The following is a 54283-nucleotide window of genomic DNA, read 5'->3' on the forward strand; positions in this document are numbered from 1 at the left end:
GGCTACGACCTGAAGCGCTGGCTGGACAGTGAGATGGGCCGGATGATCCGGCTGCGCACCCAGCAGAGCCAGATCTACCGGACGCTGGGCCGCATGTGCGCCGACGGCTGGATCGACTACACGGTGGAGCGCAACGAAGGCCGCCCGGACTCGAAGGTGTACCGCGCCACGGACGCCGGCGAGCGGGTACTGCGGGAACGCCTGGCCGAGCCGTACACGCCCGCGCCCGACTTCGGCGACCCCGAGTTCGTGATCCGCTACACCTTCGCGATCTTTCTGAGCGAGGAGGAGCAGGTACAACTCGTCCGCACCGAACTGGCGGCCCGGCGCGCCCAGGCGGAGCGGTTCCGCGCCCGGGAGATCCGCGAGGAGCCGTGGCTGCCGGAGGTGGACCGCGCGCGGATGGCACGGATCCTCGACCACGTCCACGACTACAAGGGCCGCGCCCTGGACACCCATGTGCGCTGGCTGGAGGAGATCCTGGCCGAGCTCACGGAGTGAAACGGCGGCCGCGTCCGTCCCGGCCGCTCAGGCGAACGTGCCGGCCAGGTAGGCGTTGCGCGTTCTGATGAGGTGGGGCATGTACCGGCTCAGGAGAAGCCGGTCGACGATGCGCCCCACAGGCCCCAGCGGCGAAGCGAACTCGATGACGTCCCGCATCACGGTGCCACCGGCACCGTCCGGCTCGAAGTAGTGAGCGTGACGCCATCGTTTGAAGGGCCCGGACTCCTGCTCGTCCACGAAGCACCGGGGCCGGTCGTACGAGGTGATGCGGGCGGTCAGCCGCCAGGTCAGCCCGAGATGCCGGGCCCGGAAGGTCACCGTGTCACCGAGCACCAGCTCGCCCCGGGTCCTGCCCCCCACCGCTCGCTCCCCCGAACCAGCCATCGAGCGGGTATGCGCCTCCACGTCCAGACACACCGCGAACACCTGGTCCGGTGCTGCGGCAACGGCGGTCACCACCTCGAAACGCTGCACCCGGCTCACCCTATGGGTGCGGGAATTCCGGGCTCCTGCCGGGTCGGGAGCAGGTCTGGTCGGAGGCGCATATGCCGCAGGTGGACGCCGCACGTCGTGCGCGGGTGGGACACGCTCCCGGGCGGCGGGTGCGGCCGTGGCGCGCGTGCAGGCTGGGGGGACCGTAGCGTGAGGAGGACGGGGCAGGTGGCGGAACGGGGCGGGCAGGGGACGGATCAGGCAGTGAAGGGGGCAGTAGGGAGGCGGTGGTGATGGCTGGGTTGGATTACTCGGCGCTGTTTGCCGCTACGCCGAGTCCCTACCTGGTGCTGGGACCGGACCTGGTGATCGTGGAGGTCAATCAGGCGTATCTGGATGCGACCGGGCGGACCAGGGGCGACCTGGTCGGGCAGCACATCTTCGATGCGTTCCCGGACAACCCCGCGGACCCCGAGGCCGATGGGGTGCGGAATCTGAACGCCTCGCTGCACCGGGTGCTGATCTCGCGGGAGCCCGACACGATGGCGCTTCAGAAGTACGACATCCCCATCGTGAGCCGGCCCGGGGCGTTCGAGGAACGCTGGTGGTCCCCGGTCAATACGCCGATCCTCGGGCCGGACGGGCGGGTGGCGTGGATCATCCACCGGGTGGAGGACGTGACGGCATTCGTGCGGGCCCACGCCTCCGCTGACCGGCCGCCGCCCAGGCGGCTCACCGAGCGCGAGGCGCTGGAGGCCGAGCTGTACGCACGGGCCCGGGAGCTCCAGCGGCTGAACGAGGAGCTGCGGCGGGCCCATACGCGTGAGCGTCAGGTGGCCGTCACGCTCCAGGAGGCCATGCTCCAGTCACCGGACCTGGACCGGCACGAGAACGTTGCGGTGCGCTACCTGCCCGCCGCGGGGTCACTGAACGTGTGCGGCGACTGGTACGACATGGTCGACCTGCCGGACGGCCGCTTCGCGGTGGCGGTCGGTGACGTCGTCGGTCATGGTCTGGAGGCGGCCGCCGTGATGGGGATGCTCCGCAGCGCGCTCAGCGCCACCATCCGCGCGCTGGAGCGGCCCGCCCAGGCGCTGGAGGTGCTGGGCCTGTATGCCCGGTCGATCGAGGGCGCGCTCAACACGACGGTCGTCAAGGCGATGGTGGACCCCCGCAGCCGTTTGATCATCTACAGCAACGCGGGCCACCCCCCTCCGGTCCTGTTGCACCCCGACGGCACCTGTGAGCTGCTGAACCAGGCCACCGACCCGCCACTGGGCGCACGGCCCCAGCACGTCCCCCGCCCCCAGGCCGGCCAGGCGTACCTCCCCGAGGACACCCTGGTGCTCTACACCGACGGGCTGATCGAACGCCGTGGCGAGGACATCGACGAAGGCCTGACCCTGCTGACCGCCGCCCTCGGCCGCTACAGCACCCTCGGCCCGGAGCGCCTGGCCGACGCCCTGCTGGCCGACCTCGGTCTCGTCGGCGGCGGCCGCGACGACATCGCCCTGCTCATCGTGCGGCTGTGAGTGCTCTCGCGGTGCATCACAACTGCCGTGGCTGCGGCCCTGTCTGACATGTGCTCAGTGGCCTTGTCCGGCATGGGGTCAGCCCCTCACCCCCCAGCGGTCCGCCTCCCGGGCGGGGGTGCCGTTGTGGGCGTGGGCCGGGGGGTGGGCGTGGAAGAGGGTGGCGTAGAGGCCGTGTTGGGCGAGGAGTTCGGGGTGGGTGCCGGACTCTACGAGGAGGCCGCGGTCGAGGACGAGGATGCGGTCGGCGTCCGGGGCGAGGTCCAGGTCGTGGGTGATCACGAGGGTGGTGCGGCCCTCGGCGAGGCGGCGCAGGGGGGCGATGATGCGCTGGGAGGCCAGGACGTCCAGGCCGGTGGTGGGCTCGTCGAGGATGAGGACCGGGGCGTCGCGGAGCATGGCGCGGGCGATGGCGATGCGCTGGAGCTGGCCGCCGGAGAGGCGGGCGGTGCCGGGGGCGATGACGGTGTCGTAGCCGTCGGGGAGGGCGGTGATGAAGCCGTGGGCGTCGGCCGCCCGGGCGGCGCGGACCACGTCGTGTTCGGCGGCCTCGGCGTGCGGGCGTCCGCAGGCGATGTTCTCGCGGATGGTGTCGTGCAGCACCAGGGTGTCCTGGGGCAGCAGCGTGATGTTGTGGCGGAGCTGGGCGAGCGGGAGCTGGTTCACCGGGATGTCGTCCAGGCGGATGCTGCCGGAGGTGGGGTCGTAGAAGCGCAACAGCAGGGCGGCCAGGGTGGACTTGCCGGCGCCGCTGGGGCCGGTGATGACCAGGAGTTCGCCGGGTACCGCGGTGAAGGAGAAGTCGCGCAGTACGTCCTCGTGGCTGCCCGGGTAGTGGAAGGTGACCTGGCGGGCCTCGACCTCGCCGATCGCGCGGCGGAAGCGCGGCGGGGCGACGAGGGAGGGCGCCGGGTCGGTGACCGAGGGGCGGGCGTCGAGTATTTCCAGCAGGCGCTCGGACCCGGCGGTCGCCTCGGTGGCGGTGAGGCCGAGCTGGCCCAGGGAGCGGATCGGCGGGTAGAGGTAGCCGATGAAGGCGGCGAAGGCCAGGAGCTGGCCGAGGGACATCCGTCCCGCGGATATCTCCCATGCCCCGAGGCCGATGATCGCCAGCACACAGAGGGTCTCCAGCAGCTCGACGACCTGGTCGTACAGCCCGTTGAGGCGGGCGCTGGTCACCGATGCCCGGAACCAGGTGCGCGCCTGGCGGTCGAGCCGTTCCTCCTCGTCGCGCTGCCGGTTGTAGGCCTGCGTCAGCACAACGTTGACCAGGCCCTCCTCGACCACCGAGGTGATGGCGCCGTCCGCGGCGCGCTCGCGGCGGGAGACCTCTTTCACCCGGCCGGTGAAGCGGGTGGTGGCGGTCCAGAACAGCGGTGCCAGGAGGAACGTGGCCAGCGCCAGGTCCCAGCGCAGCCAGAGGGCGGCACCGGCGTAGAAGACGATGCCGAAGAGGGCGGCGGCCGCCTGGACGAGGCCGGAGACCACCAGCTGCTCGATGGCGTCCACATCGCCGGTCAGCCGCTCGACGAGGTCACCGCGGCGGCTGCGCTGGAAGAAGTGCGGTGGCAGCGTCTGGAGGTGGGAGAAGACACGGGCGCGTAGCCGCATCACGAAGCGCTCGGCGGTCCAGGCCGCGAGCGAGTTGCCGAGATAGGCCACCACCGCGCCGATGACGGCCACCGACAGCCACAGGCCGGCAGGCTTCCAGAAGGCGCTGACCGACCCCTTTTGCAGGGCCTCGTCGGTGAGTTGGGCGAAGAACAGGATGGCCGCGGTCTCTGCCAGCGCGGCCATGACGGCGGCCAGGCAGACCAGGACGATCCAGCGTCGGTCGCCCTTGGTCAGAGGCCAGAAGCGGCGGACCGACTCTTTGAAGCCGACGCGTCGGGTGCGGATGGTGGGGTCCGCCATGGGGCCCCACAGGCCGCGCCCAACGGGCAGGACTTCCTTGGTTTGTTGGGGTGTTGCCGGCGGCGCTTCATCGTCCACCGGCCTCCGGTGTGAGCTGCGCAGATGCATGGTTGCTACGCCATATCGGGCTGCTCGGGAGTGCCGAGGCTGGGTGACGCTGGCCCCCAACGCACGAGACGGACTCGCGTGGCACGCGAGCCAGTCTCGAGCTCAGAGCTTGGGTTAGTCGTAGTCGAAGTAACGGCGCCTGTTGCGACGACGGCGGCCGTGCCTACGGCGGCGGCGCCTGCGGTCCCTGTCGTGGTCCCAGTCGTCGTGCCTACGCCTACAGGGGAAGACTTTTCGGAAGCTCATACTCGCCTCCATAGAAGGTTTTTCCTTGCTGACGCGTCGTTTCCGACTGCGTCAACTCCCAAGCTACGTCGCCCACCTGCCTCCCAACAAGTAAATATGCGTGAAAATTCAGACAAACTAGGAAATTCTTTTCGCGTCAGCACAGAGTGGTGGGATGTGACGCTCCGCATGTACGGCCGGCGCCTCCGCGGCGCCCGCCCGACCAGGCAACTATCACCCTCCGTAGCCGGTACGGGACTTGACGGTCCGATGGCGGCGGATGGACGGGCCTGAGAAGTTGCGCGGACGACGAGGGGTGTGCAGGAACGCGGCCGCCGCGGCGGTGCCGGCAAGCAGTACGACGGCGGCCCAGCAGGCGTCAACTGCACCGTGCAGCGCGGCGGCCGCGGCGGGTGCACCGGTGGCGGCGGTGCGGAAGAAGACCGCGCCGAGCAGGGCGACGCCGAGCGTGCCGCCCAGTTGCTGGGCGGCGTTGAGCAGGCCCGCCGCCGAGCCGGTCTCCTCCCGGCGGACCCGGCGCAGCGCGGTGGTGAAGAACGGGACGGCGAACAGCCCCTGCCCCAGCCCGCAGGCCGTCAGCGCGCCGAGCAGCGGCCACGGGTAGGTCGCGGCCCGGCCGGTGCCGTAGACGGCCATGGCCCCCAGGGAGCCGAGAAAGAGGGCGGTGAGGCCGGCGAACATCACGCGGGCGCCGTAACGGGGCACCAGACGGGCGCCCGCGACCCAGGACGAGACCGCCATCGCGCACGACCACGGCAGCAGAGTCAGCCCGGCGGAGCGGGCATCGGCGCCCGTGCCGAGCTGGAGCTGGAGCACGATGACCAGCATCAGGCCGTTGATCACCGCGAAGAACAGCAGGCCGGCGGCGAGCGCCGCGGGAAAACCGCGGTCCCGGAAGAGGCCGGCCTCGACGAGCGCACTGCGGCCCAGGGCGGTACGGCGGCGCTGGTGGGCGCCGAACACGACCAGCAGGCACAGCCCGGCGGCGAGGGCGAGCCACGTCCGGGGCGCTCCCCGGTCCGGTCCGCTCTCGATCAGCGGGTGGATGATCAACCCGGTGCCGAGCACCGCCAGTGCCGTACCGGCGAGATCGAGCCGCGGCCGCCGCTCGGAGCGGTCCTCACACAGCAGCGGCGTCGCGGCGAGCACGCCGAGGCCGAGGGGGACATTGACCAGGAACACCGCCCGCCAGGAGGAACCGAGCAGGTCGGCGTGGGTCAGCACGCCGGCGAGGACCGGGCCGCAGACCGCGGCCAGGCCCATCACCGGACCGATGCTGCCCATGGCCCTGGCGAGGTCGTCGCCGGTGAACATGGCGCGGATCAGCCCGATGGTCTGCGGGATGACCAGCGCGGCCGCGGCCCCCTGCACCGCCCGCGCGGCGATCAGCATCGCTGGGGAGACGGCCAGCGCACAGACCACCGAGGCGGCCACGAACGCGGCGGTCCCGATCCGGAAGACCCGTCTGCGGCCTGCGATGTCGCCGAGCCGGCCGCCGGTGATCAGCAGGACCGCGAACGGCAGGGTGTAGGCGGCGCTGAACCACTGGATGGCGGAGGCCGGACCGCCGAGTCCGGCGTGGATCACCGGTGCGGCGACGGTCATGATCGTGGAGTCGAGCAGATTCATCGCCTCGGCGATCAGCAGCACCACCAGGGCGGCCCAGCGGCGGGGGTGGGGCAGGGCGGGCGCGGGTGGCATCGGGGGCAGGGGTGGCATGGCTTCTTCCCTTCGGCGGATTCCCGGCAGAGCGTGCGGGGGCGCGCGGCAGGCATTCCACTGGGGAGGGGAAGATGGCCGATGTTTTCCATCGAGGTGGCGACGGTGAAGGATTTATCCGTGGATGAGCGCGCCAGGCCGGCGGTGATGCTGGACGAGGTGGACCGGGGGCTGATCCATGCGCTGCATCTGGACGGACGGGCGCCGTTCAGCCGGATCGCGGAGGTGCTCGGCGTCTCGACCCAGACCGTCGCCCGCCGCTACCGGCGGCTGCGCGCGCGGGCCGGTCTGCGGGTCGTCGGGCTCGCCGAGCCGCACCGGGCGGGCCGGGCGCAGTGGCTGGTCCGGCTCAGCGCGGCCCCGCACAGCGCCCAGGACCTCGCCCGTGCGCTGGCCCGGCGGGCGGACACCTCCTGGGTGAAGCTCGCCTCCGGCGGCACCGAGATCATCGCGGTGGTGGACACCCCGGCCGATGCCGCGGGCCACTCCCTGCTGCTGCACGACATCCCGCGCACCGCCGGTATCACCGCGGTCTCCGCCCACTGTCTGCTGCACACCTACCTCGGCGGCCCCACCGCCTGGCGCGGCCGCGCCTCCGTCCTCGACGCACGGCAGCAGCGACAGCTGACGGCTCCTCATGAGGTGCCTGATGAGGCGGCGGACCGCGCTCAATACGCGTCCAACGGCGCGGTGTTGACCGAGGCCGACGGCGCGCTGCTGGCCGCGTTGCAGCGCGACGGGCGCACCGGTCAGGGCGAACTGGCCGCGGCCACCGGCTGGTCACCGGCCACCGTCGCCCGCCGACTGGCCGCCCTGCGGGCCGCCGGTGCGCTCTTCTTCGACGTCGAGTGCGACGATGCGCTCTTCGGCGTCACCACCCAGGCCCTGCTGTGGATGAGCGTCGCCCCGGCCCACCTCGACCGGGTCGCCACCGCCCTGGCCGGGCACGACGAGCTCGCCTTCGTCGCCGCCACCACCGGCCGGACGAACGTGGTCGCGCAGGCCCTGTGCCCGGACCCGGCGGCCCTGCACGGCTACCTCACCCGGCGCCTGGGCAGCCAGCGCGCGATCCACGCCCTGGAGACCGCCCCGGTGCTGCGCACCGTCAAGGGGGCGGGTCCGCTCGCGCCCCCGGCGGCCGTCGGCGGGCGGCCGCGCACCCCGCCCGCCGGGTGACGGCCCCTCAGGTCGCGCTGAGAGCCACCGTCGGGTGCAGCCGGGAAGCCCGTACGGCCGGGTACAGGCCCGCGAGCACGCCGATCAGCAGCGTGGCCGCCAGGCCGCCGGCCAGCGACCAGGGCGGCACCACGGCCATCCAGCCCTGCGCACGGGCGAAGGCGACCGTGGCAGCGGCCCCCAGAGCCGCGCCCGCCGCCCCGCCGAGCGCCGACAGCAGCAGGGACTCGGTGAGGAACTGGATACGGATCGCACCCTTCGTGGCGCCCAGGGCGCGGCGGAGTCCGATCTCCTGCCGGCGCTCCAGCACCGAGATGACCATGGTGTTGGCCACGCCCACCCCGCCGACCAGCAGCGCCACCGCGCCGAGCCCCAGCATCAGCGTCGTCAGGCCCTTGTCGGTGGCGGCCTTGGCGGCGAGCGCGTCGGAGGGGCGGGAGACCTTCACCGAGCCCTCGTTGCCGGGGCTGACCGTACGGGCCAGCACCTGCTGGACGGCCTCCACCGAGGCGTCCGTGGACCGCTCGAAGATCACGGTGGGGTGGCCGTCGAAGCCCAAGTACCGCTCGGCCGAGGGGAATCCGACCAGCGCGGTGCGGTCCAGGGTAGGCGCGAGTTCGATGGGCGCGAGGATTCCGGTGACGACGTACCAGCGGTCCTCCAGCAGGATCTTGGCGCCGGGTGCGGCGATGCCGAGCCGGTCGGCGGCGACCGAGCCGAGCACGACGGCGGGCAGCCGTTCGCTCGCCCGGTCCAGCCATTTCCCTTGCCCGGTACGGGCGTTGAGGGCGGTGAGCAGATCGGTGCGGGCGGCCTGGACGGTGACACCGGACGTCAGCTCCTCCGGTACGGCGTCGCTGCGGCGCACCCGGGCGTTGACCGCTCCGGTGGCGGTGGCGTGCTGGACCGGGCCGATCCGCTCGACCATCGCCACCGCGCTCTTGGGGAGTCTGGTGTCGTGGCCGAGCGGGTCCTTGCCCGCTTCGGCGGTGAGCAGATTCGTCCCCAGCCGGTCCAGCCGGGCGAGCAGATCGGCCCGGCTGGAGGTGGACAGGCCGACCACCGCCACCATCGTGGCGATGCCGATCGCGATGCCGAGGGCGGAGAGCACCACGCGGGTACGGCGGCTGCGCAGGCCCTCGGCGCCGGTGCGCAGCACATCGGCCGGAGAGAGCCGGGCCGGGCGCAGGGCGGGGCCGCTCATCGGGGCACCTCCTCGGTGGGGGCGCCGGAGTCGGCGACGATCGCGCCGTCGCGGAAGCGGATCCGGCGGGGTAGCGAAGCGGCGATCTCGTTGTCGTGGGTGATGACGCAGACGGTCGTACCGGCCTCGTGCAGGGCGCGGATGAGCTGCATGACCCGCTCCCCGGAGGCGCTGTCCAGCGCACCGGTCGGCTCGTCCGCGAGCAGCAGGTCCGGCTCGCCGACCAGCGCGCGGGCGATGGCCACCCGCTGCTTCTCACCGCCCGACAGCTGATGGGCGAGGTGGTCGATGCGGTGCCCCAGGCCCACTTCCTCCAGCGCCGTACGGGCCAGGGCGCGGCGCTCGCGCCGGCTGGTGCCGCCGTAGAGCAGACCGTCGGCGACATTGTCCTGGGCGGTGCGGCCGGGGGCGAGGTGGAAGTGCTGGAAGACGAAGCCGATGTGCCGGGCGCGCAGCGCGGAGAGCTGGGGGTCGGACAGCCGGTTCACGTCGTAACCGGCCACCCGCACCTGGCCGGAGGTGGCCCGGTCGAGGGTGCCGAGGAGGTTGAGCAGGGTGGATTTGCCGGAGCCGGAGGGGCCGACGATCGCGACCAGTTCGCCGCGCGCCACCCGCAGGCCGACGCCGCGCAGGGCGTGCACCCCGCCCGGGTAGGTCTTGGTGGCGTCGCGCAGTTCGATGACGGGCGGGAGCACGGCCCGGTCGGTGGCCGCTTCGGTGGGAGCTGGGGTCATTGTTCGGCCGCACCGACCTTCATGCCCTCGGCCAGTCCGGCGCCGCTGACCTCGATCCGGCCGTCGGCGGTCAGCCCGGTCTCGATGCGCACCATGCGGGTCGTGGCGCCCTTGACCACCTCCAGGCCGTAACCGCCCTCGCGCAGCGCGACCACCGCCTCGACCGGAACCGTCAGCACGTCCTTACGGCTTTCGCTGACGAACTTCACGCTCAGGGTGGCCCGTTGGTCCTCGGTGCGGGGGCGGGCGCCGCCGTCGAGGGTGAGCTCGACCTGGACGCCGTCGGACCCGGACCCGCCCGGGGCACCGGCGGCGCCCTCGGAGGACTCGGAGGACTCGGCGTCCTCGGGGGTGACCAGGCCGCTGACCTTGCCGCGTGCCGTGCCTCCGCTGGGCAGCGCGATCTCCGCCTTGGTGCCCAGGGTGGCCAGCGCCCCGTCGGCCTGGTCGAGTTCGGCCCGGACGACCGGTTTGGTGGAGGCGACCGTCAGCACCGGCTCGCCCGGTCCGATCGTGTCGGCGAGGGCGGCGACGGCGGAGACCACACGCACGGGGCCGCGCTGGAAGACGATGTCTCCCTTGCCGACCTCGCCGTTGGCTTCGGTCACGCCGAGGGACTTCTGCCAGGCCTTGACGGCGGCCTTGGTCGCCGCGTCGTAGTGGACGTCCACGTACAGGCCGGAGCCGAAGCCCAGGTCCCTGAGATTCCGCTCCAGTTGGAGGACGTCCGGGCCGCGGTCGCCGGTCTTCATGGCGCGGAACATGGGGGTCGCGCCGTAGAGGAGGACCACCGGGCGGGCGTCGCGCTCGTAGAGCCGCTGTCCGATCGAGACGGTCCGGCCCGGCTGGGCGGCCTTGGTGACCGTGCCCTCCACGGGGGACTTGACGACCCGGCGCTGCGCATAGTCGAGGTGTCCGTCCACGGTCTTGCTCTGGACCAGGTCGGTACGGGTGATCTCGGTCGTCGTGGGCGGTGTCCTGGCGCTGCGGCCGGCGGCCGGGGTGCTGCTTCCGACACCGGTCAGGAGCAGCAGACCGGCGGTGGCGGCGGCTCCCGCGGTCACCGCCGCCACCGCGACGAACCGCCGGGTGCGGTTGGCCGGCTTCCTCACTGCATCCCGTCCAGTCCGTCGCGCAGCTTGTCCTTGCACGCCTGACGGGCCTGCTTGTACGCGGGCGAGTCGCTGCTGATCTCGGGCGAGGCCGGGTTCGGGTCGCCGCCGGGCAGCACACTGCCGTCCTTCAGCTGGGGGTTGGTGAACTTCGATACGCCGTGGGAGCGCATGCACTTGGCGTGCGCGAGCATCGACTCGTAGTCCTTCTGCGTGTCGCGGCGCGGCTCCAGCTTCATCGCGTTGGTCATGTCGTCGACGCAGACACCGTTCTTGCCGCCCTTGGCGATCTCCTCTTTGCCTGGCTTGGCCTGGAGTTCGTCGATCTTCGTCCAGTCCAGATAGCCGCTCAGTTTGGGGTCGGGGAAATCCTTGTCGACGTTCTTGCGCATGCACTGGACGTACTTCATCTGCGCGTCGTAGAAAGCGCTCTTGCCGGGGGCGGAACCGCCGCCGGAGCCGCCTGCGGCGTCCTTCGACCGGTCGCTGGAGGGCGCATCGCTCACGGTGGCGACGCCGTCGTCCTGTGACGCGGCTCCTCCACAGGCTGTGGTCAGGGCGAGGGCCGGCACGGCGAGCAGCAGGGCGAGCCGGGCGGCACGGGAACGGGAGGTTGTCTGCTGGGTCATGCGGCCACCTTCAGGGCGGTAGTTGGTGGCCGTTCCATGGCCGCATGATGAGAGCGTAACAATGGCTCCGGACCGTCTTACCGGCCTGTGGATAACTCCTGAGCTGCGCGAATCCTCGCCCATAATCGGCGGCATGCCGCATGTGCTGTTGATCGAGGACGACACGTCCGTACGGGACGGAATGGAGTTGGTGCTGCGCCGGCACGGCCATCGGGTCGAGGCCACGGGCACCGGCGAGGCCGGCCTTGCGCTGCTGTCCCGGCCGCGGTGCGGCGGCATCGAGATCGCGGTGGTCGATCTGATGCTGCCGGGCATCGACGGCTTCGAGGTCTGCCGCCGGATCCGCGCCCGCAGCCAGCTGCCGCTCATCATGCTCACCTCGCGCGGCGACGATCTGGACGTGGTGAGCGGGCTGGAGGCGGGTGCGGACGACTATGTGGTCAAGCCGGTCACCGCGCGGGTGCTGGAGGCCCGGATCCGGGCGGCGCTGCGGCGGGCCGGCCCTGCCACCCCCGCGGACAGCGAGGAGTTCGCCGATCTCGTCATCGACCGGGCCGGCCTGACCGTCACCAAGCGCGGGTCGCCCGTCCCCCTCCCGCCCACCGAACTGCGGCTGCTGCTCCAGCTGTCCGCCTCCCCCGGCCGGGTCTTCAGCCGCGAGCAGCTGCTGGAACTGGTCTGGGAGCACGACTTCCTGGGCGACTCGCGGCTGGTGGACGCGGCGGTGGGCAGGCTGCGCGCCAAGCTGGAGGACGTCCCCGCCAGGCCGCGGTACATCCAGACGGTGCGCGGTTTCGGCTATCGCTTCGGGCCGCTGTGATGCCGCGGATCGCCGGGCTGCGCGGCCGGCTCATCATCACCGTCGTCGTGGTCGCCCTGATCAGCGCGGTGACGGCCACCGCCCTGGCGTACGGGGAAGCGCGCGAAGCGGTCCTCAAGCGGGCCCAGTCCGCCGCGGTCGACGACTTCCGCAACCGCGTCGAGCGGCTGGCGGCGGACTTCGACGTCCCGGCGGACCCCACCTCCCTGGCCCGGCTCGCCACCGGCGTCTCGTCCGGGGTGCGCGGTGCGCTCGTGGTCGCCCAGTACCGCGACTTCACCGCCTCCTCCGACCCGTCCGCCGACCGGACCAGGATCACCGCCGAGCTGCGCGCGTCGGTGCGCACCCATGACCGGGTCGCGCTCCAGCGGGTGGAGTACGACGGCAGGCCGTGGCTGGTGCTCGGCGCCCCGGTCGGCCTGGCCTCCCCAGCTTCCTCCGGCGCCGCCGCAAAGCCGTCCGGGGTCGAGGTCTTCGCGGTGATATCCCTGGCCGAGGAGGAGCGGGATGCCGCCGACCTGGTGCGCGCGGTGCCCGGCGGCCTGCTGCCCGTGGTGCTGCTGGCAGCCGTCCTCGCCCTGCTCGCGGCCCGTACGGTGCTCCGGCCGGTACGCAATCTGGCCCGGGCGACCCGCCGGCTGGCCAAGGGCGAACTGAGCATCCGCGTCGAGGAGAAGGGACGCGACGAACTGGCCGAGCTGGCCCACACCTTCAACGAGACGGCCGGCACCCTGGAGCACACCGTCGGCGAGCTGCGCGAACAGGAGGCCCGGGCCCGCCGCTTCGTCGCCGATGTCTCCCATGAGCTGCGCACCCCGCTCGCCGCGATGACCATGGTCTCCAGCGTCCTGGAGGAGGACGCCGATCAGCTCACCCCGGACACCGCGCATGCGGCGCGTACGGTCGGTGCGGAGACCGCCAAGCTCGCCCGGCTCGTCGACGACCTCATCGAGATCTCCCGCTTCGACGCCCGGGCCGCGGCGCTCACCGTGCACGAGGTCGATGTGGGCGAGGCGGTGCGTGCCACGCTCGCGGCCCGTGGCTGGACCGGCCGGGTCGAGGCCGATCTGCCGGCCGGCATACGGGCCGGGCTCGACCGCCGCCGCCTCGATGTCATCGTCGCCAACCTCGTCGGCAATGCGCTGCGGCACGGCGCACCGCCGGTGACCGTCACCCTGCGGGCGACGGACGCCGGGCTGACCGTCACGGTCGCCGACCGCGGTCCGGGCCTGACCGCCGAGGCCGCCCGTCATGTCTTCGACCGCTTCTACAAGGCCGACAGTGCCCGCACCCGCTCCGAGGGCAGCGGCCTGGGCATGGCCATCGCCCTGGAGAACGCCCGGCTGCACGGCGGCACCCTCCAGCTGACGTCTCCCGCCCCGGACCCCGCCCCCGACGCCACCGGACCGGCAGCTCCCGCACCCACTTCCCCCGGCGCCGTCTTCACCCTCCACATACCCCTGCCCGTCGCCCTGCCCGTGCCCCCGCCCGAGCCCCCGCCCGTGACACTCTCTGCCCCTGTTCCCACGGAAGCCCGCCCATGACGCGCCCCCGTACCGCCCTCCTCTGCGGGCTGCTCACCCTCCTCGGCGCGGGCTGCGGCATCCGCCCCACCGGCGTCAGCGACGGCGGACCGCCGCCCACCGGGATCCCGCAGGGCATGCGGGTCTACTTCGCCTCCGACAGCGGCCCGCGCGGGGTCTCCCGGCCGGGCATCGAGATCGATCAACTCGACGACGCCTTCAAGCTGCTGGCCGGCGGGCCCACACCGGAGGAACGGGCGAGCGGGCTGGCCAATGTTCTCTCGCCGGAGATGAACTTCCACGCCACCTCCCGCCGCGGCCACGTCACCATCAGCACCGATGACTACGTCGGCTCCCCCCAGGACGTCGGCACCGGCCAGCTGGTCTGCACCCTGGCCCGCACCGAGGTCCTGCTGCACGGCACCCGCCCGGACAAGGTCCAGGTGACCCTCATCGGCCGGGACGGCCAGGCCGGCCCGTACCGGTGCCAGCAGTTCCTGCCGCGCTGAGCCACGGCCCCGGCCGCCGTGCCCTCCCGGCTCAGGACCGCTTGCCCCGCATCAGGAACAGGCCCGCCGCCGACGACAGGACGAACACACCGCTGGTGACGCTGATCAGAATCTGCTGAAGGCCGTCGAAGGCGAAGCTGGTGGAGACATTGACGGCGAGGGCAACGGTGAGGACGAACCAGAGCAGGGCCTTCATGGGAGTTCCTTCCGGGCGAAGCAGGTGACCGAGCCAACCGTGCGGCTCTGGGTTCGACGATGCCGTCGCGGGGGCGGCGGAGCGAGGGGGCGCACTCCCGAAGTGGGGGTGTAGCCCACTACACCCCCGGGCGGCGGGCGCGCCGAACCGCCAGGGCCGGTCAACTAGCCTGTGCCCATGGGGGAGCCGGTGCGCAGGGCGGGGCGGGCCACGGTCCAGTTGCTGACCGGGGCCGGGCTGGCGCTGCTGTCGTACCTCTTCGTCGGGGTGCTGATGTTCACCGCCGTCGCCACGGTCATCGTGGTGGGCGCGGGCGTACTGCCCGAGACCGTGCTGATGCTGCGCAGAATGGCCGGGTTCAAGCGGCGGCGGATCGCGGCCTGGACGGGTACGGCGGTCCCCGAGGCGTATCTGCCGCTGAACGGTGAGCTGTTCGAGCGGGTGCGGACGGCCACCGCTGACCCGGGCACGTACCGGGATCTGCGCTGGCTCGCCGTGCACCTCTGCTACGGCGTCCTCCTGGCGTATCTCGCGCTGCCGCTGTGGGTCCTCGGGCTGCTCGTCGACGGGCTGTGGTGCGGGCTGCTGGGGCACCGGGCCGCCGTACTGCCGCTGATCGGGCGGCTGGCCGACCTCGACGCGGCCTGGTCGCGGGCGCTGCTGCTGCCCTCACCGGACGGCCGGCGCACCGCGCAGCTCGCCGAGCGGGTCGAGGAGCTGACCCTCACCCGGGCCGGCGCGGTCGCCGCGCACGGTGCCGAACTGCGGCGTATCGAACGGGATCTGCACGACGGCACCCAGGCCCGGCTGGTGGCGCTGTCCATGCGGGTGGGCCTGGCCAGGCTCGCCTACGACACGGACCCCGAGGCGGCCCGCAGGCTCCTGGACGACGCGCAGGAGCAGGCCGAGGAGGCGCTGGCCGAGCTGCGCCATGTGGTCCGCGGGATCCATCCGCCGATCCTCACCGACCGGGGGCTGGTGGGCGCCGTGCGGGCACTGGCGGCGAGCAGCGGACTCGAGGTGGCGGTGCGCGCCGACGGGGTGGAGGAGGGGCCGCGGGCCCCGGCGGCGGTCGAGGCGGCCGCGTACTTCGTCGTCGCGGAGGCGCTGACCAACGCGGCGAAGCACAGCGGGGCGGACCGGGCCGTGGTGGAACTCTCCCGTGGGGCCGGGTCGTTGCGGCTTACGGTGCGCGATCAGGGGTGCGGTGGTGCGGAGCGGCCGGTTCCGCCGGGGGCGCCGGGCGGCAGCGGGCTGCTCGGCATCCGTCTCCGGGTCGCGGCGCTCGACGGGACCGTGGAGCTGACCAGCCCCGTCGGGGGGCCGACCGTGATCGGAGTGGAGCTGCCGTGCGCGTGGTGATCGCCGAGGACAACGCCCTGCTGAGGGAGGGGCTGGTCCTGCTGCTGACCTCCGCAGGGCACGAGGTGGTGGCGGTGGCGGCCAGTGGGCCCGAGGTGCTGCCCGCGCTCCTCGAACACCGCCCGGATGCGGCGGTGTTGGACGTCCGGATGCCGCCCGGGTTCCGCGACGAGGGACTGCGCGCGGCGCTGGCGGCGCGGCGGGAGGTCCCCGGTCTGCCGGTGCTCGTACTGTCGCAGTACGTCGAGGAGACCTACGCCACCGAGCTGCTGGGCGACGGTGCGAGCGGGGTCGGGTATCTGCTCAAGGACCGGGTGGGGCGGGTCGAGGCGTTCCTGGACGCGCTGGAGCGGGTCGCGGGGGGCGGTACGGCGCTGGACCCTGAGGTGGTCACCGAGCTGCTGGCCCGGCGCCGCGACGATCCGCTGGCCGCCCTGACGCCGCGCGAGCGGGAGGTGCTGCACCTGATGGCCGAGGGCCGGGACAACGCGACCATCGCCAGGCTGCTGGTGGTCTCGGACCGGGCTGTCAGCAAGCACATCGGCAACGTCTTCGCGAAGCTCGGCCTGCCGCCCAGCGACAGCGGGCACCGCCGGGTACTGGCCGTGCTGGCCTACCTAGGCAAGACCGCCCGGCCCTGACGCCCGCTCAGCCGGCGCTGCCCCTCCCCCTGGTGATCAAGTTCACACCTTTCTCCAAGAACGCTCGATATACGCCTTACGTCCTCCCAGGCACGTTCCGGCGCCACGTCACTGCCGCCGACGCGGGGCAGCGAGGAGCCCACCCCCCTGGAAGGAAGGCATTCCCATGTCATTCAGCGCGGCATTCGGTGTGGGCGTCGTCGGCAGCGTGATGATCGCCGTGCTGACGGCGGTGACCGGCCGCCCCCGGCGCATCGCCCCTCGTGTCCTCGCGTCCTTGGGCTGGCTGTGGGTCTCCTGCCTCGTGGGCCTCACCTTCGGCACGCGGTCCGGCGGTGGCAAGGCCGTCAACGTGGCGCTGCTCAACGTGGCCAACCCCTTGGACATCAAGGACTTCCTCGTGAACATCGCGATGTTCGTGCCCGGCGGACTGCTCCTCGGGGCCACGCGGACCGGGCTCCGGTGGGCCTGGCTCGTCGGCTTCTTCGGTTCCCTCGCGATCGAGACGGCGCAGTATGTGACCGCGTCCGGGCGCACCGCGGACATCAACGACCTGCTGTCCAACACCCTGGGCTGCGTCATCGGCTATCTGTGTGCGGCGGCGGTGGTCCGGGTGCGCCGGAAAATGCTGTGCGGATCGGGCATCCGGTTGCCAGGCTGACACCATGAGCCACGAGCACGCCTCCGTCCCCGGGCCCTCCACCACGCCCCGGACCACGGACTGGATCACCACGCCCGTCACCGCGGACCTCCTGCGCGGCGCGCTCGACCTGGAACGCACCGAGCACGGTGTGCTGCCGCACCGGCTGCCCGCCCGGGCCCGCGCACAGTGCGCCGACGGGCAGCTGGCCTTGGCGGAGTCCCAGCCCTCCGGCGTACGGCTGGTGTTCCGTACCCGGGCCACCGCCGTCGAACTGGACGCGCTCCGCACCAAGATGGACTACGAGGGCGCCCCGCCCCGTCCGGACGGCCGGTACGACCTGCTCGTCGACGGCCGTCCGGCCGGGCAGGCGAGCGTGCCCGGCGGCAACGTCCTCAGGGTGGACATGGCCACCGGATCCACGGAGAGCCGGCCCGGCCCGGTCGGCACCGTCCGGTTCACCGGTCTGCCCGAGCGGGTGAAGGACGTCGAGATCTGGCTGCCGCACAACGAGATCACCCAGCTGGTCGCCCTCCGCACCGACGCCCCCGTCGAGGCCGTGCCGCAGGGGGGCCGCAGGGTGTGGCTGCACCACGGCAGTTCGATCAGCCATGGCTCCAACGCCGAAAGCCCCACCACGACCTGGCCTGCGCTGGCCGCCTCCCTCGGCGGCACGGAACTGATCAACCTGGGCCTGGGCGGCAGCGCCCTGCTCGACCCGTTCACCGCCCGCGCCCTGCGCGACACCCCCGCGGACCTGATCAGCATCAAGATCGGCCTCAACCTGGTCAACACCGACCTGATGCGGCTGCGCGCATTCACCCCGGCCGTGCACGGCTTCCTCGACACCATCCGCGAGGGGCACCCCACCACGCCGCTGCTGGTCGTCTCCCCGCTCCACTGCCCCATCCACGAGGACACCCCCGGCCCCACCGCCCCGGACTTCAGCAACCTCGGCGCCGGGAAGCTCCAGTTCCGGGCCGCGGGCGACCCCGCGGAGCGGGCCGCCGGCAAGCTGACGCTCAACGTCATCCGCGAGGAACTGTCCCGCATCGTGCAGCAGCGGGCGGCCGACGACCCCCACCTGTACTACCTCAACGGCAAGGAGCTCTACGGCGAGGCCGACTTCGCCGACCTTCCGCTGCCCGACCAGGTCCACCCGGACGCCGCCACCCACCACCGCATCGGCGAACGCTTCGCGGAACTGGCCTTCGGCAGCGACGGACCGTTCGCCGCCCGGCGTGCCTGACGGCCCCGCTCCAGTGCCGGTCTGAGGGTCTCCAGCGGACACGGCCTAGGACTGACACCGGCGGCACCACACCGTGCCGCGTCCCGCGATGCGGGTCCGGCGCAGCGGGGTGCCGCATCGTGGGCAGGCCGGGTCGGGGTCGTCGCGGTGGCCGGTCAGCCAGGAGTCGCGCGGCGGTACGCGTCCCGCGCGGACCGCCGACCGCAGGGTGCGGCGCAGCTCGGTATGGAGGCGGTCGCTCTCGTCGTCGGTGAGTCCGCGGGCCGGCCGGTCCGGCGGCAGATGGGCGCGCCACAGGATCTCGTCGGCGAGCAGATTGCCGAGTCCGGCCAGCACCGACTGGTCCATGAGGGCCGCCTTGACGCTGCCGCGCCGTCCGGCGAGGGCGGTACGCAGCGCCGTGCGGGTCATCGTTGCCGCGTCCGGTCCCTGGTCGCGCAGCTTACGGTCGAGCCCGGCCTCGTCGACCAGCCACAGGCCCTGGAGTTTGCGCTGGTCGCGGAAGCGCAGCTGGCGGGCGCGGCCGACGGTGAAGACGACCCGGTCATGGGCGTGGACCGCCTCGTCCGGGGCCGCGCAGACCAGCTCGCCCGTCATACCGAAGTGCAGCATCAGGGTGGGCCCGCCGGTGGGGGCGATCAGCCACTTGCCGCGCCGTTCGGCCTCGGCGAATCTGCGGCCCTCCAGTTCGCGGCGCAGCCGCGAGGCGCTGACCCCGTGCAGTACGCCCGCGTCATGGACGTCGATCCGCTGGATGACCCTCCGCTGCGCACAGTGGGCGAACACCCTGCGGAACTCCTCGACATCCGGCAGTTCGGGCATCCCGTACGCCTCCGTCCCGGCCAAGGGCAACTACCCCAGGATCGCTGTCCCCTGGGCCGTTATCCCTCCCCCAGGACCCGGTTGACGAAGGCCGCCAGTCGGGCCCTCATCTGTTCCGCGGACATCTCCTCCGCTGCCGCAAGGTGCTCGACCAGGTCGGCCCGGGTGGCGGCCAGCAGGGCGTGCGCGGTGAAGTCGCCGTCCCCGGCGCCGGGCAGTTGGCGCAGGGTGTCGCGCAGGACGCCGTGCCACCACGCGTAGTGGGCCGCCTGATAGGGGCTGCCGCTGCCCGCTTCCTCAAGGGCCAGGGAGAGATGCCGGTTGTCCAGCTTGAAGCGGAGGAGCGCATCGAGCAGCGCCGGAACCCGCTCCCGTGGCGGGGCGGCCGGGCCGAGCGGGGCCGGCCCCTCCGCCACGGCCGTCCGCAGCGGCTCGATGCGCGCCTCGAACACCGCCCGGACGAGGCCGGTGCGGTCGCCGAAGCGCCGGAAGAGGGTGCCCTTGCCGACTCCCGCGGCCGCCGCGATCTCGTCCATCGACACACTGCGCGGGCTCGCGCTGCGGGCGAAGAGTTCATCGGCCGCGGCCAGGACGGTCTCCCGGTTGCGGAGCGCATCCGCGCGCGCCTTGCGTGCGGCCATGGCAGGACCCCTTTACGAAACGGACCGACGGTCCGTATAGTCGGCGAACAGTTAAGCGGACCAGCGGTCCACTTGCCCTCACAGTCTAGAGGCGAGGCATTCCATGAGCGAACCCATCAGCGAACGCATGCGCGCACCCATGGCCGGGACCGATCCCGCGGCGCTCTACCGCCACGGCCTTCAGCTGCTCCTCAACAAGGACATCGACGGCTGGGTGGCCCTCTTCGACGACCACGCGGTCTTCGAGTTCCCCTTCGCGCCGGAGGGCTACCCCAAGAGGCTGACGGGCCGGGCGGCGATCGCCGGGTATCTGCGGGACTACCCCGACCACATCGACCTCCACGGCTTCCCCCATCTGACGATCCACCGGACCGATACCCCGGGGACGATCGTCGTCGAGATGCGCGCCACCGGCCGGGTCGTGGCCACGAGAGAGCCGTACGAGATGACGTACATCGCGGTCGTGACGGTCGCCGGCGGACGCATCACGCACTACCGCGACTACTGGAACCCGCTCGCGATCCCGGCCTCCATGAGCGGGGTGAGGACCGCGCACGGACCGCAGGACTCCTCCGAGGCGAAGGCGTCATGAGCGACCGCGACACCGTCCTGGTCACCGGAGCGACCGGCACCACCGGCAGCCGCCTCGTGCCCCGGCTCACCGCGCTCGGACACCCCGTCAGGGCCGCCGCCCGTCGCCCGGCCCCGCTGTCCGGTGCGGCCCGGGCCGTCCCCTTCGACTGGTACGACCCCGCCACCCATCCGGCCGCCCTACGGGGCGCGCGCCTCCTCTACCTGGTCCCGCCCACCACCGCCCCGGACCCGGCCGCCGTGCTGCTGCCCTTCCTGGAGCAGGCCCGTACGGCCGGTGTGCGCCGCGTCGTGCTGCTCAGCTCCTCGGCGCTGCCCGCCGGGGGCCCGGGGGCCGGCCAGGTGCACGCGGCCCTCCCGGACCTCTTCGACGAGTGGGCGGTGCTGCGGCCCTCCTGGTTCATGCAGAACTTCACCGGCCGCCATCTGCACGCGGAGAGCATCCGCCGCGGCGGCGTCATCCGGACCGCGACCGGCGACGGCCGGGTCGGATTCATCGACGCCGAGGACATCGCCGCGGTCGCCGTGCACGCCCTCACCGACGCGACGCCCCCCAACACCGACCTGGTGCTCACCGGCCCGCAGGCGCTCAGCCACGACGAGATCGCCGCCACCCTCACCACCCTCACCGGCCGTCCCGTACGCCACCAGGCCCTCTCCCACGAGCGGCTGCGCGACCACCTGGCCGCCAGCATGCCCGGGGAGTTCGCCGGCCTGCTGGCCGACCTGGACCGTGCCATCGCCCATGGCGCCGAGGACCGCGTCACGGACACCGTGCAACGCCTCACCGGCCGCCCGCCCCGCAGCTTCCGCCGGCACGTCGAGGACCACGGGCGGGAACGGCCCGCCCGCTGACACCGGAGTGGCGGGGGCGACCGTCCGTCCGGCGGCGCGGACCAGCCCTATCCGTGACGGTGGTGCACGGCCGGGGAGTGGGCGGCGGGCCGGTGGGGCATGCCGGGGTGGGTGTTCCGTCCGGCCGGGGCGGCGAAGGGGCGTGGGCTGGCCGGCGGGGTGCCGGCGGGTGCCGGGGAGTTGACGGGGTCCTGGGGCTCGTTCGTGTCCGCGGGCTCTGACGACTCGGGCGGGTCGGAGGGGTCGGCCGGATCGGGGTCGTCGCCCCGGTCGTCGGGGGCGCTGTCGGGGTCGAGCTGGAGGCTGCCGTAGCTGGCGAACCTGGCGGAGGTGCCGGCCGGCACGGTGGCCATGGCGCGGCCCGTGCAGTCGCGGGAGGACCACAGCACGAGGTCGAGCGGGGTGTCGTTGTCCACCTCTCCGACCCCGGCGCCGAGGCCGTAGCAGTGGTCGTCGCCGGGGTCGACGATCTGGTACTCCCTGTTCGGCCGCATATGGAAGGTGATGGTGCCGGTGGTGGCCTGGGCGCTGATCGGGCCGAGCAGGGCGAATGCCCCGGTGACGGCCACTGCGCCGAGGAGGGTCATGTGTCGCATGCCCCGTAGGTTCCCGACGCCATATCGGGCTATTCACGACGAACGGGATATTCACCCATCGCTCGGCGTCCCGCTCCCGGCTTCACCCCTCGCCCGCCGCCACACTCCCCAGCCACAGCACGTCCCGCGCCCGGGTCATGGCCACGAAGAGCTGACTGCGGGCCAGTTCCTCCCGCTCACGGGCCGTTTCGGTGCCGGCCGCCTCGGCGGCCCCGCTCTCCTGCCGGGTACAGGCCGTCAGGGCGTCGTTGTAGCGGGGGAGATAGACGCGCTTGAATTCCAGGCCCTTGGCGCGCCGGTAGCTGCCGAGTTTCACGGCCCCGACCGGGTTCCCGTCGTACTGCTCCAACGGGCACACCCGGATGCCGGCCCGGGTCAGCAGGCGCTGATAGCCGTCGATGGCGCGCTTGGAGGGGCACAGTACGGCGGAGTCGGCCAGCTCCTGCGGGGTCAGCGCGTGCAGGGCGGCCAGCAGCGCCTCGTCGTGTGCGGCCGGGGTCGGCAGCTCGGCGCGCTGCACCTGGCCGTGGTGGTAGGTCAGATCGATGTCCCGGCGGCCGGGGGTGCGCAGCCCGTCGATGTCCTCGAAGGCGTCCTCGGCGACCACGGAGAGCGCGGCGTCGACGATCTCCTTGCTGTTGCGGTAGTTGGCGCGCAGGACCTGGCCGCGGTCGCCGCGGATGTCGATGCCCGCGTCCGAGAGCCGGAACCCGCCCGGGTAGACGGCCTGTTGGCCGTCCCCGACGAGCAGCAGCCCGTTGGGGCTGTCACCGACCAGGGCGTACAGCAGCCGTACCCCGACCAGGGTGAGGTCCTGCACCTCGTCGACGACCACGGCCGTGTAGCCGCAGTGCCCGGTGCGGCCGGCCGCCTCCGCGAGCGCGAGGGAGAGGACGTCGTTGAAGTCGTGCACCGCGCGTTCGGTGCGCTGCGCCTCGTACGCCTCGTACAGCGCCCAGACGGCCTGCCGGTGCGGGCGGCGCAGCCCGGCCCTGCGGCGTCGGCGGGCGAGCGCGGCGTACTCCTCGAAGGAGGTCAGGCCGCGGCCCTTGATGACGTAGTTGATCTCCTCCTGCCAGTAGCGGGGCAGCGGGTCTATCTCGGCCAGGCAGCTGTCCCTGCCGACGTGCTTCCAGGCGAGGCTGAAGGCGGTCTCCGCCTTGTCCCGGTGCAGGCGGACGGGGACGCCGCGGCTGTTGAGGTAGTCCTGCGCCCAGCGGTGCAGGCTGCGGAAGTCGACCCGGTCGGCCACCGCCGGGGCCAGGGTCCGCAGGAAGGTGGCCTGTACGCGCGGCAGGTTGTTGGCGAAGGTGACGTACAGGACGCGGCCGCCGGTGCGCTGGGCGAGGTAGGCCGCGCGGTGCAGTCCGACGACCGTCTTGCCGGTGCCGGCCGGGCCGCTGATCCGGGCCGGACCGGCCCAGTTGCGGCGGACGAGGGCGAGCTGATCGGGGTCGAGGAAGGTCATCCACCGCTCGATGGGCGCCCGGCGCGCCTCGTCGAGCGCGGCCTCGCGCAGCCCGTCGAGGTCGAAGAGGCCGTCGGCCGCCGGGCCGTCCGGCGGGCCGGGCGGGGTGCGCGGGGCCCGGGTGGCGGCCGGGTCCTCGTACTCGGGGAAGATCCTGGCCAGATGCTCGGTGAGGGCGCGGACCGAGGCCGCGGGGAGCCTGGTGCGCTCCGACAGCAGTGCGGGCCCTATCTCGTGCTCGCCCAGCAGCCGTACCCGGCCCAGCTCGGCGTCCACGCGCTGCCCCGCGAAGGCCATCAGCGGACGCACCGCCACCGGCGACATCCCCAGGGACGCCACCGCGCTCTCGGCGGTCTTGGTGACCGCGAGCAGCTTGCGCCGGTGCTCGTCGCGGGAGAAGCCGCCGGCCCGCAGCCGGCCGTTCGACGGCTCGGGCGCGGCCCGCCAGTTCTTGACGTCGATGACGAAGACCCCGCCGGGGCCGATCAGCAGCATGTCCACGTTGGCCGCCCGGGTGCCCGGCCAGCGCCGGTCCACCAGCAGCCGCCAGCCGCGTTCGGTCAACATCAGCAGCTGGGCGGCGACCCGCTGTTCGCCCTCGCTCGCCGCCTCCCAGCGCTCGGCCTGCCGCCGGGCGGCCTGCCACTGTTCCCGTAACAGCCGCTCCTGCCTGCGGGCTTCCTGCGCCCGCCGGGACGCCGAACCGCCCGCCGGACCGACCGCCGCACGCCCTGTCGCCATCGCTCGCCCCCTCGCCGCCGGACCCCGCAGCTGCCTGCGGGGTCATGAACCATAGGCCGGTGACACATGACGCGGTAGTGCGCACGGGAGGAGCACGGGGGCATGGTGCGGGCGGCGGGACCGCGGGCCGTGGACCGCCGCCCACGACCCGCCGGCCCGCCGGTCTATCCGACGCCGGCGACCGTCCGCCGGAAGAGCCGGGCCGCCGAGGTGCCCAGCCCCGCCGGGGCGCCCAGCCAGCCCGGCGATCCCACGGGGTGGCGCAGCTCGGGCTCGATGTAGCGCAGACAGCCCCGGTGCCAGGTGAGGATCCCGGCCATCCAGTTCTCCAGCTCCCGGACGTAGCCGTCGAGCACCGTGCGGGCCTCGGCCGAGAGCTGGAAGTCCTCGTAGACGACCGGGAGTTCCTTGGCGGCGACATGCTGGAACTCGCGCATACGGGAGGTCATCAGGTCGTTGATGATGGCCAGCGCGGTCGGGTAGTCGCAGTCGAAGAAGTTCTGGACGACCAGGATGCCGTTGTGCACCTCGCCCTCGTACTCGATCTCCTTCTGGTACGAGAAGACGTCGTTGGTCAGGGTCGCGAAGTCGGCGGCGGAGTTCTCCAGCGAGCGCAGGGTGCCGGTGCGGTAGACCTCCGGCGGGACCTGCCGGCCGTGGCCGATGCGGCTGAGCGCCATGGTGAGGTCGGAGCCGAAGGTCGCCCGCCGCATCTCGATGTAGTCGACCGGGTCGGGGATGCGGTTCTGGATCTGGTTGTCGATCTCCCAGAGCCAGCTGGCGGTCATGGTGTCGATGGCCTGACGGAAGGCCTGGCGCGCCTCGGGCGTCATCGGGTCCGTCGTACGGGGCCACAGATCGGCCAGCGCGCGTTCGAGGGCGTTGGCCGGCTCCGGCACGGCGTCCGACGGGTCGAGCGGCATGAAGTGCTTCAGCCGCTCGGTGCACGCCTTGGCCGCGGCGGCGTCGCGGGGCCGGCCGAAGACCTGGGGGTAGTAGTCGTCCGCGTACGTGCCCCAGGCCAGCCAGGCGGAGGTCAGGTCGAGCTGTTCCGGAGTGGCGTCGGGGTGGATACCGGCCGCGCACAGCGGCAGATCGTGCCGGAGCATCGCGGGCTCGTCCCAGACGTCGGAGAGCGGCACCCCGGGCTGTGGCCGGAGGATGCCCATCCGGTGGGCCCACTCGATGACCCGGCGGCGGGCGCCCTCCAGATGCGGGCTGAGGGCGGTGGTGAACGGCATGGTGATGTCGGGGATCCGCGACGGCCCGACCTGCTGGTGCGGGAGGTGCGTGGCACTGCGGAAGCGGTGCGCACCGGCCGTGGCCAGGGCCCGCTTCAGGTCCGCCGCCGAGGTGCCCGGTCCCGCGGCGGAGAACGGCGACCAGGTCCCCGTGGAACCGGCCGCCGCTCCGCCGTCGTTCATGTAGCGGCTGGAGCGCATGTGCCATTCATGGCCGCCGGCCTGCCAGTCCTGTAGCCCCTTGGCGTACGCCAGCACCTCCGCGCAGGACTTCGGGTCCAGGCCCTTCTCCAGGAAGAGCGCGGGGAGTTCGGCGACCACGGTGTTCTCGAACTGCTGGAGCCGTGAGGTGATCAGGTCGTTGACGGCGTCCGCGGCCTCCTGGGTGGTGCAGCCCAGGAAGGTCTCCAGCACCAGGACGCCATTGCTCAACTCGCCCTCGTCCTGGGTCTCCCGCTGGTAGGAGAAGAGGTCGTTGCGCAGATGGACGCCGTCGGAGAAGGTGTCCCGCAGCACCCGCAGCGGACGGGAGCCGGCCACCGCCGCCGGGACCTCGGCGCGCGTCGCGTACTCCACCAGCCCCGCCGACCAGGGCGCCCCGCCGACCTTGCGGCGCATCTCGATGTACTCCACGGGGTTGGGCACCCGGTGGATATGGATGTTGGACAGCTCCCACAGCGATTCGTTGAGCAGATGCTCGGTGCTCTCGGCGAACCGCCGGCGCCACTCCCCCGACATCTGCGGCACGGTGCGCGCCCACAGATCGGCGAGCCCGGCCTCGACCGGGTTGGCCGGCTCGGGCACGGACGCGGCCTCGACCGAGTCGTTCATCGGCATGAACGCGGGCAGCCGGTCCAGGTACTGCTTGCCGCCCGCCCGGTCCAGCGTCCGCTTGAACGTCTCCAGGAAGTGGTCGTCGAAGAAGAAGACCCAGACGTACCAGTCGGTCACCAGCGAGAGTGTCTCGGCATCGCAGTCCGGATGGGTGTAGGCGCAGAGCAGGGCGTAGTCGTGGGCGTCGAGGTCCGCCTCCTCCCAGATGCCCGAGCCCTCCAGCATCCCCATGGCGCGGGCCCACTTCTTGCTGTGTGTGCGTGCCGCTTCCAGATGCGGGTTCAGCCGCGCCGGGTAGGGCGTGTAGAAGTCAGGCAGTTCGAATGGCTTGGTCACCGTGGCCGGCCTCTCCCCATGCGTACGGAAGGAAGGCGTACCGGACCACGCCCCCCTTGACGGGGCAGCGCTACCCCGGGCGCCGGCGCACCACTCCTTGTGGAGGGGGAGCTTCCGCCTCCGCCCTGCTTGGGTCCAATCGGCTTCGTTCTCCGATCAGTTGGGGCTTATTTCCGGCGCCCTTCTTACGGCTTGCGAGGCCGTATCGGACGCGGTACGGGACGCCGTACGGAGCGCGAGCTCCACCAGCGCCTCCGGGGCGCCGGCCTGGCCGCGGATGCCGGGGAAGGCGTTGATGTCCACGATGAGCGGCGCGCCTCCGCCGGCGTCCAGGATGTCCACGCCGTAGACCTCCAGCCCGAAGACCCCGCCCACCCGGAGCGCGGCGGCCCGCCAGCTCTCCGGCAGCTCACCGGCGGCCAGCGGCCGGGTCGGTCCGCGGCCGTCCGGGGCCAGTTCCGAACGGCGCAGCCCCGCGAAGAGCCGGCCGTCGACCACCCACACCTTGTGGTCCCAGCCGCTGTTCGCGGTGAACTCCTGGACGACCACCGGCTCCTGGGGCCAGGCGGCGGCCAGCTCCCGCAGCCGTACGGCGCTGTCGGCGCGGGCCACGAGGTCGCCCCGCCGGCTGCGGCGGCTCTTGACCACCAGCGGCCCGGCCGGCTCCCCCGCCGCGGCCAGCTCCGCCATCGTGGCCACGGCCCGGGTCGCGGCGAACGGCAGCCCGGCCGCGCGGGCCAGCGCCGCCATCGCCACCCGGTCCTGGCAACGGGCGGTCGCCGCCGCAGAGTTGAGTACCGGGGCGCCACGCTCCTCCAGGCGCGCGGCGAGCTCCAGCGCCCGGGGCGTACGGGCCTTGAGGAGGTAGACGTCCGCGAGCGGGCCGGGACCGGGAACCCCGGCTGCCTTGTCCGGAGCCAGGACCTCGACCTGATGACCGTCCCGCCTCAGCAGCTCACCGACCGCTGCCAGTACCGGATGCCCGGCGTCCGCGGTGATCAGACCGGCCCTCACCGGTCACCGCCGATCGCCGCCAGCGTAGCCGTGGCCGGGGTGCTGAGGTCCGGCACCGCCCGCCCGCCGCCCTGCCGGGCGAGCCGCAGGATGGCGGCGGACACCCGGGCCACCGCGTCCGGCACCTGACGGAAGCTGGGGAAGTCGTTGATGTCGACGACCACCGGCCCTTCGGGCCCGAGCAGGACGTCCACGCCGTACAGGTCGAGCCCGAAGACCGCGCCGACCTCCGAGGCGATCCGGGCGACTTCGGCGGTGAGCGGGACCTGGCGCTCCCGGACGGCGCGGCCCGGGTGCAGCGGGGAACGCCGCTCGGTCGCATACAGCTCACCGGCGACGCAGTACACCTTCAGATCCGTACCGGAGTTGGGGACGTACGGCTGGGCGATCAGCAGTCCGCCGGCCGCCCCGCCCGCTTCCGCCGGGTCCGCCGCGCCACCGGCAGCCGGCAGCCGGTCCGGCGTCTCGACCAGCCGGACCGCGCGCCCCGAGCTGCCGTCGGCCGGCTTGACCACCAGCGGGTACTCCGCCGCGGGTATCTCCGCGAACTCATCGGCGCGGGCCGCCGCATAGGTCACCGGGACCGGCAGCCCGCTGCTGCGGGCGATCACCGCGGCCACTGCCTTGTCGCGTACGCCCCGCACCGCCCGGACGTCGTTCACCGTCGTCAGTCCGACGGCGGCGGCGGCTTCCAGCAGGGTCAGCCCGGGCCCGCCGGAGACGGTCTTGAGCACCCAGGCGTCATGGCGGCCCGCCTGGACGGCCTCGGACAGCGGGATCAGCGAACGGCCGGGCCACACCACGTCCACCTGGTGTCCCCAGGCGCCGAGTTGGCGGATCACATCCAGCGGCATGCCGTCGTGCCGGTACTGCTCCTCCACCAGGAAGCAGAGTCTCATCGGTGCACCCTCGTCATCGCCGAACGTCCGACCACCGGGCCGTCCGGCAGATCCACGACACACCAGGATCCCACGGGGCCCCGTTCACAACGGGCCGCCCCTACGCACCCAGCTCCCGGCCGCATGACAGACAGTCAGCGATGGACGCCGAGCGGAGCCAATCCAAAACTGGCCAGCTGAAAGCAGCGCAATACCGCTGGAGCATGAACAGGGGTTCACCGGACCTCATTTGCCCCTTTGCGGAATTCAACAGCGGTTCACCCTCAACAGTTTTCTCGCAATTCTGTTGAAAAAGCCTCTGTGATGAACCCTTGCGGCGAAAGCGGCGGTTACGTCAGGGTTCGGTGCGCGGCGACGGCCCCACCCGCGCCGCCAGGCAAGCACCCCCCTCGGGAAACGCCTTGCGCTTCGACCGCGTTTCTCCCTTTTCCCTGCCTTGGTGTTTGTGCTGCCATCGGAAGGAAACGCTGTGAGAGTTTCCCGGAAGTGTCTCGTTGCCGCCGCTGTCGGCGCCCTGCTTTCGGTTTCTGCCGTCACCATTGCACAGGCTGAGGACTCGGGCCCCTACGCCCAGCGGTACCAGCCGGAGATGGTCAAGGCTCTGGCCAAGTCCCTCGGCATCAGCGAGAAAGCCGCCGTTGACCGTCTCGACCGGCAAGCCGCGCAGCAGCGCCGGTTCGCCGAGCTGCGCAAGAAGGGAATCGCGGCAAACGGTGCGTTCTTCGACAAGGAAGGTTCGCTCACGGTCAACGCGGCCAACGCCAGGACTGCCGCGAAGATCGAGGACGCGGGTCTGAACGCCCGGGTGCCGGCGCGGGGGCAGTCCGCCCTCGACCGCATCAAGGCCGAACTGGACGCCAAGGCCGCCAAGCGGGTGCCCACCGGTGTCTCCGCCTGGTCGGTCGACCTCGCTTCCGACACCGTCACGGTGGAGGTGAACAGCGACAAGAGCGCAGCGGCCCGTTCCTTCCTCAGCGCGGCGAAGGCGCACGGCGACGCCGTCCGCGTCGTGCGCGGCCGGCCGGCCCTGGCCCCGCAGGCCGTGATATCCCCGGGCAGCCGCATGACGTTCAACGGCTACCTCTGCTCGGTCGGTTACGGCGCCCACGACGCGTCGGGCAACGAGTACCTGGTGACCGCAGGCCACTGCGTCGAGGACCTGCCGGACCTCTACTACGACGGCTCCCACTTCGCCAAAGGCACCCGCACCCGCTTCGCCCTCGGCACGGACAGCGTGGACATGGGCATTGCCGCAATGGACGCCGACGACTCCATAGCCACCGCGGTCGGCACGTGGGGCCACGGGAGCGACATCGCGGTCAGCGGCAGCACGCGTGCGGCAGCGGGTGCCGCACTGTGCAAGTCGGGCCAGACCACCGGCTGGACCTGCGGCCAGGTCAGTTCGTACAACGTCTCCGTCACCTACGTCGACAGGAACGGTGGTCCCGACACGGTCGTGTCCGGCCTCGGCAGCTCCACCGTGTGTACCGAGGGCGGCGACAGCGGCGGCGCCTACATCTCCGGCAACCAGGCCCAGGGCATGACGTCGGGCGGCCCGGAGAAACAGCGGTGCACGCAAGGGGTCAACTCCCGGGGGAGCTCGTACTTCCAGCCACTCGACGACGCCCTGTCGTACTACGGGCTGACCCTCAACACCAACTGATCCACGCACGCACACCAGGGGACATGGGGCCGCTCGCCGGATAGGCTGAGCGGCCCCCGCTTGTCCGGCATCTGGCCGGAACTGGTTGCCGAGCGCCGACTCACGACGTACGACACGGACTCCGGGGCGGCACCCGCGGCCCCGGGGCAGCCGGGTCCGGCGGGTGCCGGCGGACACCGTGACACCGTGCGACCCCCACCCGGAGACGTCATGACCCAGGCCCCCCACGAAGGCGAGAAAAGCGACAGACCCACTCCCTGCTCCTCACACCTGGCGGAACCGACATTCGCGACAGTCTTCCGAGAAGCGCTGCGGCAGCGCGGCCTCTCCCTGGAACGCGTACGGGACCGGCTCGAGGGCCAGGGCATCACCATCAGCCTGGCGACGCTGAGCTACTGGCAACGCGGCCGCAGCCAACCGGAACGGGCTCTGTCGCTGCGCGCCGTGGACGCGCTGGAGACCATCCTTGTCCTCCCCGAGGGCACTCTCCGCTCCCTGGTCGGACCGCACCGTCCCCGTGGCCGGGCGGTGTCAGGTGCCCAGGACCTGACCGCCTCACAACGCGTCTTCGGCGAGAACTCGGTCGTGGAAAGGGCACTCGGCGAGGAGTTCGCGCACTTCAACGAGGACGTCAGCTCGCTCGCCATCCATGAGACCGTGCGCCTGGACGAGCACCGGTGCATACGCCAGACGGCAGTGAACCAGGTACTGCGGGCCACGTGCGAAGGTGCCAGCCGGATGACCGTCGTGCACAGCATCGACGACCACGCGACGGAGTCGATCGACGTGTCCGTCCGCTGCGGGAAGCTCGGCGCCGTCCGATTCCTGCCCGAGTTGCGCAGCGTCGTGGCGGAGATCCTGTTCGGCCGGGAACTGGCGAAGAACGAGACCGTGGTGGTCGATTACGCCATCACGCTCGGACCGAGCCGGCAAATCTCCACGCACCACGAGCGCCGCACCCGGGTCAGCCTGCGCGAGTTCCTGCTGCATGTCTATTTCCACCCGGCGGCCCTCCCGGTGAGCTGTCACCCCTATTACCTCGAACGGATCGGCGCGGAAAAACGCTACACACACCGGACCCCACTGGACGTCTCACACACGGCGCACATGCTGCCCACGAGATGCCCGGCGGGCATATACGGCATGTCCTGGGAGTGGCCGGCGCTTTCGCGGGACGGGACCGGGGATACCTCGCCGGCACCCCAGGCACCGCTACCGTGAGGCCGCCGCGACGCAGCGGCACCGGGATGCAACGGGAGGTCCAGTGACCAATAAGGCCACGTCCTTCGACGAACTCGACCGCAAGATCGTTGCGGCGCTGATCGACAACGGCAGGGCGAGCTTCGCGGAGATCGGAGCGGCGGTCGGGCTGTCCTCCACCGCGGTCAAACGGCGGGTGGACCGGCTGCGGGAGAACCACGTCATCACCGGGTTCACCGCGACCGTGAAGCCGGCCGCGCTGGGGTGGCTGACCGAGGCTTACGTCGAGGTGTACTGCGACAGCGCGGCACCGCCCCGGCGGCTCGCCGAGGTGGTGCGCAACCATCCGGAGATCGCGGCGGCGATGACCGTCACCGGGGGCGCCGATGCGCTGCTGCACGTACGGGCGACCGATGTCGAGCACTTCGAGGAGGTGCTGGAGCGGATCAGGGCCGAGCCGTTCATCCGCAAGACGATCAGCTACATGGTGCTGTCCCATCTGCTGCCGGACAGCCCGGAGGCCGGTGCCCGACGGTCCTCGGCGGGCGCCCGGCGGCCCCCGGCCCGGAACGGCGCAGCAAAGCAGCGCTGACCAGCCCTTCTCCGCAGCATTCCGGCGTAGATACGCAGCTTTTGTTTCTTGTGGCCGGAATGCCTCCCTTCCTACCGTGGAGACACCGCGGGTGACGCTCAGTGACACACACCTGGTCACCCGCATGTCACGCGGAAGCGGAGGGGGTATTCCTGTGCCGACGAATCGTGTGGCGAGTCCACGGCGCTATCTGGTCTGCGAACCCAGGCACTTCGCCGTGCATTACGCCATCAACCCCTGGATGCGGGCGGACGTGCCGGTCGATACGGCACGCGCCGGCCGCCAGTGGGCGATGCTGATCAAGGCCTACCACGAGCACGGGCACACCGTGGAGCACGTACCGCCGGTCCCCGGTCTGCCGGACATGGTCTTCGCGGCCAACTCGGCGGTCGTGGTGGGCGGCAAGGTCTTCGGCTCACTGTTCCATGCGCCGGAGCGACGGCCGGAGTCCACGGCGTACGAGACCTGGTTCAAGGCCGCCGGATTCGACGTCTACCGGCCGGAGTCGGTGTGCGAGGGCGAGGGCGATCTGGTCCCGGCGGGCCGCTGGCTGCTGGCCGGCACCGGCTTCCGCACCGAGCGAGCCGCCCACCACGAGGCGCAGGAGTTCTTCGGCGTACCGACCATCGGCCTCCAGCTGGTGGACCCGCACTTCTACCACCTGGACACCGCGCTCTTCGTCCTCGACGACGAGAACATCGCGTACTACCCGGAGGCGTTCTCGCCCGGCTGCCGTGAGGTGCTCCGGCGGCTCTTCCCGGAGGCGGTCCTCGCGACCCGCGACGACGCCATGGCGTTCGGCCTCAACTCCGTCTCCGACGGCCGGCACGTCTTCATCGCCCCGCAGGCAACCGGCCTCATCGGGCAGCTCACCGCCCGCGGCTATGTCCCCGTCCCCGTCGACCTGTCGGAGTTCCACAAGGCCGGCGGCGGCATCAAGTGCTGCACCCAGGAGATCCGTTCATGACTGCCACCACCCGTACCGTCCCCGTACAAGCGGCCCGTTCGTCCGCCGAGCTGATCCAGGCCGAGGGCCCGGTCCTGGCGCACAACTACCACCCGCTGCCCGTGGTCGTGGCGCGCGCCGAAGGCGTCTGGGTCGAGGACGTCGAGGGGCGCCGCTACCTCGACATGCTGGCCGGCTACTCGGCACTCAACTTCGGCCACCGGCACCCGGCCCTGATCGAGGCCGCCCACCGCCAGCTGGACCAGCTCACCCTCACCTCCCGGGCCTTCCACAACGACCGGCTCGCCGGCTTCGCCGAAGGCCTGGCCGAGCTGACCGGCCTGGACATGGTGCTGCCGATGAACACCGGCGCCGAGGCGGTGGAGAGCGGTATCAAGGTGGCCCGCAAGTGGGCGTACGACGTCAAGGGCGTCCCGGCGGACCGCGCCACGATCGTGGTGGCGGGCGGCAACTTCCACGGCCGTACGACCACGATCGTCGGCTTCTCCGACGACGACACCGCGCGGGTCGGCTTCGGCCCCTTCGCCCCCGGCTTCCGCACCGTCCCGTACAACGACCTCGCCGCGCTCGAAGCCGCCGTGGACGACACCACGGCCGCGGTGCTGCTGGAGCCCATCCAGGGCGAAGCGGGCGTGCTGATCCCCGACGACGGCTATCTCACCGGCGTCCGGGAGCTCACCCGGCGAGCCGGCTGCCTCTTCATCGCCGACGAGATCCAGTCCGGCCTCGGCCGCACCGGAACCACCCTGGCCGTCGAGCACGAATCCGTCGTCCCCGATGTCCTCCTCCTCGGCAAGGCGCTCGGCGGCGGCATCGTCCCGGTCTCCGCGGTCGTCGCCCGCCGCGAGGTGCTCGGTGTCCTCGGCCCCGGCCAGCACGGCTCCACCTTCGGCGGCAACCCGTTGGCCGCCGCGGTGGGTTCGGCCGTCATCGACCTCCTGGCGACCGGCGAGTTCCAGCGCCGCGCCGCGGAGCTGGGCGCGCAGCTGCGCACCGGCCTGGCCGCGCTGACCGGCAAGGGCGTGACCGGCTTCCGCGCCCGCGGTCTGTGGGCCGGCGTCGATGTCGATCCCGCCCTCGGCACCGGCCGCGAGATCAGCGAACGCCTCCTGAAGGAGGGCATCCTGGTGAAGGACACCCATGGCTCCACGATCCGGCTCGCCCCGCCGCTGACCATCACCGAGGAGGAACTGGCCGCGGCCCTGGGCAGCCTGGAGCGGGTGCTGGCCTGACCCAAGTGCCCCTTGCCCGGACCGGGGCACCCCGCCCGCCCCGCGCGCGGAGACCGACCTCCTCGCGCGGGGCCGGCCCGTCACACCGCCGGCGTCGCCGCCCAGCTGGCCAGGAGGCCCAGGCGCACCTCCGTCTGGGACCCCGGTTCCGGCGTGTAGACCACCAGCATCTGATCCGGCTCCCCGGAGACCGTCAACGTCTCGTAGGGAAAGGTGAGTTCGCCCGCCACGGGGTGCCTCATACGCTTCGCCCCGTACGTCTTCTCCCTGACCTCATGGTCCGCCCACAGCCGGCGGAACTCCTCGCTGCCCAGGGACAGTTCGCCCACCAGCGTGGCCAGTTGCCGGTCCCGTGGATGGCTGCCCGCATCCAGGCGCAGATAGGCGACCGTCTCCGCGGCCACCGCGGGCCAGTCCGGATACAGCTCGCGGGCCTGCGGGTTGAGGAACACCTGGCGCGGCATGTTGCGCTCCTCCGGCGGCATCTGCGAGAAACCGACGACGGCATCGCCCAGCGCGTTCCACGCGAGCACATCCATCCGGCGGCCCAGCACGAACGCGGGGGCCTTCTCCATCAGGTCCAGAAGGAGACGCAGACCGGGACGGACCCTCTGGGGCGCGGGCCCGGCGGCGGACCTGCGACGGACGGCGGCAGGCCTGGCCACCGTACGCAGATACTCCTGCTCGGTCTCGTCGAGGCGCAGGACGCGCCCGATGGCGTCGAGCACCGCATCCGAGACGGAGGGGCCGCGGCCCTGTTCGAGGCGGATGTAGTAGTCGACGCTGACGCCTGCGAGCTGGGCGACCTCCTCACGGCGCAGCCCCGGAACCCGCCGCCTGCCGTGCCCCGGCAGCCCCACCTCTTCGGGCCGGATACGGGCACGCCGCGAGCGCAGGAAGTCACCGAGCTCCCCGTCCATGGATATGTCCATGCCGACGATCCTAGGTCTCATGGACGCCCCGATCCTGGTACTGCCGGACCCAGGAAAACGGCAGCCCTGGGTAAGGACTGCGGCCGGGCGCAGGGTTGTTGCCGTCGCCGGGAGACGCCCGACGACGGCAACAACCACCCCAGGAGTTCCCCATGGCGTACGACACCCTCGCCGGCCGCACCGCCGTCATCACCGGAGCCGCCAGCGGTATGGGCGAAGCCACCGCCCGGCTGCTCGCCTCGTACGGAGTGCGCGTGGCGCTGCTCGCGCGCCGTGCCGAGCGGCTGACGGAGCTGGCCGGCAAGATCGAGGCGGACGGCGGGCAGGCCCTTGCGGTCGCCGCCGACGTCACCGACCACGCCTCCCTGGACGCGGCGACGGAGCGGGTGCACACCACGTACGGCCAGGTCGACCTGGTGGTCAATGCGGCGGGGGTGATGCTGCCGAACCCGATCACCGACGGCCGCGCCGACGAATGGCAGCGCATGCTGGACACCAATGTGGCCGGCGCGCTCCGGGTCATCCGCGCCTTCACTCCGGACCTGATCGCGGTGGCCGAGGCGGGCCGGACGGCGGACCTGGTGAACATCTCCTCGATCGGCGCGCACATCGCGTTCCCCAACTACGCGGTGTACGGCGCGACGAAGGCCGCGCTGACCTACCTCTCGCAGTCCCTGCGCACGGAGCTGGGCCCGCGCGACGTCCGCGTCACCAACATCGAACCGGGCCTCACGGACACCGAGCTGGGCAGCCACATCGACAACGCGGAGCTGTCCGGCCAGCTGGCCGGCATGTTCGACGCCCTGACCGGCCTGGCGGCGGACGACATCGCGGACCTGATCGCCTACACGACGAGCCGCGCCCGCCATGTGAACCTGCGCCAGGCGATCGTGCTGCCGACGCGGCAGGCGTGAGCGCACGCCTGCCGCTGTGTCTCCCGTGCCGGGCCTACCTGAGGGCGTAGTCGCCGAGGGAGGGTTCGAGCTGGTCGAAGACCCGGCCGGCTTCGGCGGCGACGGTCGCGGCGATGTGGTCGTTGTCGTGCCCGGCGAGGGTGAGTTCCTGGATGCGGGAGAACAGCAGGCGTTGGGCGGCGGCGAGTTGGGCGGCCGCGGCCCGGGGGGTGATGTCGGCGGGGGCGGCACCGGTCGCGGTGGCGAGAGCGTCGGCCAGGGCTCGTTCCCGTTGGTCGTGCAGCTCGCGCAGTCGCGTGGTGAGCGTGGGACTGGCGGCGATCATGCGGGAGAAGTCGGGCCCGGCGAAGCCGGCCACCGGATCGCGTTCCTCGACAGCGGAGAGGAAGGCGCGGCGCAGCGCGGCGAGGGCGGATTCGCCGATCTCGCGGCTCTCGACGGTGCGGGCGAGGCCGGCGGTGAATGCCTCGTGGTGGTCGAGAGCGATGTCCTCCTTGCGCGCGAAGTAGTTGGTGACGGTCTTCTTGGCGACGCGGGCGGCGGTGGCGATCTCGGCGATCGTCGTCTCTTCGAACCCCTTTTGGAGGAAGAGGCGGGTGGCGTGATCGGAGATCAGTTGCCTGGTCTCCTGCTTCTTGACCTCGCGAAGGCTCATGGGTGCGGCACTCATGGACCAATCTTACACCGGACGTAAAAATGCCCTTGACTACCCGAATGCCCCTCGCATAAATTTACGTCCGATGTAAGATCCGCCTCGGCACCCAGGAGCACCCATCAACATCACCGCCTCCACCGTCTCCCTGACCGTCGACGACGTGGCCGCCTCCCGCGACTTCCTGCTCACCCACTTCGGCTACACCCAGGCTGCGGCGGCGGACGGCTTCGCCTCACTGACCCGGGACGACGCCGCGGTCGACATCGTCCTGCTCCAGCGCGGTATCGAGGTGCTGCCGCCGGAGCAGCGCGACCAACGGGCGTCCGGCATGATCCTGGCCTTCACGGTCATCGGCATCGCCGATCACGAGGAGCGCCTGCGCAAGGCGGGCGCCCCCATCACCATGCCGCTGCGCGAAGAGCCCTGGGGCGAGCGGCTGTTCCAGGTCACCGACCCCAACGGCGTCGTACTCCAGCTCGTCGAGTGGGCCTGAGGGAGCGTCGCCGCCGCACCTCACCGCGACTGCCGTCACCACCCTCGACGTGGTCAAGGATTACCGCCGGGGTGCACCCGCCGCCGCCAGCAGGCTCTCGGCAGCGGCACGGGCCCGCCGCGCGGCGTCGGGGTCACCCATGAGCGCGGCACCGGTGATCGCCCCGTCGACAAGCAGCGCCAACTGCCCCGCGAGAGCGTCCGGTTCGGCCACCGGTACGGCACGGACCAGGCCGGTCAGGTACGACAGCAGCGCCTGCTTGTGCTCCCGGGCTGCCCGGGCCACCCCGTCCGAGGTGGCCCCCAGCTCGCCGTAGGAGTTGATGAACGCGCAGCCCCGGAAGTCGGGCTCCGCGAACCAGCCGTGCAGCCAGTCGAAGACGAGGAGCGGCCGCACCGCCGGGCCCCCGGCCTGCTCGGCGACGTACTCCGCGAGCGCGGCCCGCCACCGGGTGTCACGCCGGCCCAGATACGCCTCGACGAGGTCGTGCTTGGCGGGGAAGCACTGGTAGAGGCGCTTGAGCGAGACCCCGGCGGCGGTGCGCAGCTCGTCCATGCCGACGGACTGGATCCCGCGCTCGTAGAACAGCTTCTCCGCGGCGTCGAGAATCCGCGTACGGGCTTCCTCACGGGCCTCGTCGCGCGCGCCCCCGGGGGCGTCACCGCGAGCTGCGCCCCGTACTTCACCGTGCTTCATGACACCTTCGCCCTTCACGCCTTTACGGGAGAACGTACGTTCTCTATCGTAGCGAACCAAGGGAGAACGACCGTTCTCCCCCTCCTGAGAGGAGACCGCCATGGCACCGCGTCCACCCTTCCCCCCGTTCGACGAGCAGAGCGCACTCCAGAAGGTCCAGGCGGCCGAGGACGCCTGGAACACCCGTGACCCCGAGCGGGTCGCCCTCGCCTACACCGAGGACTCGGTCTGGCGGAACCGCGACACCTTCGTCACCGGCCGGGACGCGATCGTCGACCTCCTGCGCCAGAAGTGGGCCCGCGAGCTGGACTACGCCCTCCGCAAGGAGCTGTGGTCCTTCCACGGCAACCGCATCGCGGTGCGCTTCCAGTACGAGAGCCATGACGCCGATGGCCAGTGGTGGCGCAGCTACGGCAACGAGCTGTGGGAGTTCGACGAGGAGGGCCTGATGACCCGCCGGGAGGCCGGCATCCACGATGTCGCCATCACGGAGGCGGAACGCCGGATCTTCGGCCCACGCCCGGAGGCGGAGAAGGGCCGCCCGCTTGCGTTCCGCTAGGGGGTGTCTTGAGTCATGCTCACGTGGCGGGGCGGAGGCTGCGGAGCCAGATCACTGCCCCACGCAGGTGGAGGCCGGCGAGGTAGCTCTCGGGTGTCTTGTCGTAGCGGGTGGCGAGTCCGCGGCACGCCTTGATCTTGTTGACGGGCCGGTTGCGCGGACGGCCGACCGGGCCGCGGACCGCAGCACAAGGCCGACGCCACCAAGATGGCGGCGCCGGCCGGATCGATTCAACCGGTGTGCGGCTGCTGAGCACCGGCGCCCGCATCGGCCTCGGTATCGGGGCGGGCAGCGGCGGCCTGCTCGGCGCGGTCGGCGATCTGCTGGAGCGCGGCCAGATGTGCGCGCAGCCGTTCCCGGCCGACGGCGGTGGCCCGCACCCAGGTGCGGGGCCGCTTGCCGACGTAGCCCTTGCGGATCTCGACGAGCTCGGCGTTGCCGAGCGTGGTGAGCTGCTTGGACAGCGCCGAGTCTCTCAGGTGCGCGTGGTCGCGAACGAAGGCGAATTCGCACCAGGTGGTGGCGGACACCAGCGACATGATGGTCAACCGGGTCGGATCCAGCAGGAGTTGCTCCAGGCCGCCGACGGCGTCGGACGCGGCACCCCCGGCCTGGCCGGACACGCTCACCGGGCCGCCGCGCGACGGGCCATCCGGCGCCCCACCACATTGGTCAGCTGGCTCCCGGGAAGGCTAAGGACGGCGAACGCGAGGGTGAGGGTGGTAACGGGATGGTCGCGGATCCAGGCTGGCATGCCGGAGCCGGTCAGCGTGTGGTACACGGTCGGTCCGGCGAAGAGCTGGACAGTGCCGATGACCAGGGCGATCAGCAGCAGGGGCAGGTAGGCGCACCCGGGCACGGCGCTGAGGTGCAGGCCGCCGGAGGCGGCGGCGAAGCGGGGGCTGCGGCGCCAGGCGACGTAGTAGGCCATGTTCAGGGCGCTCATCCCAAGCATGGCGACCATCTGTGCGGTGGGGCTGCCCAAGTCGCTGGCGACCCCGAACACCACGAGGATGGTGCTATGCGCGGCCAACAGCCACCAGGGCGTGCGGAGAAGCGAGCCGGCGGCGTTGAGGCGGACCTGACGGGCCCGGGCCAGGGCTTCCCGGGCCTCGACGGGGCTGGGCGTGTTCATGTTTCCCCCTTCGGCAAGGACTTTCCCGTGGAGAAAGTAACACTCACTTTCCCGCGAGGAAAGTGAGGACACGAGAACGGACCTCGGGCACACCTCGCGATGCCGGAGCCCGTTCATGCGCGCCTCGGGAGTCGCGGTGGCCTGGGGCGTGTATCGAATGCGCTGGTCACAGCCACGCGTTGAGGGCCGCGACGAGGACGGCCCCCTCGTAGCGGACCGCATCGACGCCTACCGACGAACATTCAGCTGCTCGGAACCCGTCTGCTGCACTCACGAGGTGCCGTCATGTGGCTCCGCAGCCTCCGCCTCGCCCAGCCACATGATCACGACCAAGGACAGACGGGTTGCCGTGCCGGACCAAGTGGGCGGGCTCCGGCACGCTCTCTGGTGACGGTGCGGCACTGTCACACACTTCCGACAACCAGCGTGATCGTGCGCCGCGTTGGTCATGAAGTACGTTGCCTCACGAACGGCCGATCCGTAACCTTCCCACGACCAACGCGCTGACCTGCATGTTGGTGTTCAAGTTCTCAGGGGGAAAGCGAATGAAGCGTCGCAACAAGGTGCGGATGTCGATGATGGCGGGGGCGAGCGCCGCTGCCATCGCGATCAGCATGGTCGGAACTGGGACTGCGCAAGCGGCGGGGCGGCACGTCTCGGCCGACTGTGGAACGACCGGGGCCCTCGGCATCCTGAACCTGGAAGAGGGGGGCACGCGGTATGGCAAATTCATCGTCGGGATGCACCTCAAGGACACGCTCGATGACGGGCACCATGTGAAGATTCGCTTCCTCAGCAAGCGCGTCGGGAGCAGCACGACGGTGAAGTGGGGGTGGCACTCCCAGTATCTGGGCGCGGGCCCCACCCTTGATGTCAGCACCATTGCCCAGGACAAGCGCGGAATCGCGGCCGCGGGGGTCGAGGTGGCGCGATTCGAAGGCGGCACCAAGCTCAACTCCTGCACCGCCTGGACCCGGCACTGATAACGCTGGTGCAGTAGCACTTCCGCGTAACGCCGCGGGCTCCGGGGAGGTGCGAAACCCGGAGCCCCGGCACGGGGATGCTGCCATGCGCCGAGTGTTGTGCACCTGATCCTCAGGCACCTTCTCCGTTCGCTCTCCTCCGTTCGCACTTCGCCGTTCGCACTTCGCCGTTCGCACTTCTCCGTTCCGTCCCGTCCGCTCCCGGTTCTCACCCCACCCGCACCACCTCCCCCAGGACCGCCACCCCCTCGGCGATCTCTCCCGGCGTGCGCGCGGCATAGCCGAGCACCAGCCCCGGCCGCGACGGCCGCTGACTGTGCCAGGACAGTGGATGGACCTTGACCCCCCGGGCCAGCGCGGCCGCGGCGAACTCCCGGTCCGTCTCCGCACCCGTGGTGGCGCCGGGGCCGGCCGCCGCGCCCAACGTGATCGTCAGATGAAGCCCCGCCGCCGCGCCCTGCACCGTCGCCGTCGGCAGATGACGGCCAATAGCCGCGATCATCGCGTCCCGGCGGCGACGATGGCGCCGGCGCAGCAGCCGCAGCCCGCGCTCCAGTTCGCCCGACTCCATCAGCCGGGCCAGCACCAGCTGCGGCAGTATGGCGTTGCCGAGGTCGGCGAACCGCTTGGCCTCCACGAACGCCTCCCGGTACGCGGGCGGCACCAGCAGCCAGCCCACCCTCAGCGCGGGCGCCAGCAGCTTGGAGACGCTGCCCGCGTAGCAGACCTGCTCGGGGAGGAGCGAGCGCAGGGCGGGGACCGGTGCGCGGTCGTAGCGGTGCTCGGCGTCGTAGTCGTCCTCGACGATCAGGCCGCCCTCCGCCGCCCAACACATCAACTCCCGGCGCCGCCCGCCGCCCAGCACCACCCCGGTCGGGAACTGATGCGCCGGCGTGAGCAGTACGGCCCGCGCACCGCTCTCCCGCAGCTCATCGACCCGTACGCCCTCCTCGTCGACCGGCACCGGCGGGGTCGCCACGCCCCAGTTGGCCAGATGCTGCCGGACGCCGAGCGAACCGGGGTCCTCCACCGCGACCGTGCCGATACCGTCGCGCCGGAGCACCTGGCCGATCAGCCCGAGGGCCTGCGCGGTACCGGCGACGATCAGCACATGGTCCGGCTCCACCCTGATCCCGCGGTTTCGGGCCAGCCAGTTGGCGACCGCCCGTCGCAGCGCCGGTGCGCCCCGGGGATCCCCGTACCCGAAACCGGCAGCCGGGAGGTCCGCGAGCACCGCCCGCTCGGCCCGCAGCCAGGCCGCACGGGGGAACGCGGCCAGGTCCGGCACCCCGGGCGAGAGATCGATCCGGGCAGGCGCATCCCGCAGTGCGTCGAAGACATCCGCCCCGGGCGGACCCTCGAAGACGTCCGCACCAGGCAACGCACCGAAGACATCCGTACTGGGCAGCGCACCGAACGGCCCGCCGACGACCCGGGGACCAGGCGCCGCCCCCACTGCGGCCGTCTCCGCCCGGGGCCCAGCAGCCTTCCCCCCTGCGGCCGTCTCCGTCCGCTCCCCCGCAGCCGTCACGGGAGCGGCCACGACCACCGTGCCACCCCTCCCCCGCCCGGCCAACTGCCCGTCCTCACCCAGCCGCCGGTACGCCTCGGTGACCACACCCCGGGAAACCCGCAGCTCAGCGGCGAGCACCCGGGTCGCAGGCAGCCTGCTCCCCACTGGCAGCCGACCATCCGCGATTGCCCGCCGCAGCTGCTCCGCCAGCCAGTCGGCACGCCCGCCCGCCGGAGCCTCGCTGATGTTCAGTTGCAAGAAGTCGGAACACCCCGCAGCCGCAGCCGCCCCAGTCACCGCCGCCGATATGGACCCGTCGAACAGCCCCTCTTTGGACCTGTGCATCGGTCCATTGTCCGCGTCATCGTGTCCACATGCCTACCTCGCCCACCAGCAACGTCGCCTACGTCCACGGCTATTCACCCCGCGAAGCACACCGGCTCGGCGACCAGGCCGACACTCTCGCCTCGCTCCTGCATGCCGGTACGGCGTACCCGGCCGGCAGCCGCGTACTGGAGATCGGCTGCGGCGTCGGCGCCCAGACCGTCCACCTCGTCAGCAACAGCCCCGGCGCACGGATCACCGCCGTCGATCTCTCCGAGGGCTCCCTCACCCAGGCCCGTGCCTACGTCACGTCCCAGGCCCCGGCGGCCAACGTGACCTGGCGCCGCGCCGACCTCCACGAACTCCCTTATCCCGACGCCACCTTCGACCACCTCTTCGCCTGCTTCGTCCTGGAGCACCTACGGGATCCGGGCCAGGCACTGACCGAGCTGCGCCGCGTCCTACGCCCCGGCGGCACGCTCACCGTGATCGAGGGCGATCACGGTTCGGCGGTCTTCCACCCCGACAGCCCACACGCCCAAGAGGTCATCGCCCACCAGGTACGACTTCAGTCCGAGGCGGGCGGAAACGCCCTCCTGGGGCGGGAGTTGCACCCCCTCCTCACCCGCGCAGGCTTCCGCGACGTCGTGGTGCACCCCCGCACCGTCTACGCCGACAGCACCCGCCCGGCGCTGGTCGACGGCTTCACCCGCAGAACCTTCATCGCCATGATCGAGTCCGTACGCGACGACGCACTGCACGCCGGACTCACCACGCCGACCGCCTGGGCCCGCGGCATCACCGACCTGCGCCGCACCACGGAGCCCGGCGGCACCTTCCACTACACGTTCTTCAAGGCGACGGCGGTCAATCCCCAGGGGTGACGGCTGCCAGGTAGGTCATGGCCTCCTGGACATCACGGAAATTGAGGACGGGCTCCTCGGTGAAATCCTTCACCGTCACCTCGATGACGGGTCCCCACTCGTCAACCGAAACAGAGACCATGAACTCGGCGTCGCTGGACGGGCCCTTGATCCATGCTCCTTCTAAGTCATGGAACGAGAATCGCCACCCAGGGATCTCCCGCAGGCGATTCCCCAAATCTATCCAGGTCGACACGACATCCTGAATCCGGTAGCTCGAATAGATTCGCTGATGGAGGCCCAGGACGCAGATCATCCGAATGACCTCTTCATAGGTGACGGCGACCTCGAAGGTTTCCGCTGAGCGGTTGTCCAGCAGCCAGGTGTAGGCGAGCAGATCAGCGCGGGAGAGATTTTCTTCCGTCATATTCGGGGACTCATTTCGTGGCGGGTGGTGGGTACTCGACGGCATACCGCGCTACGCGATCGTGATCAGCAGTGGAAGAGTGACGACCGTGAGAGCCGTCGACGCCAGGACCATTTCGGCAATCTCGCCGCTCGGGCCTTCATACTTCTGCGCGAGCATATGACTCAGCACTGCTACCGGCATGGAGCACTGAATGACGAAAGCTGTTGCCGCCGCCGGCGCGAGCCCCAGCGCCCCGGCCAGAAAGTAACCCACCGCAAATCCGCCGCCGACCCGGACAACGGACAAGAACACGGTCCGTGACAGGCTCCGCACTCGAAGATTCGCCAGGGAGATGCCGAGCATGAACAGCATCAATGGAAGCGTGACACCACCAAGAAGATCCAGCGTTTTCGCCAGTGGGCCCGGAACTTCGACATGGAAACCCAGCTTCACCAGCGCCAGCGCCAGTGAATAGATCATCGGGTTCTTGAGCAGCTTTCTCGGGGACATATGCCCAGAGGCAAGCCACGCACCCAGCGTCACATGGCCGATCTGAATCAGCGTGGAGAAAGCCACCGCAAAGACCAGACCATCATTGCCGACGACGAAGTAGGCGATGGGTATGCCGAGGTTGCCCGTGTTCGGCAGCATCAGTGCCGGGAGATAGCGGCGGTCCCGGAGGCGCAGGACCTTTAGCGCGAGGAGCCCTATGACGGCGAAGCAGCCGACCGCCAGGGCGCCGGCCACGAAGGTCTGCGCCACCCGGCCGAGGGTCAGTCCCGGCCGGTCCAGGGACGAGAGCAGGAGGCAGGGGAACCCGACATTGGACACGAACGACGTAACGAACGCGGTGTCGACGGGCTGCTTGAACTTGTCCCACGCCACCCCCAGGCCGGCGCAGAGCACGATGGGCAGGACAATGGATATGAGTTCGACGATCACCTATCGAGCCACGCTTCTGAACCAGCCTCGCCCGATACGGAGGGGAGGAATCCGAAGGTCAGGCGCGCGCATGCGGGGCCGGTGGCATCGAAGTTGAGCCGACGCATGTTCCGCGGTTCGTGCGGAGGGAACGAGGTCCTGCCGTGCACGATGGCCGTGTTGTCCGCGATCATAATGTCGCCAGCCTCCAGCATGAACGTTAATCGGTTCTCCGGAGCCTCGAAGAAGCTGCACAGCTCGTCGAAAATTTCCTGGGCGTCGGCATGCGGTGTAGCCTCCGCGGCACCATCACGCATTCGGAACTTGATTCCACGCCATTCTCCGCAGCGGGTGAACACCGCCTGTGTGCTGCTTTGCGCCGTACGGGTCACCGTGAGCGCGTCAGCCCTCGACAGAATCTCAACCTTGTCCGGGAATGCACGCGCCACATGGTCGTACGCGGCCTGCGCGCTGGCGAGGACGGTCATGCCCCCGGTTGCCGCCGGGGTGACGCACTGGAGCGTGATGATCTTCTCGGGCGCATCACGGAAGGCACCGTCGGTATGCAGCAGATGTTCGGCGGGAGTGGAACCGAGAAAACCCGCCGCGCGCTTGAAGGCATTGATCCCGACAATCCCCTGGCCATCGGCCCGGGGATGCGGCGCCGGATTCCCGAAATACCTTCCAAGGCCGAGGAGGTCCTGGTAGCTGTCGCTCAGGTCCAGGCACCGAAGGATCACAAAACCATAGGCATCAAAGCGATCCAGCATTCCACGCTGCTGCACCAGAGACATCTGTCGCACCGATGGAATTTCGAGAATCTGGGATTCGACCGGAAGGGCGGCGTCAAAGGACTGTCGAATTATCTGGGCGGTTAACATTCAACCCTCATTTCATGGCTGCCCAAAGGTTTTGCGGCTACACGAATTGAAGGTATCAAGGATGTCACCAAATGATCAACGAGCAGCAAAGGACTGGCCAAATCGCAGCACACCAGTGCGGCCGCCCTCCTGGTACATAAGGCGGCTAAGGCGGCTATGAACTGCGGTTTTGCCTAGCGTTAACGACATCCGGCACGGCCCTCATGGCTTGATCCACACGAGAGCACATAAGCAGTAACTGCTCATTTGGGATAGGAACGGATAGCCCCGTTGATTCCGGTACGCCGGATGTGCTCAGACGTGGCGTCCGAACTCTCCGTCCCTGACCGCCGCAACGAACGACGACCACACCCCGGTCTCGAAGACCAGCGCGGGCCCATGCGGGTCCTTGGAGTCGCGGACGGGGACGCCGGCGGGGTGACCGTCCAGGACTTCGAGGCAGCTGCCCTCGGAGGAACCGCTGTACGACGACTTACGCCAGCCGGTCAGCTGGGAGGCATCCGGGATGGTGTGCTCAGTCATGGTGTCCGTAGTCCTTCGCTGTCGCCCTCATCAGAGCAAGTGACTCTTTCAGCGGCAGTGCATCGCCTAGTGCGAGATCGTAGGCGCCCAGGAATTGTTCGACCAGGACCGGGTCGTCGTACACCTTGCCCGTACGCATGGCTTCGACATAGGCAACCGGAGGCTGGTCCTCGAACCACATCAGTGTGGCCATGCCTTCCAACAGCGGATGTGCACCCAGCCCGAACGGCACCACGTGTACGCGTACCCGCCCGCGCTCAGCCAACCGGACCACGTGCATGATCTGCTCGGCCATGACATCCGAGCCACCGACCGGACGGCGAAGCACCGCCTCGTCCAGCAACGCCCACACCACCGGTGTCACCGGATCATCGAGGATCCTCGCGCGCTCAAGCCGGGTGACGACGGCCCGGTCACGTTCCTCATCGCTCAGCGGGGGGAACGCAACGCGTAGAACCGCATCTGCGTACCTCCTCGTCTGAAGGATCCCGGGCATATAGGAGAGTGCGAACTCGCGGATCCTGGAGGCCTGTTGTTCGAATACGAGGGCTGCCTCGAAGTGGCTGCCGACCGGCCTCCCATCTTCGCCCGGCCGAAAACTACTCAGCACGTTCCCCGTATTGAGAGCCCTGTCCAACCGCCGCGCATCCTCCTTCGACGGGATCCGCCGCCCCGCCTCGATGTGCGCGATGTGCGAGCGGGTCATCACCGCCGCGTCCGCCAACTGCTGCTGCGTCAGCCCCGCCGCTTCTCGCTGTTCGCGGAGCCAGTCCCCGTACGTGCTGCCCATTCGTCAACCCCCTTGTGCGAAAAGGCTCGTCACACTCTGCGTACTAGCGAGACTACTCGCCGTCACTGACATTGGAGGCTGTACGCAAAGACCCCCGCGACCGATGGGACGGCCCGGGGGCGTGGCCACCAACCCCCTCGAGGTTGACGACATGAGCAAACCTATCGCCCTGGCCTGCAACGCGCTGCTGCGTCTGCTGTTTCCCGCCAGGGGCCGCCACCGCCACCGCGCACCCGTCGCCGCACCGGCCACCGTGGCGGTCCACGTCGCGCCGGTCTACGTACCCGTATGGCGCGGCTCAGAGGTGCCGTTACGCGGCGAGGACTCCCACCTCGTCCGCCCCTATCTCCTGACGCCTGAACAACGACGAGAGCGTCGTGCGCAGTACGCGCGGCGCCGGAACCTGGTGGTCGCGCGATGACCTACGACCCGGACAACCCGCAACTCCCCGGCTCCGGGCTCCGGTTGCTGCCTTGGGAGACCCCGTCGGGAGCGCCGTGCTTCCTGAGTACGGACCACTGCGACGGCTACCTCTCCAGGAAGGCCGACGCGATGGAGGCGGACCAGATGCGCGACGCCGCCGCCGTGGTCGAGGACGCGGAAGAGGTGTTGGGCGACCCGACGGCGGGGCCGCTGACGCTCCGGGTGACGCTCAAGCGGACCGCGAGGGCGCTCGGCGACGTACTGCGCATCGCGGACAGCAGGGGCGGGCGGCTGCCCGTGCCGGACAGCTCGGACGAAGGAGAGCACGCATAGATGGCATGGGCATGCGCTCCTCTCCGCCAGCTCGTCCCGGTTCGTCCCCAGCCCCAAGAATTCCTTCCTCTCCCCCTGCAACCTTCCGCCCTTGCCCGCTGTCTCCTGTTCACCAACCGACCCGTGTGTCCCGGCAGTAGCGCCCGGCGCATGGGCGGTCGTACGGAACATCGGAGAGACATTTCATGCGCATTCGCCCCGCAGCCTGCGCGGCGCTCCTCGTGGCGGCCCTCGTCCCCGTCTTCACGGCACCCTCAGCGAGCGCGGCCGCTGCGAAGTACGCGGACGACTTCAACGGTGACGGCTATCGCGACTACGCCACCTACTCGCCTGGGCACAGCCCGGGCGGCGGCGTCCTGATCACCTTCGGCACCGCCAACGGGCCCGGCACCCAGACCCAGATGATCGACCAGTCCAGCCCCGGCGTCCCTGGGGCCGACGAGGAGGGTGACCTCTTCGGCGGTCACAACACCCCCGCCGACTTCAACGCCGACGGATACGCGGACCTGGCGGTGACGGCGTACGGCGAAGACGTCAACGGGCTTACGGATCAGGGCTCCGTCACCATCCTGTGGGGAAGTGCGGGCGGCCTCTCCGGTGGCACCTCGGTCCCCAATATGGGCGCCAAGCAGTCCGACGGCCACTTCGGCCGGGACCTCGCCGTCGGAGACTTCAACGGGGACGGCAAGAAGGACCTCGCTGCGATCAGCGCGGGCAAGACCTACGTCTACCGCGGTCCCCTCACACCTTCCGGCGTGGGCGGCTCGATCTCCACCCTCGACAAGTCGTCGTCGAGCTTCGAGTCCGGGTCCCTGGTCGCCGGGAACATGAACGGCGACTCCAAGACGGATCTGGTGATCGTCGGGCTCGTCGACGAACCGGACAATTTCGGCACGGACGCCTGGTTCATCAAGGGCGGTTCCACGCTGACCTCGGGCAAGACCCTGCGCCTGGTCACGAACTACGCCGACCTCTTCCCCGACCAAGGGGTGATCGCCGACTTCAACAAGGACGGCTACGGCGACCTCGCGGTCGGCACCCAGATGTACGGCAACTACAAGGGCGCGGTGTCGCTCTGGTACGGCTCCTCCACCGGCCCCGCCACCAGCGCCCGCATCACCCAGGCCACCAGCGGCGTGGCCGGCACACCCGAGACCGATGACCGGTTCGGCTCGTCCATCTCGGCCGCCGACGTCAATGGCGACGGCTACCCGGACCTGGCGATCGGCGCGTACGGAGAGATGATCAACGAGCAGAATACCGAGGGCGGGGTCCACGTCCTGCGCGGCAGCGCGAGCGGCATCACCGGCACCGGCTCCCAGTGGTTCGCCCGCAACACCGCCGGCGTGCCGGGCTCCGTGGCGTGGAACGACTGCTTCGGCGACACGGTCCGGCTCCGCGACACCGACCGTGACGGTCACGCCGACCTGTTCATCACCGGCATCGTCGACGGCTCACTCCGCCTCCCCGGCACGTCATCCGGCATCACCACCACCGGCGTCTCCTCCGTGAACACGGAAATCATCGAGGGCATGCTCCAGTAGGCGGCGCCACTCTTCATCCGGCTCATCCGGCTCCCAGGCGGGCGGTCCTGCCCGCCTGGGAGCCGCGCCTACGCCGTCCACCGACGGTCCCTCAGGCCGCCGCCGTCCGCTCCACCGGAATCCACAGCTGGGTCTCCGCCTCCGACCAGTCCGGCGAGGGCCGGGTGTGCAGGATCTCCGGGCCCGTCCGGCTCTCGTACGGGTTGGCGGGGAACCACTGGGTGTAAACGTCGCGCCAGGTGTTCTGGAGCACCTCGGGGAACGGTCCGCTGTTCTCGAAGACGGCCCACGTACCCGCGGGGACGACCAGCACGTCAAGGTCCTCGGGGGCCTCGGCGCCGGTCACCGCCGCGTGGTAGTAGGCGAGTTCGGTGCCCTCCTCGCGGTTGCAGGAGAGGTGCTCGGTCACCGAGACGATCCCGGCCGGCTCCTGGTCGGACAGGTCGGCTATGCGTTGCACGGTCTCCAGGGGGAGGGTCTTGATGAACGCGGCGATGTCCGGGTTCACCCCCTCGTGGACGAGGGGCACGTGGGCCTTCTTGCCGACGACGCGGAACTCGTCCTTCTCCACGATCCGGTACTGCATGGTGGTGCTCCCTTCGATGATCAGGCGGAAGGACATCCGTGGCTGGGAGTGCAGGGCCGCACCGGTGCGCCGGGCCTCGCCCGGACCGACACCGTGCAGCGCGCGGAACGCACGGGCGAACGCCTCGCCCGACGTGTAGCCGTAGCGCACCGCGACATCCAGCAGCGTCCGTTCGCCCGCCAGCACCTCGGCGCCCGCGACGGTCAGCCGCCTGCGGCGGATGTACTCCGACAGCGGGAGCCCCGCCAGCGCGGAGAACATGCGCCGGAAGTGGTACTCCGACGTCATGGCGATCCGCGCCAGCTCGGCCGTCTCGATCCGCTGATCGAGGTGGCCCTCGATGTGCTCCATGGCCCGGTTCAGCTGCTCCAGCACCCCGGCCTCCTTCCCTTTCCGACCTGTCACCGTAGGAAGAAGCCACCCTGCCGGACCCGACATCCTGTGCCCGCTCCGGTCGGGTGCGACAGCCGGTGCGAGGCGCTGTCCTCACGCGCGCGCCGGTCACGGCACAGCAGCGACCGGCCTACGCCACGCCCGTCGCCCCGGCACTCTCCGGCGCCCCGTCCCGGACACCCCCCGCACACCGCTGCAACGCGGGCAGCTTCCCGGCCGTCTCCGCATCGGCCGGCATACACGCGAACAGCTTGACGCCGGGCGCATCCAGCGCCGCCAGCTTCACGTAGTCGAAGGTCAGCGGCCCGACCCAGGGGTGGCGGAACCGTCTGCGGCTGCTGCCGAAGTCCGCGATGTCATGCGCCTCCCACCAGGTACGGAACTCCGCGCTCGCCTCCCGCAGTCCGCCGGTCAGCTGCTCGAAGCGCGGGTCCCCGAGGCGCTGCCGGGAATCGGCCCGGAACTGGGCGACGAGGTTCTGCGCCTGCTCGTTCCAGTCGACCAGCAGGGTGCGCATGGCCGGATCCATGAACACCAGCCACAGCAGGTTGCGTTCGGCCGGCTCCAGCTGTCCCGGGTCGCCGATCAGGCCCGCCTCGGCGCGGTTCCAGCCCACCAGGTCCCAGTTGGCGTCGAGCAGGTACGCGGGGTGCGGTTCGAGCGCGTCCACCAGCCGCTGGAGCGCGGGGCCCGGGCCGCGGCCCGGTGGCTGCTCCGGCAGCGGCACCCCGGCCAGCGCGAACAGATGCCGGCGCTCGGTCGAGCTGAGCATCAGGGCGCGCGCCAGGCTGGTGAGGACCTGCCGGCTGACGGTGATGTCGCGCGCCTGCTCCAGCCACGTGTACCAAGTGACGCTGACCCCGGAGAGCTGGGCGACCTCTTCGCGCCGCAGCCCTGGAGTGCGGCGCCGCGGCCCCGCGAGGATGCCCGCATCCTCGGGCGTGATCCGTTCCCGGCGTGAGCGCAGGAACTCCCCCAGAGAGCGCCGCCGTTGCTGGTCAGCCATCGAGACTCCCGTTCGCAGCGGATCGCGGGGCGTACCGGCCGGGTCACGGCGCCCGCACTCGTATAGCGGCGTAGCGCGTATATGGGGGTGGTGGGAACACCAGCATAATTGGTCTCTGTACGCCCGTGCGGTGCCGTCCGACGCTTGCCGCATGACCCAGACCCAGCCCCCGGGCGCCACCGGGCAGCAGTCCCAGCCCCCCGTACGGTCGGCGATACCGCAGGGAGCACCGCCCTCCGGTGCGGCTGGCGGTGCGGCGCCGTGGCGGGCCCTGACCATCGCGCTGACCGGGGCCTTCATGGCCGTCCTCGACACGTTCATCGTGCTCGTCGCCGCCCCCGCCATCCAGGCCGATCTGCACGCCACCGCCGCCGATATCCAGCTGGTCCTGGCGGGCTATCAGCTCACCTACGCCATCGCCCTGATCACCGGCGCACGCCTCGGAGACCGCTACGGCCGCAAACGGCTGTTCCTGATGGGGATGGCACTGTTCACGCTCTCCTCCGTGGGCTGTGCGCTCGCGCCCGGCTCCGGCAGCCTGATCGGCGCACGACTGGTCCAGGGCCTGAGCGCGGCCGCGATGTTCCCGCAGGTCTTCGCGATGATCCAGGTGCTGGTCCCGGCGGAGAAGCGCCCCAGGGCGTTCGGTGCGCTCGGCGCGGTCATCGGAATGTCCACGATCGTCGGGCAGTTGCTCGGCGGAGTGCTGATCTCCGCCGACCTCTTCGGCTCCTCGTGGCGGCCGGTGTTCTGGGTCAATGTGCCCGTCGGTCTGGTGACGCTGCTGCTGGCCGCGCTGTACGTGCCCGAGTCCCGCGCACCGGAGGCCCGCCGCCTCGACCTGCCCGGCGCGGTCGTGCTCACCGTGGCGCTCTTCCTGCTCGTGGTGCCGCTGGTCGAGGGGCGCTCGTACGGCTGGCCGCTGTGGACCTGGCTCAGCCTGGCCGGCAGCGTGCTGGCGTTCGGCGCGTTCGGCCTGGTGGAACGGAGGGTGGACGCCGCGGGCGGTGCTCCGCTCGTCCAGCTGGGGCTGTTGCGCGAGCGTCCGTTCGCGGTCGGTATGACCCTGGTGGTAGTGGCCTACGCGGGTATCAACTCCTTCTTCCTCATCCTGTCGCTGACGCTCCAGGACGGTCTGGGCCTGGACGCGCTCGGAGCCGGGCTGGTCTATACGCCGCTCGCGGTCACGTTCTTCGCCACCAGCCTCATCGCCGGCCGGCTCGCCCGCTTCGGGCGCCGGGTGCTGCAACTCGGCGGTCTGATCAGCGGGCTGGGCTTCGCCGGCATCGCCGTTCTGGTCGTCAACGCCGGTGCCACGCTGACCGCGTGGGAGCTGGCGCCGGCCCTGCTCCTGGTCGGCGCGGGCAACGGTCTGCTGGTCACTCCGCTGCTGAACGCGGTGCTCGCCAACGTCGGTCCCCGGCACGTGGGGATGGCCTCCGGGCTGCTCTCCACCGGCCAGCAGATCGGCGGCGCGGTCGGCGTGGCCCTCGTCGGCGTCCTCTACTACAACGCCCTCGACGGCGCCGCACACAACGACGTGAGCGCATACGGGCATGCGCTGACGATCGCGGTGCTCTTCAACATCACCCTGGCCGCTGCGATCTCGGCACTGCTGCCGCTGCTGCCAGTGCTGCCGGGCACGGCGGCCCGCAGGAAGTAGCCGCCGCCCGCACAGGCCCCTCCGCGCGCTCTCGGCGCGGAGGGGCCGGCTCCACATGTTTTCCACAGCCATGGCCCAACTCACTTGCTCCACAGCCGTCTTGGCGTATCTTGGAATAACCGTTCCAAGATGAGCTGGGGCGCGAAAGGAGCAGCTTCGCCATGCCCGACATCAAGCACTTCAACCCCGACATCGTGCTGGACGAGGCCATCCAGGTCTTCTGGCGCCAGGGCCTGCCCACGACCGGGGTCCAGGCGCTGGTGACCGCTACCGGCGTCAGCCGCTCCAGCCTCTACGCCACGTTCGGCAACAAGGACGGTCTCTACGCAGCGGCGCTGGACCGCTATATAGCGCAGCACTCGGCACCGGCCTTCGCCCATCTCGCCTCGGCGGGCTCGGGGCTGACCGCGATCGAGGAGTTCTTCAGCGGGCTGATCGACGTACGGTGCTCCGGCCCGGTCGCCGGCTGGGGCTGCATGGTCACCAATGCCCACGCCGGTCCCGAATGCGCCGACCCCGGCATCCGCACCGTTCTCGAGGACCACCACACCACGCTCCAGTCGGCCCTGCGCTCGGCCCTGGTCACCGCGGCCGGCCTGGGGCAACTCCAGCCGTCCACCGACCTCGACGCCGCCGCCGCGGTGCTGGCGACCCTCGCATACGGCGTCAATCTGCGCTCCCGCGCCGGTGCCGACGCACAGTCCCTGACGGACACGGTGACCGCCGCCCTCGCGCCCCTGCGCGCGCATCCCTCACCTCAGGAGGACCCACCCCAATGAGCCTCAACGACGAACTGACCGCTGTCTTCCGCGCCGGCTTCAGCGTCATCCCGGACGCCGCCCGCGAAGTGATGGACCGCGCCGCCCGCGACCTCGCCGCCTCCGGCCAGGCCACGCGTGCCCGCCGGGCCGGGCAGACCGCACCCCGCTTCAGCCTCCCGACCGCCACCGGCGAGTCGGTGTCCCTGGACGCGCTGCTCGCCTCCGGCCCCGTCGTGCTCACCTTCTACCGCGGCGCCTGGTGCCCCTTCTGCAACCTCGCCCTGCGCGCGCTACAGGAGCACCTCGGCGAGTTCACCGCCCGCGGCGCCCAACTGGTCGCAGTCTCTCCGCAGATCCCCGACGAGTCCCTCACCCTCACCGAGAAGCACGCCCTGTCCTTCCCCGTCCTCAGCGACCTCGGCTCGGACACCGCCACGGCGTACGGTCTCGCCTTCGACCTGCCCGACGACCTGGCCGCCGTATACGACTCCTTCGGCTTCGACCTGCAACGGGTCAACGGCGGCCACCCGCGCACCCTGCCGATACCCGCCACCTACGTCATCGACCGTGACGCGACCATCCGTTGGTCCTTCATAGACACCGACTACACCGCCCGCGCCGAGCCCTCCGACATCCTCACCGCCCTCGACGCACTGCACTCGTCACACTGATTCCACAAGCAAGTCCTGGCAGGTCTTGACGGCATTTTGACCGCCGCACACCGCCCTCCCAACTCGCCGCCATCCCCCCATAGGCCCCTGCGCGCGGGGGCGCTATGGTCGTTTTCCAGGAACGTAACGGGGGAGGCAGCCGCCGATGGCACAGGATGATGCCGTGATCGGCTGCACGGGAGTGCTGCTGATCGGCACACGGGGGGCTGCCGGTCCCGGTGAGGTCCTGGTGCGGATCAGGGGTGGGTCAGAGGCCTTTCTCGCCTGGTCCGCCGAGCCCCTTCCGGTAGGGGCGACCGTGCTCGTGATCGAGTCCCGTGGCAATCGCCAGGTCGACGTCATGGAGTGGGCTGATCCGTTGGAGGCGTTGA

Annotated in this window: 57 protein-coding genes (2 of these 57 cut by a window edge); 29 read left to right on the forward strand and 28 right to left on the reverse strand. The window is 71.0% G+C overall.

Annotated elements, in window-relative coordinates; genetic code table 11:
- On the forward strand, positions 1-501 hold the 3' portion of the coding sequence (locus ACZ55A_RS25715) for a PadR family transcriptional regulator (protein ID WP_468844421.1). The gene continues 51 nt to the left of window position 1, outside the view; 501 of the gene's 552 nt are visible here — the last part of the coding sequence; the start codon falls outside the window, past its left edge; the stop codon is at positions 499-501.
- 27 nt (positions 502-528) lie between these two features.
- On the opposite strand, the gene ACZ55A_RS25720 is transcribed toward ACZ55A_RS25715, so the two are convergent.
- Positions 529-978: an SRPBCC family protein gene (locus tag ACZ55A_RS25720; RefSeq protein WP_468844424.1), complete on the reverse strand. Its 450-nt coding sequence runs from the start codon at positions 976-978 to the stop codon at positions 529-531.
- 251 nt (positions 979-1229) lie between these two features.
- Here ACZ55A_RS25720 and ACZ55A_RS25725 point away from each other — a divergent pair, with 251 nt between their 5' ends.
- A complete protein-coding gene (locus tag ACZ55A_RS25725; protein WP_468844426.1) occupies positions 1230-2468 on the forward strand; it encodes a PP2C family protein-serine/threonine phosphatase in 1239 nt (412 codons plus the stop codon).
- 78 nt (positions 2469-2546) lie between these two features.
- On the opposite strand, the gene ACZ55A_RS25730 is transcribed toward ACZ55A_RS25725, so the two are convergent.
- Positions 2547-4382: an ABC transporter ATP-binding protein gene (locus tag ACZ55A_RS25730; RefSeq protein WP_468844429.1), complete on the reverse strand. Its 1836-nt coding sequence runs from the start codon at positions 4380-4382 to the stop codon at positions 2547-2549.
- A 567-nt stretch (positions 4383-4949) separates the two neighbouring features.
- Entirely contained in the window at positions 4950-6455 is a 1506-nt protein-coding gene (locus tag ACZ55A_RS25735; protein WP_468844432.1) for an MFS transporter, read from the reverse strand.
- Positions 6456-6602: 147 nt separating this feature from the next.
- Here ACZ55A_RS25735 and ACZ55A_RS25740 point away from each other — a divergent pair, with 147 nt between their 5' ends.
- Positions 6603-7631 (forward strand): Lrp/AsnC family transcriptional regulator, encoded by a 1029-nt coding sequence (locus tag ACZ55A_RS25740; RefSeq protein ID WP_468844626.1) that lies wholly within the window; start codon positions 6603-6605, stop codon positions 7629-7631.
- Between the two features lie 7 nt (positions 7632-7638).
- On the opposite strand, the gene ACZ55A_RS25745 is transcribed toward ACZ55A_RS25740, so the two are convergent.
- The 4 genes from ACZ55A_RS25745 to ACZ55A_RS25760 are packed head-to-tail and all read right to left on the reverse strand — an operon-like array spanning position 7639 to position 11310.
- The gene (locus ACZ55A_RS25745) at positions 7639-8835 is read right to left on the reverse strand and encodes an ABC transporter permease (protein WP_468844435.1); all 1197 of its coding nucleotides are present in this window, start codon (positions 8833-8835) and stop codon (positions 7639-7641) included.
- Entirely contained in the window at positions 8832-9569 is a 738-nt protein-coding gene (locus ACZ55A_RS25750; RefSeq protein WP_468844437.1) for an ABC transporter ATP-binding protein, read from the reverse strand. Before ACZ55A_RS25750 ends, ACZ55A_RS25745 begins: the two co-directional genes overlap by 4 nt.
- Positions 9566-10681, reverse strand: a complete 1116-nt coding sequence (locus ACZ55A_RS25755; protein WP_468844440.1) for a peptidoglycan-binding protein — start codon at positions 10679-10681, stop codon at positions 9566-9568. The genes ACZ55A_RS25750 and ACZ55A_RS25755 overlap by 4 nt, the downstream gene beginning before the upstream one ends.
- The gene (locus ACZ55A_RS25760; RefSeq protein ID WP_468844442.1) at positions 10678-11310 is read right to left on the reverse strand and encodes a hypothetical protein; all 633 of its coding nucleotides are present in this window, start codon (positions 11308-11310) and stop codon (positions 10678-10680) included. Before ACZ55A_RS25760 ends, ACZ55A_RS25755 begins: the two co-directional genes overlap by 4 nt.
- A gap of 133 nt (positions 11311-11443) precedes the next feature.
- Here ACZ55A_RS25760 and ACZ55A_RS25765 point away from each other — a divergent pair, with 133 nt between their 5' ends.
- From ACZ55A_RS25765 to ACZ55A_RS25775, 3 genes are read left to right on the forward strand one after another with little or no spacing between them, the layout of a single operon-like run.
- A complete protein-coding gene (locus tag ACZ55A_RS25765) occupies positions 11444-12130 on the forward strand; it encodes a winged helix-turn-helix domain-containing protein (protein WP_468844445.1) in 687 nt (228 codons plus the stop codon).
- Positions 12130-13674 carry an ATP-binding protein gene (locus ACZ55A_RS25770; RefSeq protein ID WP_468844448.1) on the forward strand — a complete coding sequence of 515 codons (1545 nt, stop codon included), beginning with the start codon at positions 12130-12132 and terminating at the stop codon, positions 13672-13674. The genes ACZ55A_RS25765 and ACZ55A_RS25770 overlap by 1 nt, the downstream gene beginning before the upstream one ends.
- Positions 13671-14162 (forward strand): GerMN domain-containing protein, encoded by a 492-nt coding sequence (locus tag ACZ55A_RS25775; RefSeq protein ID WP_468844450.1) that lies wholly within the window; start codon positions 13671-13673, stop codon positions 14160-14162. Before ACZ55A_RS25770 ends, ACZ55A_RS25775 begins: the two co-directional genes overlap by 4 nt.
- A gap of 31 nt (positions 14163-14193) precedes the next feature.
- Here the strand turns inward: ACZ55A_RS25775 and ACZ55A_RS25780 are convergent, their stop codons facing one another.
- Entirely contained in the window at positions 14194-14358 is a 165-nt protein-coding gene (locus ACZ55A_RS25780; RefSeq protein ID WP_468844453.1) for a hypothetical protein, read from the reverse strand.
- A 177-nt stretch (positions 14359-14535) separates the two neighbouring features.
- Between ACZ55A_RS25780 and ACZ55A_RS25785 the strand changes: the two genes are divergently transcribed.
- The 4 genes from ACZ55A_RS25785 (at position 14536) to ACZ55A_RS25800 (ending at position 18250) form a co-directional block, all read left to right on the forward strand.
- On the forward strand, positions 14536-15720 hold the full coding sequence (locus ACZ55A_RS25785; protein ID WP_468844456.1) for a sensor histidine kinase: 1185 nt from the start codon (positions 14536-14538) through the stop codon (positions 15718-15720).
- Positions 15708-16361 (forward strand): response regulator, encoded by a 654-nt coding sequence (locus ACZ55A_RS25790; protein ID WP_468844458.1) that lies wholly within the window; start codon positions 15708-15710, stop codon positions 16359-16361. Before ACZ55A_RS25785 ends, ACZ55A_RS25790 begins: the two co-directional genes overlap by 13 nt.
- Before the next feature lie 166 nt (positions 16362-16527).
- A complete protein-coding gene (locus ACZ55A_RS25795; protein ID WP_468844460.1) occupies positions 16528-17022 on the forward strand; it encodes a VanZ family protein in 495 nt (164 codons plus the stop codon).
- A 4-nt stretch (positions 17023-17026) separates the two neighbouring features.
- On the forward strand, positions 17027-18250 hold the full coding sequence (locus ACZ55A_RS25800) for an SGNH/GDSL hydrolase family protein (RefSeq protein WP_468844462.1): 1224 nt from the start codon (positions 17027-17029) through the stop codon (positions 18248-18250).
- Between the two features lie 45 nt (positions 18251-18295).
- Here ACZ55A_RS25800 and ACZ55A_RS25805 read toward each other — a convergent pair whose 3' ends face one another.
- Entirely contained in the window at positions 18296-19072 is a 777-nt protein-coding gene (locus ACZ55A_RS25805) for an Fpg/Nei family DNA glycosylase (RefSeq protein WP_468844465.1), read from the reverse strand.
- A 59-nt stretch (positions 19073-19131) separates the two neighbouring features.
- On the reverse strand, positions 19132-19713 hold the full coding sequence (locus tag ACZ55A_RS25810) for a TetR/AcrR family transcriptional regulator (protein ID WP_468844467.1): 582 nt from the start codon (positions 19711-19713) through the stop codon (positions 19132-19134).
- 103 nt (positions 19714-19816) lie between these two features.
- On the opposite strand from ACZ55A_RS25810, the gene ACZ55A_RS25815 reads away from it, so the two are divergent.
- Entirely contained in the window at positions 19817-20305 is a 489-nt protein-coding gene (locus tag ACZ55A_RS25815; protein WP_468844469.1) for a nuclear transport factor 2 family protein, read from the forward strand.
- Complete coding sequence (locus tag ACZ55A_RS25820; protein WP_468844471.1) at positions 20302-21159, forward strand: NAD(P)H-binding protein; 858 nt, start codon at positions 20302-20304, stop codon at positions 21157-21159. The genes ACZ55A_RS25815 and ACZ55A_RS25820 overlap by 4 nt, the downstream gene beginning before the upstream one ends.
- Before the next feature lie 47 nt (positions 21160-21206).
- On the opposite strand, the gene ACZ55A_RS25825 is transcribed toward ACZ55A_RS25820, so the two are convergent.
- From ACZ55A_RS25825 to ACZ55A_RS25845, 5 genes are all read right to left on the reverse strand, one after another.
- The gene (locus ACZ55A_RS25825) at positions 21207-21755 is read right to left on the reverse strand and encodes a chitin-binding protein (RefSeq protein ID WP_468844473.1); all 549 of its coding nucleotides are present in this window, start codon (positions 21753-21755) and stop codon (positions 21207-21209) included.
- A gap of 82 nt (positions 21756-21837) precedes the next feature.
- On the reverse strand, positions 21838-23964 hold the full coding sequence (locus ACZ55A_RS25830) for a nuclease-related domain-containing DEAD/DEAH box helicase (RefSeq protein ID WP_468844476.1): 2127 nt from the start codon (positions 23962-23964) through the stop codon (positions 21838-21840).
- Positions 23965-24128: 164 nt separating this feature from the next.
- Positions 24129-26375 (reverse strand): terpene synthase family protein, encoded by a 2247-nt coding sequence (locus ACZ55A_RS25835; RefSeq protein ID WP_468844478.1) that lies wholly within the window; start codon positions 26373-26375, stop codon positions 24129-24131.
- Between the two features lie 156 nt (positions 26376-26531).
- Positions 26532-27389 (reverse strand): ATP-grasp domain-containing protein, encoded by an 858-nt coding sequence (locus ACZ55A_RS25840; RefSeq protein WP_468844480.1) that lies wholly within the window; start codon positions 27387-27389, stop codon positions 26532-26534.
- On the reverse strand, positions 27386-28288 hold the full coding sequence (locus ACZ55A_RS25845) for an ATP-grasp domain-containing protein (protein ID WP_468844483.1): 903 nt from the start codon (positions 28286-28288) through the stop codon (positions 27386-27388). Before ACZ55A_RS25845 ends, ACZ55A_RS25840 begins: the two co-directional genes overlap by 4 nt.
- A gap of 469 nt (positions 28289-28757) precedes the next feature.
- Between ACZ55A_RS25845 and ACZ55A_RS25850 the strand changes: the two genes are divergently transcribed.
- The 5 genes from ACZ55A_RS25850 (at position 28758) to rocD (ending at position 33942) form a co-directional block, all read left to right on the forward strand.
- Positions 28758-29951: a S1 family peptidase gene (locus ACZ55A_RS25850; protein WP_468844485.1), complete on the forward strand. Its 1194-nt coding sequence runs from the start codon at positions 28758-28760 to the stop codon at positions 29949-29951.
- 210 nt (positions 29952-30161) lie between these two features.
- The gene (locus ACZ55A_RS25855; RefSeq protein ID WP_468844488.1) at positions 30162-31172 is read left to right on the forward strand and encodes an XRE family transcriptional regulator; all 1011 of its coding nucleotides are present in this window, start codon (positions 30162-30164) and stop codon (positions 31170-31172) included.
- Between the two features lie 43 nt (positions 31173-31215).
- Complete coding sequence (locus ACZ55A_RS25860) at positions 31216-31743, forward strand: Lrp/AsnC family transcriptional regulator (RefSeq protein ID WP_468844491.1); 528 nt, start codon at positions 31216-31218, stop codon at positions 31741-31743.
- A gap of 154 nt (positions 31744-31897) precedes the next feature.
- A complete protein-coding gene (ddaH, locus tag ACZ55A_RS25865; RefSeq protein WP_468844493.1) occupies positions 31898-32710 on the forward strand; it encodes a dimethylargininase in 813 nt (270 codons plus the stop codon).
- On the forward strand, positions 32707-33942 hold the full coding sequence (gene rocD, locus ACZ55A_RS25870) for an ornithine--oxo-acid transaminase (protein ID WP_468844495.1): 1236 nt from the start codon (positions 32707-32709) through the stop codon (positions 33940-33942). Before ddaH ends, rocD begins: the two co-directional genes overlap by 4 nt.
- An 80-nt stretch (positions 33943-34022) precedes the next feature.
- Here rocD and ACZ55A_RS25875 read toward each other — a convergent pair whose 3' ends face one another.
- Complete coding sequence (locus ACZ55A_RS25875) at positions 34023-34862, reverse strand: helix-turn-helix transcriptional regulator (RefSeq protein WP_468844629.1); 840 nt, start codon at positions 34860-34862, stop codon at positions 34023-34025.
- Positions 34863-35026: 164 nt separating this feature from the next.
- On the opposite strand from ACZ55A_RS25875, the gene ACZ55A_RS25880 reads away from it, so the two are divergent.
- The gene (locus ACZ55A_RS25880; RefSeq protein ID WP_468844497.1) at positions 35027-35788 is read left to right on the forward strand and encodes an SDR family oxidoreductase; all 762 of its coding nucleotides are present in this window, start codon (positions 35027-35029) and stop codon (positions 35786-35788) included.
- A 34-nt stretch (positions 35789-35822) separates the two neighbouring features.
- Here ACZ55A_RS25880 and ACZ55A_RS25885 read toward each other — a convergent pair whose 3' ends face one another.
- The gene (locus ACZ55A_RS25885) at positions 35823-36458 is read right to left on the reverse strand and encodes a TetR/AcrR family transcriptional regulator (RefSeq protein ID WP_468844499.1); all 636 of its coding nucleotides are present in this window, start codon (positions 36456-36458) and stop codon (positions 35823-35825) included.
- Between the two features lie 103 nt (positions 36459-36561).
- Here ACZ55A_RS25885 and ACZ55A_RS25890 point away from each other — a divergent pair, with 103 nt between their 5' ends.
- Complete coding sequence (locus tag ACZ55A_RS25890) at positions 36562-36936, forward strand: VOC family protein (protein ID WP_468844631.1); 375 nt, start codon at positions 36562-36564, stop codon at positions 36934-36936.
- A 60-nt stretch (positions 36937-36996) separates the two neighbouring features.
- On the opposite strand, the gene ACZ55A_RS25895 is transcribed toward ACZ55A_RS25890, so the two are convergent.
- Positions 36997-37632, reverse strand: a complete 636-nt coding sequence (locus ACZ55A_RS25895) for a TetR/AcrR family transcriptional regulator (RefSeq protein ID WP_468844501.1) — start codon at positions 37630-37632, stop codon at positions 36997-36999.
- A 100-nt stretch (positions 37633-37732) separates the two neighbouring features.
- Between ACZ55A_RS25895 and ACZ55A_RS25900 the strand changes: the two genes are divergently transcribed.
- Positions 37733-38191, forward strand: coding sequence for a nuclear transport factor 2 family protein (locus ACZ55A_RS25900; RefSeq protein WP_468844503.1), 459 nt, complete (start codon positions 37733-37735; stop codon positions 38189-38191).
- Between the two features lie 230 nt (positions 38192-38421).
- On the opposite strand, the gene ACZ55A_RS25905 is transcribed toward ACZ55A_RS25900, so the two are convergent.
- Together ACZ55A_RS25905 and ACZ55A_RS25910 are read right to left on the reverse strand one after the other, a co-directional pair.
- The gene (locus ACZ55A_RS25905; RefSeq protein ID WP_468844506.1) at positions 38422-38820 is read right to left on the reverse strand and encodes a transcriptional regulator; all 399 of its coding nucleotides are present in this window, start codon (positions 38818-38820) and stop codon (positions 38422-38424) included.
- A complete protein-coding gene (locus tag ACZ55A_RS25910; RefSeq protein ID WP_468844508.1) occupies positions 38817-39326 on the reverse strand; it encodes a hypothetical protein in 510 nt (169 codons plus the stop codon). Before ACZ55A_RS25910 ends, ACZ55A_RS25905 begins: the two co-directional genes overlap by 4 nt.
- Before the next feature lie 545 nt (positions 39327-39871).
- On the opposite strand from ACZ55A_RS25910, the gene ACZ55A_RS25915 reads away from it, so the two are divergent.
- Positions 39872-40309, forward strand: coding sequence for a hypothetical protein (locus tag ACZ55A_RS25915; protein ID WP_468844511.1), 438 nt, complete (start codon positions 39872-39874; stop codon positions 40307-40309).
- A 208-nt stretch (positions 40310-40517) separates the two neighbouring features.
- Here ACZ55A_RS25915 and ACZ55A_RS25920 read toward each other — a convergent pair whose 3' ends face one another.
- Positions 40518-42167: an aminotransferase-like domain-containing protein gene (locus tag ACZ55A_RS25920; RefSeq protein ID WP_468844513.1), complete on the reverse strand. Its 1650-nt coding sequence runs from the start codon at positions 42165-42167 to the stop codon at positions 40518-40520.
- A 29-nt stretch (positions 42168-42196) separates the two neighbouring features.
- Between ACZ55A_RS25920 and ACZ55A_RS25925 the strand changes: the two genes are divergently transcribed.
- A complete protein-coding gene (locus tag ACZ55A_RS25925; protein ID WP_468844515.1) occupies positions 42197-43030 on the forward strand; it encodes a methyltransferase domain-containing protein in 834 nt (277 codons plus the stop codon).
- Here the strand turns inward: ACZ55A_RS25925 and ACZ55A_RS25930 are convergent.
- The 5 genes from ACZ55A_RS25930 to ACZ55A_RS25950 all read right to left on the reverse strand — a co-directional run bounded on the left by ACZ55A_RS25930 (position 43014) and on the right by ACZ55A_RS25950 (position 46532).
- Entirely contained in the window at positions 43014-43436 is a 423-nt protein-coding gene (locus ACZ55A_RS25930) for a hypothetical protein (RefSeq protein WP_468844518.1), read from the reverse strand. The two genes, ACZ55A_RS25925 and ACZ55A_RS25930, sit on opposite strands and share 17 nt — an antisense overlap.
- Positions 43437-43487: 51 nt before the next feature.
- A complete protein-coding gene (locus ACZ55A_RS25935; protein WP_468844519.1) occupies positions 43488-44360 on the reverse strand; it encodes an AEC family transporter in 873 nt (290 codons plus the stop codon).
- Positions 44357-45220 (reverse strand): TauD/TfdA family dioxygenase, encoded by an 864-nt coding sequence (locus ACZ55A_RS25940; protein ID WP_468844521.1) that lies wholly within the window; start codon positions 45218-45220, stop codon positions 44357-44359. The genes ACZ55A_RS25935 and ACZ55A_RS25940 overlap by 4 nt, the downstream gene beginning before the upstream one ends.
- Before the next feature lie 294 nt (positions 45221-45514).
- Positions 45515-45742: a DUF397 domain-containing protein gene (locus ACZ55A_RS25945; RefSeq protein ID WP_468844524.1), complete on the reverse strand. Its 228-nt coding sequence runs from the start codon at positions 45740-45742 to the stop codon at positions 45515-45517.
- On the reverse strand, positions 45735-46532 hold the full coding sequence (locus tag ACZ55A_RS25950) for a helix-turn-helix domain-containing protein (protein ID WP_468844527.1): 798 nt from the start codon (positions 46530-46532) through the stop codon (positions 45735-45737). The genes ACZ55A_RS25945 and ACZ55A_RS25950 overlap by 8 nt, the downstream gene beginning before the upstream one ends.
- A 151-nt stretch (positions 46533-46683) precedes the next feature.
- Here ACZ55A_RS25950 and ACZ55A_RS25955 point away from each other — a divergent pair, with 151 nt between their 5' ends.
- From ACZ55A_RS25955 to ACZ55A_RS25965, 3 genes are all read left to right on the forward strand, one after another.
- Positions 46684-46953 (forward strand): hypothetical protein, encoded by a 270-nt coding sequence (locus ACZ55A_RS25955; RefSeq protein ID WP_468844529.1) that lies wholly within the window; start codon positions 46684-46686, stop codon positions 46951-46953.
- On the forward strand, positions 46950-47288 hold the full coding sequence (locus ACZ55A_RS25960) for a hypothetical protein (RefSeq protein WP_468844532.1): 339 nt from the start codon (positions 46950-46952) through the stop codon (positions 47286-47288). The genes ACZ55A_RS25955 and ACZ55A_RS25960 overlap by 4 nt, the downstream gene beginning before the upstream one ends.
- Positions 47289-47473: 185 nt before the next feature.
- The gene (locus ACZ55A_RS25965; protein ID WP_468844535.1) at positions 47474-48832 is read left to right on the forward strand and encodes an FG-GAP and VCBS repeat-containing protein; all 1359 of its coding nucleotides are present in this window, start codon (positions 47474-47476) and stop codon (positions 48830-48832) included.
- 91 nt (positions 48833-48923) lie between these two features.
- Here the strand turns inward: ACZ55A_RS25965 and ACZ55A_RS25970 are convergent, their stop codons facing one another.
- Positions 48924-49793 (reverse strand): AraC family transcriptional regulator, encoded by an 870-nt coding sequence (locus ACZ55A_RS25970; protein WP_468844538.1) that lies wholly within the window; start codon positions 49791-49793, stop codon positions 48924-48926.
- Between the two features lie 148 nt (positions 49794-49941).
- Positions 49942-50817 carry a helix-turn-helix transcriptional regulator gene (locus tag ACZ55A_RS25975; protein ID WP_468844540.1) on the reverse strand — a complete coding sequence of 292 codons (876 nt, stop codon included), beginning with the start codon at positions 50815-50817 and terminating at the stop codon, positions 49942-49944.
- A 151-nt stretch (positions 50818-50968) separates the two neighbouring features.
- On the opposite strand from ACZ55A_RS25975, the gene ACZ55A_RS25980 reads away from it, so the two are divergent.
- From ACZ55A_RS25980 to ACZ55A_RS25995, 4 genes are all read left to right on the forward strand, one after another.
- On the forward strand, positions 50969-52480 hold the full coding sequence (locus ACZ55A_RS25980; RefSeq protein ID WP_468844542.1) for an MFS transporter: 1512 nt from the start codon (positions 50969-50971) through the stop codon (positions 52478-52480).
- A 161-nt stretch (positions 52481-52641) separates the two neighbouring features.
- Positions 52642-53259 (forward strand): TetR/AcrR family transcriptional regulator, encoded by a 618-nt coding sequence (locus ACZ55A_RS25985; protein ID WP_468844545.1) that lies wholly within the window; start codon positions 52642-52644, stop codon positions 53257-53259.
- Positions 53256-53912, forward strand: coding sequence for a peroxiredoxin-like family protein (locus ACZ55A_RS25990; protein ID WP_468844547.1), 657 nt, complete (start codon positions 53256-53258; stop codon positions 53910-53912). Before ACZ55A_RS25985 ends, ACZ55A_RS25990 begins: the two co-directional genes overlap by 4 nt.
- A 145-nt stretch (positions 53913-54057) precedes the next feature.
- Positions 54058-54283: the 5' portion of a hypothetical protein gene (locus tag ACZ55A_RS25995; RefSeq protein WP_468844550.1), read on the forward strand. 26 nt of this gene lie beyond the right edge of the window; the window shows 226 of its 252 coding nt (coding positions 1-226); the start codon lies at positions 54058-54060; its stop codon lies beyond the right edge, outside the window.

Source organism: Streptomyces sp. NPDC034111 (assembly GCF_055575375.1).

Bases quoted from the DNA above. Each gene is read 5' to 3' on its own strand.
- ACZ55A_RS25925 (WP_468844515.1), top strand. From the start codon at position 42,197: ATGCCTACCTCGCCCACCAGCAACGTCGCCTACGTCCACGGCTATTCA.
- ACZ55A_RS25900 (WP_468844503.1), top strand. From the start codon at position 37,733: ATGGCACCGCGTCCACCCTTCCCCCCGTTCGACGAGCAGAGCGCACTC.
- ACZ55A_RS25815 (WP_468844469.1), top strand. From the start codon at position 19,817: ATGAGCGAACCCATCAGCGAACGCATGCGCGCACCCATGGCCGGGACC.
- ACZ55A_RS25745 (WP_468844435.1), bottom strand. From the start codon at position 8,835: ATGAGCGGCCCCGCCCTGCGCCCGGCCCGGCTCTCTCCGGCCGATGTG.
- ACZ55A_RS25740 (WP_468844626.1), top strand. From the start codon at position 6,603: ATGCTGGACGAGGTGGACCGGGGGCTGATCCATGCGCTGCATCTGGAC.
- ACZ55A_RS25795 (WP_468844460.1), top strand. From the start codon at position 16,528: ATGTCATTCAGCGCGGCATTCGGTGTGGGCGTCGTCGGCAGCGTGATG.
- ACZ55A_RS25760 (WP_468844442.1), bottom strand. From the start codon at position 11,310: ATGACCCAGCAGACAACCTCCCGTTCCCGTGCCGCCCGGCTCGCCCTG.
- ACZ55A_RS25980 (WP_468844542.1), top strand. From the start codon at position 50,969: ATGACCCAGACCCAGCCCCCGGGCGCCACCGGGCAGCAGTCCCAGCCC.
- ACZ55A_RS25805 (WP_468844465.1), bottom strand. From the start codon at position 19,072: ATGCCCGAACTGCCGGATGTCGAGGAGTTCCGCAGGGTGTTCGCCCAC.
- ACZ55A_RS25800 (WP_468844462.1), top strand. From the start codon at position 17,027: ATGAGCCACGAGCACGCCTCCGTCCCCGGGCCCTCCACCACGCCCCGG.
- ACZ55A_RS25945 (WP_468844524.1), bottom strand. From the start codon at position 45,742: ATGACTGAGCACACCATCCCGGATGCCTCCCAGCTGACCGGCTGGCGT.
- ACZ55A_RS25820 (WP_468844471.1), top strand. From the start codon at position 20,302: ATGAGCGACCGCGACACCGTCCTGGTCACCGGAGCGACCGGCACCACC.
- ACZ55A_RS25845 (WP_468844483.1), bottom strand. From the start codon at position 28,288: ATGAGACTCTGCTTCCTGGTGGAGGAGCAGTACCGGCACGACGGCATG.
- ACZ55A_RS25725 (WP_468844426.1), top strand. From the start codon at position 1,230: ATGGCTGGGTTGGATTACTCGGCGCTGTTTGCCGCTACGCCGAGTCCC.
- ACZ55A_RS25920 (WP_468844513.1), bottom strand. From the start codon at position 42,167: ATGCACAGGTCCAAAGAGGGGCTGTTCGACGGGTCCATATCGGCGGCG.
- ACZ55A_RS25810 (WP_468844467.1), bottom strand. From the start codon at position 19,713: ATGGCCGCACGCAAGGCGCGCGCGGATGCGCTCCGCAACCGGGAGACC.
- ACZ55A_RS25875 (WP_468844629.1), bottom strand. From the start codon at position 34,862: ATGGACGGGGAGCTCGGTGACTTCCTGCGCTCGCGGCGTGCCCGTATC.
- ACZ55A_RS25885 (WP_468844499.1), bottom strand. From the start codon at position 36,458: ATGAGTGCCGCACCCATGAGCCTTCGCGAGGTCAAGAAGCAGGAGACC.
- ACZ55A_RS25910 (WP_468844508.1), bottom strand. From the start codon at position 39,326: ATGAACACGCCCAGCCCCGTCGAGGCCCGGGAAGCCCTGGCCCGGGCC.
- ACZ55A_RS25750 (WP_468844437.1), bottom strand. From the start codon at position 9,569: ATGACCCCAGCTCCCACCGAAGCGGCCACCGACCGGGCCGTGCTCCCG.
- ACZ55A_RS25785 (WP_468844456.1), top strand. From the start codon at position 14,536: ATGGGGGAGCCGGTGCGCAGGGCGGGGCGGGCCACGGTCCAGTTGCTG.
- ACZ55A_RS25775 (WP_468844450.1), top strand. From the start codon at position 13,671: ATGACGCGCCCCCGTACCGCCCTCCTCTGCGGGCTGCTCACCCTCCTC.
- ACZ55A_RS25780 (WP_468844453.1), bottom strand. From the start codon at position 14,358: ATGAAGGCCCTGCTCTGGTTCGTCCTCACCGTTGCCCTCGCCGTCAAT.
- ACZ55A_RS25765 (WP_468844445.1), top strand. From the start codon at position 11,444: ATGCCGCATGTGCTGTTGATCGAGGACGACACGTCCGTACGGGACGGA.
- ACZ55A_RS25770 (WP_468844448.1), top strand. From the start codon at position 12,130: ATGCCGCGGATCGCCGGGCTGCGCGGCCGGCTCATCATCACCGTCGTC.
- ACZ55A_RS25975 (WP_468844540.1), bottom strand. From the start codon at position 50,817: ATGGCTGACCAGCAACGGCGGCGCTCTCTGGGGGAGTTCCTGCGCTCA.
- ACZ55A_RS25825 (WP_468844473.1), bottom strand. From the start codon at position 21,755: ATGCGACACATGACCCTCCTCGGCGCAGTGGCCGTCACCGGGGCATTC.
- ACZ55A_RS25965 (WP_468844535.1), top strand. From the start codon at position 47,474: ATGCGCATTCGCCCCGCAGCCTGCGCGGCGCTCCTCGTGGCGGCCCTC.
- ACZ55A_RS25915 (WP_468844511.1), top strand. From the start codon at position 39,872: ATGAAGCGTCGCAACAAGGTGCGGATGTCGATGATGGCGGGGGCGAGC.
- ACZ55A_RS25830 (WP_468844476.1), bottom strand. From the start codon at position 23,964: ATGGCGACAGGGCGTGCGGCGGTCGGTCCGGCGGGCGGTTCGGCGTCC.
- ACZ55A_RS25950 (WP_468844527.1), bottom strand. From the start codon at position 46,532: ATGGGCAGCACGTACGGGGACTGGCTCCGCGAACAGCGAGAAGCGGCG.
- ACZ55A_RS25930 (WP_468844518.1), bottom strand. From the start codon at position 43,436: ATGACGGAAGAAAATCTCTCCCGCGCTGATCTGCTCGCCTACACCTGG.
- rocD (WP_468844495.1), top strand. From the start codon at position 32,707: ATGACTGCCACCACCCGTACCGTCCCCGTACAAGCGGCCCGTTCGTCC.
- ACZ55A_RS25880 (WP_468844497.1), top strand. From the start codon at position 35,027: ATGGCGTACGACACCCTCGCCGGCCGCACCGCCGTCATCACCGGAGCC.
- ACZ55A_RS25855 (WP_468844488.1), top strand. From the start codon at position 30,162: ATGACCCAGGCCCCCCACGAAGGCGAGAAAAGCGACAGACCCACTCCC.
- ACZ55A_RS25730 (WP_468844429.1), bottom strand. From the start codon at position 4,382: ATGGCGGACCCCACCATCCGCACCCGACGCGTCGGCTTCAAAGAGTCG.
- ACZ55A_RS25990 (WP_468844547.1), top strand. From the start codon at position 53,256: ATGAGCCTCAACGACGAACTGACCGCTGTCTTCCGCGCCGGCTTCAGC.
- ACZ55A_RS25985 (WP_468844545.1), top strand. From the start codon at position 52,642: ATGCCCGACATCAAGCACTTCAACCCCGACATCGTGCTGGACGAGGCC.
- ACZ55A_RS25895 (WP_468844501.1), bottom strand. From the start codon at position 37,632: ATGAAGCACGGTGAAGTACGGGGCGCAGCTCGCGGTGACGCCCCCGGG.
- ACZ55A_RS25955 (WP_468844529.1), top strand. From the start codon at position 46,684: ATGAGCAAACCTATCGCCCTGGCCTGCAACGCGCTGCTGCGTCTGCTG.
- ACZ55A_RS25960 (WP_468844532.1), top strand. From the start codon at position 46,950: ATGACCTACGACCCGGACAACCCGCAACTCCCCGGCTCCGGGCTCCGG.
- ACZ55A_RS25940 (WP_468844521.1), bottom strand. From the start codon at position 45,220: ATGTTAACCGCCCAGATAATTCGACAGTCCTTTGACGCCGCCCTTCCG.
- ACZ55A_RS25735 (WP_468844432.1), bottom strand. From the start codon at position 6,455: ATGCCACCCCTGCCCCCGATGCCACCCGCGCCCGCCCTGCCCCACCCC.